The 55951-nt window shown below is 68.5% G+C and carries 57 protein-coding genes and 2 pseudogenes (1 of these 59 cut by a window edge); 22 read left to right on the top strand and 37 right to left on the bottom strand.

Annotated elements, in window-relative coordinates; genetic code table 11:
- Positions 1-458, top strand: partial view of a transglycosylase domain-containing protein gene (locus GBO37_RS16615; RefSeq protein ID WP_252930064.1) — the 3' end only. It extends 1822 nt beyond the left edge of the window; the window shows 458 of its 2280 coding nt (coding positions 1823-2280); its start codon lies off the left edge, out of view; its stop codon occupies positions 456-458.
- 63 nt (positions 459-521) lie between these two features.
- Here the strand turns inward: GBO37_RS16615 and GBO37_RS16610 are convergent, their stop codons facing one another.
- Positions 522-1139: a phospholipid-binding protein MlaC gene (locus GBO37_RS16610; protein ID WP_052715217.1), complete on the bottom strand. Its 618-nt coding sequence runs from the start codon at positions 1137-1139 to the stop codon at positions 522-524.
- The gene (locus GBO37_RS16605; protein ID WP_252930063.1) at positions 1114-1902 is read right to left on the bottom strand and encodes a VacJ family lipoprotein; all 789 of its coding nucleotides are present in this window, start codon (positions 1900-1902) and stop codon (positions 1114-1116) included. The genes GBO37_RS16610 and GBO37_RS16605 overlap by 26 nt, the downstream gene beginning before the upstream one ends.
- Positions 1903-2025: 123 nt before the next feature.
- Here GBO37_RS16605 and GBO37_RS16600 point away from each other — a divergent pair, with 123 nt between their 5' ends.
- A complete protein-coding gene (locus tag GBO37_RS16600) occupies positions 2026-3777 on the top strand; it encodes a type I secretion system permease/ATPase (RefSeq protein ID WP_252930062.1) in 1752 nt (583 codons plus the stop codon).
- Complete coding sequence (locus GBO37_RS16595; RefSeq protein WP_045999928.1) at positions 3774-5099, top strand: HlyD family type I secretion periplasmic adaptor subunit; 1326 nt, start codon at positions 3774-3776, stop codon at positions 5097-5099. The genes GBO37_RS16600 and GBO37_RS16595 overlap by 4 nt, the downstream gene beginning before the upstream one ends.
- Here the strand turns inward: GBO37_RS16595 and rnr are convergent, their stop codons facing one another.
- Genes rnr through GBO37_RS16575 form a run of 4 tightly spaced genes read right to left on the bottom strand, consistent with a single transcriptional unit; the run spans position 5100 to position 9676 of the window.
- Complete coding sequence (rnr, locus tag GBO37_RS16590) at positions 5100-7349, bottom strand: ribonuclease R (protein WP_252930061.1); 2250 nt, start codon at positions 7347-7349, stop codon at positions 5100-5102.
- A gap of 4 nt (positions 7350-7353) precedes the next feature.
- Entirely contained in the window at positions 7354-7773 is a 420-nt protein-coding gene (locus tag GBO37_RS16585; RefSeq protein WP_046000802.1) for a GNAT family N-acetyltransferase, read from the bottom strand.
- Positions 7770-8909 carry a succinyl-diaminopimelate desuccinylase gene (gene dapE / locus GBO37_RS16580; protein WP_252930060.1) on the bottom strand — a complete coding sequence of 380 codons (1140 nt, stop codon included), beginning with the start codon at positions 8907-8909 and terminating at the stop codon, positions 7770-7772. Before dapE ends, GBO37_RS16585 begins: the two co-directional genes overlap by 4 nt.
- Positions 8909-9676, bottom strand: a complete 768-nt coding sequence (locus GBO37_RS16575) for a sulfite exporter TauE/SafE family protein (protein ID WP_046000800.1) — start codon at positions 9674-9676, stop codon at positions 8909-8911. The genes dapE and GBO37_RS16575 overlap by 1 nt, the downstream gene beginning before the upstream one ends.
- 179 nt (positions 9677-9855) lie before the next feature.
- Between GBO37_RS16575 and GBO37_RS16570 the strand changes: the two genes are divergently transcribed.
- Both GBO37_RS16570 and GBO37_RS16565 read left to right on the top strand, forming a co-directional pair.
- A complete protein-coding gene (locus GBO37_RS16570; RefSeq protein WP_371927616.1) occupies positions 9856-11454 on the top strand; it encodes an acyl-CoA dehydrogenase family protein in 1599 nt (532 codons plus the stop codon).
- 81 nt (positions 11455-11535) lie between these two features.
- Positions 11536-11991 carry an META domain-containing protein gene (locus GBO37_RS16565; RefSeq protein ID WP_052714564.1) on the top strand — a complete coding sequence of 152 codons (456 nt, stop codon included), beginning with the start codon at positions 11536-11538 and terminating at the stop codon, positions 11989-11991.
- Positions 11992-11994: 3 nt separating this feature from the next.
- Here GBO37_RS16565 and recO read toward each other — a convergent pair whose 3' ends face one another.
- The 10 genes from recO to GBO37_RS16515 form a co-directional block, all read right to left on the bottom strand.
- Positions 11995-12738, bottom strand: coding sequence for a DNA repair protein RecO (recO, locus tag GBO37_RS16560; RefSeq protein WP_252930058.1), 744 nt, complete (start codon positions 12736-12738; stop codon positions 11995-11997).
- Positions 12739-12836: 98 nt separating this feature from the next.
- Entirely contained in the window at positions 12837-13769 is a 933-nt protein-coding gene (gene rarD, locus GBO37_RS16555; protein ID WP_148911859.1) for an EamA family transporter RarD, read from the bottom strand.
- A 40-nt stretch (positions 13770-13809) separates the two neighbouring features.
- Positions 13810-14145 (bottom strand): DUF1491 family protein, encoded by a 336-nt coding sequence (locus GBO37_RS16550; protein ID WP_046000797.1) that lies wholly within the window; start codon positions 14143-14145, stop codon positions 13810-13812.
- Positions 14138-15097 carry a GTPase Era gene (era, locus tag GBO37_RS16545; protein ID WP_045981023.1) on the bottom strand — a complete coding sequence of 320 codons (960 nt, stop codon included), beginning with the start codon at positions 15095-15097 and terminating at the stop codon, positions 14138-14140. Before era ends, GBO37_RS16550 begins: the two co-directional genes overlap by 8 nt.
- Positions 15094-15783: a ribonuclease III gene (rnc, locus tag GBO37_RS16540; protein ID WP_127897782.1), complete on the bottom strand. Its 690-nt coding sequence runs from the start codon at positions 15781-15783 to the stop codon at positions 15094-15096. Before rnc ends, era begins: the two co-directional genes overlap by 4 nt.
- The gene (gene lepB, locus GBO37_RS16535) at positions 15780-16571 is read right to left on the bottom strand and encodes a signal peptidase I (protein WP_045981024.1); all 792 of its coding nucleotides are present in this window, start codon (positions 16569-16571) and stop codon (positions 15780-15782) included. The genes rnc and lepB overlap by 4 nt, the downstream gene beginning before the upstream one ends.
- 73 nt (positions 16572-16644) lie before the next feature.
- Positions 16645-17055, bottom strand: a complete 411-nt coding sequence (acpS, locus tag GBO37_RS16530) for a holo-ACP synthase (protein ID WP_045981025.1) — start codon at positions 17053-17055, stop codon at positions 16645-16647.
- Between the two features lie 37 nt (positions 17056-17092).
- A complete protein-coding gene (locus GBO37_RS16525; protein WP_045981026.1) occupies positions 17093-17827 on the bottom strand; it encodes a pyridoxine 5'-phosphate synthase in 735 nt (244 codons plus the stop codon).
- 30 nt (positions 17828-17857) lie between these two features.
- Entirely contained in the window at positions 17858-18676 is an 819-nt protein-coding gene (locus tag GBO37_RS16520; protein ID WP_252930057.1) for a 4-(cytidine 5'-diphospho)-2-C-methyl-D-erythritol kinase, read from the bottom strand.
- The gene (locus GBO37_RS16515; protein WP_252930056.1) at positions 18673-20481 is read right to left on the bottom strand and encodes a tetratricopeptide repeat protein; all 1809 of its coding nucleotides are present in this window, start codon (positions 20479-20481) and stop codon (positions 18673-18675) included. Before GBO37_RS16515 ends, GBO37_RS16520 begins: the two co-directional genes overlap by 4 nt.
- A gap of 1316 nt (positions 20482-21797) precedes the next feature.
- Here GBO37_RS16515 and GBO37_RS16510 point away from each other — a divergent pair.
- Complete coding sequence (locus GBO37_RS16510; protein ID WP_252930055.1) at positions 21798-23627, top strand: family 16 glycosylhydrolase; 1830 nt, start codon at positions 21798-21800, stop codon at positions 23625-23627.
- 65 nt (positions 23628-23692) lie between these two features.
- On the opposite strand, the gene GBO37_RS16505 is transcribed toward GBO37_RS16510, so the two are convergent.
- From GBO37_RS16505 to GBO37_RS16475, 7 genes are read right to left on the bottom strand one after another with little or no spacing between them, the layout of a single operon-like run.
- Entirely contained in the window at positions 23693-24541 is an 849-nt protein-coding gene (locus GBO37_RS16505) for a fumarylacetoacetate hydrolase family protein (RefSeq protein WP_252930054.1), read from the bottom strand.
- Positions 24542-24556: 15 nt separating this feature from the next.
- Complete coding sequence (locus GBO37_RS16500; protein WP_198143162.1) at positions 24557-25270, bottom strand: SDR family oxidoreductase; 714 nt, start codon at positions 25268-25270, stop codon at positions 24557-24559.
- A 30-nt stretch (positions 25271-25300) separates the two neighbouring features.
- The gene (locus GBO37_RS16495; RefSeq protein ID WP_252930072.1) at positions 25301-26767 is read right to left on the bottom strand and encodes a UxaA family hydrolase; all 1467 of its coding nucleotides are present in this window, start codon (positions 26765-26767) and stop codon (positions 25301-25303) included.
- A 47-nt stretch (positions 26768-26814) separates the two neighbouring features.
- Positions 26815-27825, bottom strand: coding sequence for a zinc-binding alcohol dehydrogenase family protein (locus GBO37_RS16490; RefSeq protein WP_252930053.1), 1011 nt, complete (start codon positions 27823-27825; stop codon positions 26815-26817).
- A complete protein-coding gene (locus GBO37_RS16485; protein WP_252930052.1) occupies positions 27822-28598 on the bottom strand; it encodes an ATP-binding cassette domain-containing protein in 777 nt (258 codons plus the stop codon). Before GBO37_RS16485 ends, GBO37_RS16490 begins: the two co-directional genes overlap by 4 nt.
- Positions 28599-28657: 59 nt before the next feature.
- Positions 28658-29596 (bottom strand): ABC transporter substrate-binding protein, encoded by a 939-nt coding sequence (locus tag GBO37_RS16480; protein ID WP_148911868.1) that lies wholly within the window; start codon positions 29594-29596, stop codon positions 28658-28660.
- Between the two features lie 33 nt (positions 29597-29629).
- Positions 29630-30655, bottom strand: coding sequence for an ABC transporter permease (locus GBO37_RS16475; protein ID WP_252930051.1), 1026 nt, complete (start codon positions 30653-30655; stop codon positions 29630-29632).
- Between the two features lie 117 nt (positions 30656-30772).
- Here GBO37_RS16475 and GBO37_RS16470 point away from each other — a divergent pair, with 117 nt between their 5' ends.
- Positions 30773-31675 carry a GntR family transcriptional regulator gene (locus tag GBO37_RS16470; protein WP_252930050.1) on the top strand — a complete coding sequence of 301 codons (903 nt, stop codon included), beginning with the start codon at positions 30773-30775 and terminating at the stop codon, positions 31673-31675.
- Here the strand turns inward: GBO37_RS16470 and GBO37_RS16465 are convergent.
- On the bottom strand, positions 31672-32598 hold the full coding sequence (locus GBO37_RS16465) for an aldo/keto reductase (RefSeq protein WP_252930049.1): 927 nt from the start codon (positions 32596-32598) through the stop codon (positions 31672-31674). The genes GBO37_RS16470 and GBO37_RS16465 overlap by 4 nt on opposite strands.
- A 96-nt stretch (positions 32599-32694) precedes the next feature.
- On the opposite strand from GBO37_RS16465, the gene GBO37_RS16460 reads away from it, so the two are divergent.
- Both GBO37_RS16460 and GBO37_RS16455 read left to right on the top strand, forming a co-directional pair.
- Positions 32695-33537: an amidohydrolase family protein gene (locus GBO37_RS16460; RefSeq protein WP_252930048.1), complete on the top strand. Its 843-nt coding sequence runs from the start codon at positions 32695-32697 to the stop codon at positions 33535-33537.
- Positions 33538-33617: 80 nt separating this feature from the next.
- Entirely contained in the window at positions 33618-33863 is a 246-nt protein-coding gene (locus GBO37_RS16455) for an L-rhamnose mutarotase (protein ID WP_252930047.1), read from the top strand.
- 15 nt (positions 33864-33878) lie between these two features.
- Here the strand turns inward: GBO37_RS16455 and GBO37_RS16450 are convergent, their stop codons facing one another.
- Genes GBO37_RS16450 through GBO37_RS16440 form a run of 3 tightly spaced genes read right to left on the bottom strand, consistent with a single transcriptional unit; the run spans position 33879 to position 37034 of the window.
- Entirely contained in the window at positions 33879-34265 is a 387-nt protein-coding gene (locus GBO37_RS16450; protein ID WP_127897771.1) for a hypothetical protein, read from the bottom strand.
- 10 nt (positions 34266-34275) lie between these two features.
- Positions 34276-36579, bottom strand: coding sequence for a molybdopterin cofactor-binding domain-containing protein (locus tag GBO37_RS16445; RefSeq protein WP_252930046.1), 2304 nt, complete (start codon positions 36577-36579; stop codon positions 34276-34278).
- Positions 36576-37034, bottom strand: a complete 459-nt coding sequence (locus tag GBO37_RS16440; protein WP_045983882.1) for a (2Fe-2S)-binding protein — start codon at positions 37032-37034, stop codon at positions 36576-36578. Before GBO37_RS16440 ends, GBO37_RS16445 begins: the two co-directional genes overlap by 4 nt.
- A gap of 324 nt (positions 37035-37358) precedes the next feature.
- Between GBO37_RS16440 and GBO37_RS16435 the strand changes: the two genes are divergently transcribed.
- The 3 genes from GBO37_RS16435 to GBO37_RS16425 are packed head-to-tail and all read left to right on the top strand — an operon-like array spanning position 37359 to position 40725.
- A complete protein-coding gene (locus GBO37_RS16435; RefSeq protein WP_252930045.1) occupies positions 37359-38876 on the top strand; it encodes an ATPase domain-containing protein in 1518 nt (505 codons plus the stop codon).
- Positions 38873-40318, top strand: a complete 1446-nt coding sequence (locus GBO37_RS16430; protein WP_252930044.1) for an HWE histidine kinase domain-containing protein — start codon at positions 38873-38875, stop codon at positions 40316-40318. Before GBO37_RS16435 ends, GBO37_RS16430 begins: the two co-directional genes overlap by 4 nt.
- Before the next feature lie 32 nt (positions 40319-40350).
- The gene (locus GBO37_RS16425; RefSeq protein ID WP_046000779.1) at positions 40351-40725 is read left to right on the top strand and encodes a response regulator; all 375 of its coding nucleotides are present in this window, start codon (positions 40351-40353) and stop codon (positions 40723-40725) included.
- Between the two features lie 11 nt (positions 40726-40736).
- On the opposite strand, the gene GBO37_RS16420 is transcribed toward GBO37_RS16425, so the two are convergent.
- Together GBO37_RS16420 and GBO37_RS16415 are read right to left on the bottom strand one after the other, a co-directional pair.
- Complete coding sequence (locus tag GBO37_RS16420; RefSeq protein ID WP_252930043.1) at positions 40737-40961, bottom strand: hypothetical protein; 225 nt, start codon at positions 40959-40961, stop codon at positions 40737-40739.
- A 163-nt stretch (positions 40962-41124) separates the two neighbouring features.
- Positions 41125-41346 (bottom strand): hypothetical protein, encoded by a 222-nt coding sequence (locus tag GBO37_RS16415; RefSeq protein WP_127897766.1) that lies wholly within the window; start codon positions 41344-41346, stop codon positions 41125-41127.
- A gap of 249 nt (positions 41347-41595) precedes the next feature.
- Between GBO37_RS16415 and GBO37_RS16410 the strand changes: the two genes are divergently transcribed.
- The gene (locus tag GBO37_RS16410; RefSeq protein ID WP_252930042.1) at positions 41596-41751 is read left to right on the top strand and encodes a hypothetical protein; all 156 of its coding nucleotides are present in this window, start codon (positions 41596-41598) and stop codon (positions 41749-41751) included.
- A gap of 94 nt (positions 41752-41845) precedes the next feature.
- Here the strand turns inward: GBO37_RS16410 and GBO37_RS16405 are convergent, their stop codons facing one another.
- On the bottom strand, positions 41846-43501 hold the full coding sequence (locus GBO37_RS16405) for an electron transfer flavoprotein-ubiquinone oxidoreductase (RefSeq protein ID WP_252930041.1): 1656 nt from the start codon (positions 43499-43501) through the stop codon (positions 41846-41848).
- Between the two features lie 245 nt (positions 43502-43746).
- Here GBO37_RS16405 and greA point away from each other — a divergent pair, with 245 nt between their 5' ends.
- From greA to GBO37_RS16380, 4 genes are all read left to right on the top strand, one after another.
- Positions 43747-44217 carry a transcription elongation factor GreA gene (gene greA, locus GBO37_RS16400; protein ID WP_046000775.1) on the top strand — a complete coding sequence of 157 codons (471 nt, stop codon included), beginning with the start codon at positions 43747-43749 and terminating at the stop codon, positions 44215-44217.
- A 4-nt stretch (positions 44218-44221) separates the two neighbouring features.
- Entirely contained in the window at positions 44222-45151 is a 930-nt protein-coding gene (locus GBO37_RS16395) for a hypothetical protein (RefSeq protein WP_252930040.1), read from the top strand.
- A gap of 543 nt (positions 45152-45694) precedes the next feature.
- On the top strand, positions 45695-46492 hold the full coding sequence (locus tag GBO37_RS16385) for an AzlC family ABC transporter permease (RefSeq protein ID WP_252930038.1): 798 nt from the start codon (positions 45695-45697) through the stop codon (positions 46490-46492).
- Positions 46473-46799, top strand: coding sequence for an AzlD domain-containing protein (locus GBO37_RS16380; RefSeq protein WP_045983097.1), 327 nt, complete (start codon positions 46473-46475; stop codon positions 46797-46799). The genes GBO37_RS16385 and GBO37_RS16380 overlap by 20 nt, the downstream gene beginning before the upstream one ends.
- On the opposite strand, the gene GBO37_RS16375 is transcribed toward GBO37_RS16380, so the two are convergent.
- From GBO37_RS16375 to GBO37_RS16360, 5 genes and pseudogenes are all read right to left on the bottom strand, one after another.
- Positions 46787-47410 carry a hypothetical protein gene (locus tag GBO37_RS16375; protein ID WP_046000772.1) on the bottom strand — a complete coding sequence of 208 codons (624 nt, stop codon included), beginning with the start codon at positions 47408-47410 and terminating at the stop codon, positions 46787-46789. The genes GBO37_RS16380 and GBO37_RS16375 overlap by 13 nt on opposite strands.
- Before the next feature lie 16 nt (positions 47411-47426).
- Positions 47427-47579 carry an aa3-type cytochrome c oxidase subunit IV gene (locus GBO37_RS16370; RefSeq protein WP_064503561.1) on the bottom strand — a complete coding sequence of 51 codons (153 nt, stop codon included), beginning with the start codon at positions 47577-47579 and terminating at the stop codon, positions 47427-47429.
- Between the two features lie 53 nt (positions 47580-47632).
- Positions 47633-47911 (bottom strand): hypothetical protein, encoded by a 279-nt coding sequence (locus GBO37_RS21675; RefSeq protein WP_371927615.1) that lies wholly within the window; start codon positions 47909-47911, stop codon positions 47633-47635.
- Between the two features lie 33 nt (positions 47912-47944).
- Positions 47945-48541: pseudogene (locus GBO37_RS21670) on the bottom strand (MBL fold metallo-hydrolase); the annotation flags it as partial.
- Positions 48542-48622: 81 nt separating this feature from the next.
- Positions 48623-50263: pseudogene (locus GBO37_RS16360) on the bottom strand (acyl-CoA dehydrogenase); the annotation flags it as partial.
- Between the two features lie 111 nt (positions 50264-50374).
- Between GBO37_RS16360 and GBO37_RS16355 the strand changes: the two are divergent.
- Positions 50375-51322 carry an L-threonylcarbamoyladenylate synthase gene (locus GBO37_RS16355; protein WP_252930037.1) on the top strand — a complete coding sequence of 316 codons (948 nt, stop codon included), beginning with the start codon at positions 50375-50377 and terminating at the stop codon, positions 51320-51322.
- Between the two features lie 74 nt (positions 51323-51396).
- Here GBO37_RS16355 and GBO37_RS16350 read toward each other — a convergent pair whose 3' ends face one another.
- The gene (locus GBO37_RS16350; protein WP_252930036.1) at positions 51397-52824 is read right to left on the bottom strand and encodes a Glu/Leu/Phe/Val dehydrogenase; all 1428 of its coding nucleotides are present in this window, start codon (positions 52822-52824) and stop codon (positions 51397-51399) included.
- Between the two features lie 230 nt (positions 52825-53054).
- Here GBO37_RS16350 and GBO37_RS16345 point away from each other — a divergent pair, with 230 nt between their 5' ends.
- The 4 genes from GBO37_RS16345 (at position 53055) to GBO37_RS16330 (ending at position 54986) form a co-directional block, all read left to right on the top strand.
- On the top strand, positions 53055-53693 hold the full coding sequence (locus tag GBO37_RS16345) for a TetR/AcrR family transcriptional regulator (protein ID WP_252930035.1): 639 nt from the start codon (positions 53055-53057) through the stop codon (positions 53691-53693).
- Between the two features lie 138 nt (positions 53694-53831).
- Positions 53832-54326, top strand: coding sequence for a hypothetical protein (locus GBO37_RS16340; RefSeq protein ID WP_252930034.1), 495 nt, complete (start codon positions 53832-53834; stop codon positions 54324-54326).
- Positions 54327-54331: 5 nt separating this feature from the next.
- Entirely contained in the window at positions 54332-54613 is a 282-nt protein-coding gene (locus GBO37_RS16335) for an I78 family peptidase inhibitor (RefSeq protein ID WP_252930033.1), read from the top strand.
- A 46-nt stretch (positions 54614-54659) separates the two neighbouring features.
- Complete coding sequence (locus tag GBO37_RS16330) at positions 54660-54986, top strand: DUF2794 domain-containing protein (RefSeq protein WP_252930032.1); 327 nt, start codon at positions 54660-54662, stop codon at positions 54984-54986.
- Here the strand turns inward: GBO37_RS16330 and GBO37_RS16325 are convergent.
- Positions 54983-55951 (bottom strand): ATP-dependent helicase C-terminal domain-containing protein (locus GBO37_RS16325; RefSeq protein WP_305884489.1); only part of this gene is annotated, 969 nt, incomplete at its 5' end. The genes GBO37_RS16330 and GBO37_RS16325 overlap by 4 nt on opposite strands.

The raw sequence follows: 55951 nt of genomic DNA, 5'->3' as shown, positions 1-55951 counted from the left end.
GCAAGACCGGCACGACCAGCAGCTATCGCGACGCGTGGTTCGTGGGCTTCACCGAACAGTACGTGACCGGCGTCTGGATGGGCAACGATGACAACACGCCCCTGACCGGGGTCACCGGCGGCGGTCTGCCGGCCGAGATCTGGCAGGCGGTGATGCTGGAGATCCATGACGGGCTGCCCGAGCTGCCCCTGTCGACCGTGTCGCCCGACGGCAGCGGGATCATCATGTCCAGCGGCGGCACGACCCCGCAGGTGGTGACCAGCGGATCGGCCGACGATCCGCTGGCCGCGGCGCTGGCCGGGGTGATGAACGGGATCGAGGCGCAGAACAGCGGCCGCGTGATCACCGCCCCCGGAGAGGTCCAGGGCGGGGCCCCCGTCACGCCGGGCAGCAGCGTAGGCGCCGATTCGGACGACGCCCTATCCCGCGCCCTGAACGGCATCCTGGGCGGGAACTGACCCCCGGACATGAAAAAGCCGCCCGGTTTTGCGACCGGGCGGCTTTTTCGTGGGCCGGTGCGGTCAGCCCGCCTGGCGCAGATCGGCGGCCAGCGCCGCGACATCACCCTGCCGACGGGCCAGCATGGCGCCGATCTCGGCCCGTTCGCTGGCCAGCATGTTCACGCCCTCGATAATGATGTTGAAATAAAGATCCTGCCCCGAGCGGTCCGAGACATGCCATTCGACCTCCAGCGGCGCGCGCCCGTTCAGATAAGCCACCGACGTCACCGCATAGAAGCTTTTCAACTGCCGCGACCCCGTCACCTCGATCCGCGATCCGATGAACTCGCGGAACCGGGCGCCGTACTTGCGGCCGATATAGCCCTGGAACGCCTGCCGGTATTCGGCAAAGGTCGCCGGATCGGTCTGGCGCGCCGCCGGGCCAAGCGCCGAACGCGCGATGACATCCACATCCGCATAGCGGGCAAAGATCGCCTCGAACTGCTGATACATCTGGGGGGCGGGCTGGCCCGAATTGATGACCTGATAGACCTCGGCCAGCGACCGGTCGATCAGCGCGTGCGCCCCATCCGCGTCCAGCGCATGGGCGGGGCGCCAAGGCAGCACCGCCGTCAGCGACGCGCATCCGATCAGGCCCAGCAGCCCCCGGCGGTCAGTCCGAATAGGGGTCGATGACATCCGCATCGTCATAGGGGTCGTAATCGTCACCGGTCTCTCCCAGGTCAAAGCGGCGGTTCATCAGCCAGATCAGCCGCGTCTGCGCATAGCTATCCGCACTGCCCTGCAGAATGCCATCCACCGTATCCCCAAAGCGCGCCCGATCACCGGCTTTTGACGCGACCCGCAGGGCGAATACCGTCGCGGCATCCCGACCGTCAAAGACGTGGTACAGCGGATCGATCAGCAGATCGACGACCTGCCCCACCGCATCGCGCTGCGTGGACGGGCCCAGCACGGGCAGTTCCAGATAGGCGCCCTCGGGGACGCCCCAGACCGCCAGCGTCTGGCCGAAATCGGTGTCACGTTCCGTCACGCCGAAACTGTCGGCGGCCGGATCGAAGACGCCGCCCAGCCCGACCGTCGAATTGACCGCGAACCGGGTCAGGTTCGCGCCCGCATCGCGGGGCTTGCCCTGCAGCAGCCCGTTCACGACCTTGACGGGCAAGGACAGGTTGCGCCCGGCATTGATGACCATCTGCAACAGCCCGATCGGCGCATCGGGATCGCGCGGAGCGTCGTCGTCGCTGCCCTTCAGCCGGTTCGCGACCGGGCCGATCACCCGCGCATCCAGCCCCTTGTTGAAGGCATGCACGCGGCGGTTCTGCGCCTCGAACGGGTCGTTGATGGTGATGCCGTCCTTCTGGACGGGCGCCTGCGCGCATCCGGCGGCGACAAGCGCCGTCAGCAGCAGGGCCATGACGGGGGGGCTGTTGGGGCGCAAGGGAATCCTTAACCTTTCGATGCGAGGGTCGCGGCAGGCTGGCATAAGCCCTGCGTGGTGATATGGTCGCCGCGGTAACGAGGCAAGCCCCGCCATCGGCGCGGCATTTTCGGGGCAAGACGTATGGCCAAGGCTGCGAACCTGACGGACGGGGCCCGGGAACTGCGCCAAGCGCGCGCCACGGGGTGGCCGCTGTTCCTGTCGGTGGGGGTCTTCTCGGCGGTCGTGAACCTGCTGATGCTGACCGGGCCACTGTTCATGCTGCAGGTCTATGACCGTGTGCTGGCCTCGCGCAGCGTCGAAACGCTGACCGCGCTGTTCGTGCTGGTGATCTTCCTCTTCGCGCTGATGGGTGCGATCGACATCATCCGCAACCGCGTGATGCAGCGGATCGCCGCCCGGTTCCAGGACCGGATGGAAGGTCGCGTCTTCGACGCCGCCCTGCGCGAGGGCGCATTGCGCGGCGACGAATCGGCCGCCACGGCGGGCGGGATGCGCGACCTGGATTCCGTCCAGCGGCTGATCGGGTCACCGGTCATGCTGGCTTTCTTCGACCTGCCTTGGGCACCGCTGTTCCTGGCGGCGGTCTTCATGTTCCACCCGGTCCTGGGCATCGTCGCGACCGTCGGCGGCGGGATCCTGGTCGGCACCACGATCCTGAACCGCGTCCTGACCCGCGCGCCGCTGCAGGGTTCGGCCCAGGCCGGCGCGCAGGCGCAGCGCATGGCGGACCTCTATCGCGACGAGGGCGAGGTGATCGGCGCCCTGGGCATGCGCGGCGCCACCTTCGCCCGCTGGCGCCTGGCCCGGTCTGAATCACAGGACAATGCGGTCCGCGCCGGGGACCTGTCGGCGGGGTTCAGCGTCTTTTCGCGGACCTTCCGGCTGTTTCTGCAAAGCGCGATGCTGGCAGCGGGGGCCTGGCTGGTGCTGCGCCAGGAACTGACGCCCGGCGCGATGATCGCCAGCTCCATCGTGATGGGCCGCGCCCTGGCCCCGGTGGACCAGCTGGTCGGCGGCTGGCCGTCGGTCCAGGCCGCGCAGGACGGTTGGGGCCGCTTGGCGGGCCTGTTGTCGCGCCAACCGGCCGATCCAGTCCGCACCCCCCTTCCCCGCCCCGAGGCCCGGCTGGAGGTGCGCAACCTCTCGGTCGCCCCGCCGGGAGAGGGGCAGGCCACCCTGCGCGGCGTCAGCTTCGGCGTGGCGCCTGGCACGGCCCTGGGGGTCATCGGCCCGTCGGGCGCGGGCAAGTCGACGCTGGCGCGGGCGCTGATCGGCGCGTGGCGCGTGGGCGGCGGCAGCATCCGTCTGGGCGGCGCGACGCTGGACCAGTACCACCCCGACGTGCTGGGCGGCCTGATCGGCTATCTGCCCCAGCAGGTGACGCTGTTCGACGGCACGATCGCCGAAAACATCGCCCGCCTTTCCGACCGCCCCGACCCCGACCAGGTGGTGCGCGCCGCACAGGCGGCCGCCGCGCACCAGATGATCCTGGACCTGCCGCAGGGATACGACACGCGCATCAGCCAGACGGCGGGCCGTCTGTCGGGCGGCCAGATTCAGCGCATCGGCCTGGCCCGCGCGCTCTATCCCGACCCCGTGCTGCTGGTTCTGGACGAGCCGAACTCGAACCTGGACAACCTGGGGTCCGAGGCGCTGAATGCCGCGATCCGGCGGCTGAAGTCGCAGGGCGGCGCGGTCATCATCATGGCCCACCGTCCCGCCGCGATCAACGAATGCGAAAACCTGCTGGTGCTGGAGGGCGGCGTCCGCCGCGCCTTCGGCCCGCGTGACAAGGTGCTGGAACAGATGGTGCAGAATTCGGCCCAGATCCGTCAGGCCCAGACCTCGGGCCAGGGCGGGGGCGTCGCATGAGCCGCGGTCGGACACGCGCGGCCTCGGGCGACCGGCGCTGGCCGGTGCGCGGCCCGATCATCGCGGGCGTGGTGGCGGTGCTGGTGCTGGTGGGCGGCTTCACGGTCTGGGCGATGTCCACGCGCATCTCGGGCGCGGTCGTGGCGGGCGGCCAGGTCGAGGTCGAACAGCAGCGCCAGATCGTCCAGCATCCCGATGGCGGCGTGGTCCAGGACATCGCCACATCCGAGGGCAGCACCGTCGCCGCGGGGGACCTGCTGCTGACGCTGGACGGCACGCTGCTGCGCACCGAGCACACCATCGTCGAGGGCCAGTATTTCGAGATCCTGGCCCGCCGCGGCCGGCTGGAGGCCGAACGCGCCGATGCCGACACGATCACCTTCCCCGACGAACTGGTGCAGGCCGCGACCGCGTCGCCGGCGCTGCAGGATCTGATCGCGGGACAGACCAGCCTGTTCCGCACGCGGCTGGACACGCTGCGCCAGTCTCTGGACCAGCTGGCCAAGCAATCCGACCAGATCGATTCCGAGGTCGACGGCATCGACGCCCAGTTCGCCGCCCTGGGCACGCAGCGCGACCTGATCGGGCGCGAGCTGACCGACCAGCAGAGCCTGCTGGACCGGGGGCTGGCCCAGGCCAGCCGCGTGCTGGCCCTGGAGCGCGAGGCCGCGCGCATCGACGGCGAACTGGGGTCGCTGCAGGCCAGCCGCGCCTCGGCCGCGATCCGCCAGACCGAACTGCAGATCCAGAGCCTGCGCCTGGCCGCCGAACGCCGCGAGATGGCCGAGACGGAACTGGGCGATCTGGGCTATCGCGAGCTGGAGCTGGCCGAACGCCGCCGCAGCCTGACCGAACAGCTGGACCGGTTGGAGATCCGCGCCCCCGTGTCGGGCGTCGTCTACAACATGCAGGTCACCACGCCGCGGTCGGTGATCCGGCCCGCCGACCCGCTGCTCTACATCATCCCGCAGGACCGCCCACTGGTGATCGGCGCGCGCGTGGCGACGATCAACATCGACGAGATCCAGCTGGGCCAGCCGGTCGTCCTGCGCTTTTCCGCATTCTCGTCGCGCACCACGCCGGAAATCGACGGGCGGCTGGACCGCATCTCCGCCGATGCCCTGCTGGATGAGGCGACGCGGACCCCCTATTACCGGGCCGAGGTCTCGATCCCGCCCGACCAACTGGACAAGCTGGGCGGGCTGGCGCTGGTGCCCGGCATGCCGGTCGAGGTCTATATCCAGACCGGCGACCGCAGCCCGATGGCCTACCTGATGAAGCCGCTGGCCGACTATTTCAATCGCGCGTTCCGCGAAAGCTGATCAGCGCTTGCGCCGCCGCTTGGTGGCGCGCTTGATCTCGGCCAGCCGCGACTTGACGGCCATGCGACCCGGTCCACCGCCGCGGCGTCCCTTGGACGGACCCCGCGGCAGGGTCGCGCCCTCCAGCTCCAGCAGGTCCAGCAGCAGCCCCCCGGTCAGGGGCAGCGCCTCGGCCAGGCGCACGGTCACCCGCTGTCCAATGCCGATCTCCAGGCCCGTGTCGCTGCCGATCAGCATTTGGCGGTCGGGGTCGAAGTGGAAATACTCCTGCCCGATGGCGCGGATCGGCAGAAGCCCGTCGGCCCCCGTCTCGTCCAGCTTGACGAAGGCGCCGAACTTCTGGATGCCGCTGATGCGGCCGGTCATCTCGGTGCCCACACGTTCCGCCAGGAACGCCGCCAGATAGCGGTCGGTCGTGTCACGTTCGGCGGCCATGGATCGCCGCTCGGTCTCGCTGATATGGGTCGCGGTCTCGGGCAGGCGTTCGACCTGATCCTCGGTCAGCCCGTCCTTGCCCCAGCCATGCGCGCTGATCAGCGCCCGATGCACCACCAGGTCAGCGTACCGCCGGATGGGCGAGGTGAAATGCGCATAGCTTTTCAGCGACAGGCCGAAATGGCCGAAATTCTCGGGGTGGTAATAGGCCTGGGTCATCGACCGCAGCGTGCTGATGTTGATCAGCTCGTCGAAATCGCTGCCCTCGGCCTGGGACAGCAGGCGGTTCAGGTGGCTGGTGTGCAGCACCTGCCCCTTGGCCAGCGTGAACCCCGAAGCTTGGGCCACCTCGCGCAGCGCATCCATCTTGGCCAAGCTCGGCTCCTCGTGGACGCGGAACAGCAGGGGGCGCTTGCGACGGGTCAGCTCCTCGGAGGCGGCCACGTTGGCCAGGACCATGAACTCCTCGATCAGCTTGTGCGCGTCCAGGCGTTCGCGGAACGCCACGGCCGTGACGCGTCCCTCGGGCGACAGCTCGATCCGGCGTTCCGGCAGGTCCAGTTCCAGCGGCTGGCGGCGCTCGCGCGCGTCCTTCAGCAGGCCATAGGCATGCCACAGCGGGCGGATCACGTCGTCCATCAGCGGCGCGGTCTGCGCGTCGGGCACCCCGTCCGCGCCCGCCTGCGCCTGCTCATAGGCAAGGCTGGCGCGGCTGTTCATCATGGCGCGGTGGAACCGGTGGCCGGTCTTGTTGCCCTGCGCGTCCAGCCGCATCTCGACCGCGATGACGGGTCGGTCGACGCCCTCGTGCAGCGAACACAGGTCCGCCGACAGCGCCTCTGGCAGCATCGGCACCACGCGGTCGGGGAAATAGGTCGAGTTGCCGCGCCCCCAGGCCTCGCGGTCCAGCGCGCTGCCGGGGCGGACATAATGGGCCACGTCGGCGATGGCGACCCAGATCGTCGCGCCGCCGTCCTCCTCGACGAAGGCCGCGACCGCATCGTCGTGGTCGCGCGCGTCCGACGGGTCGATGGTGACCAGCGGCAGATGGCGCAGGTCGTCCCGCCCCTTCAGCGGCGCGGGCTTGGCGGCCTCGGCCTCGTCCAGCGCCTTCTGCGGAAATTCGTCGGGGATGCCGTGCTGGTGGATCGCGATCAGGCTGACCGCGCGGGGCGCCGACGGATCGCCCAGACGTTCGATGATGCGCGCCTGCGGCAGGCCCATGCGGCCGCGTGGGCCGATCTGTTCGCCCTGCACCAGTTCGCCGTTCTCGGCGTCCAGGGTGGCGTCGGCACGGACGCGCCATTCCTTGTCCTGGCCCTTGTCGATGGGCAGGATGCGGCCGCCCTCGCTGTCCTTGCGGAAGATGCCGGTGATGCGGTTCGCGCTGGCCGTGATGCGGCGGATCAGGCGGGCGCGGTACTGATAGTCCTCGCCCAGAACCGGCATCAGCCGGCCCAGGAACCGGTCGCCGCGGCCCAGGGCCGGATCGGCCTTCAGCGGCGCGTACAGGATCCGCGGCATCGGCCCGGTCCCCGACCATTCCAGCGGTCGCGCGAACAGATCGCCCGACCCGTCCGGCGCCAGCAGTTCCAGGACCGTCACCGGCGGCAGCGTCTCGGCGTCCAGGTAATGGCGGCGGCGGCGCTCCAGATGGCCCTCGGCCTCCAGCTCCTTCAGCAGGCGCTTCAGCTCGATCCGCGCGGCGCCCTTGATGCCGAAGGCCTTGGCGAAGTCGCGCTTGGAATTGGCGTCCGGATTGTCGGACACCCATTCGAGGATCTGCGCCTTGCTGGGGATCTGGGTCTGGGTCATCGGCTCACTTCAGGTCCAGGGCCATGTCGCGATGCGGGATGCCCGCGTCGTCATAGACGGGGCCCTCGGCGACAAAGCCCAGCTTTTCATAGAAACCCATCGCATGGGTCTGCGATCCCAGCCGCACTTGGCGCACGCCGCGGGCGGCCAGCGCGTCGATGGCGGCCCGCATCAAGGCGGCCCCCATGCCGGTGCCGCGCTGGTCGGCCAGCACGCAGACGCGGCCGATCTTGCCGATGTCGTCCTTGACCAGCAGGCGCGCGGTCGCGACCGGACGGTCCTCCGCATCGGTCGCCAGCAGGTGGACGGCGTCGCCGTCCAGGTCGTCCATCTCCTCGGCCTCGGGGACGTTCTGCTCCTCGATGAAGACGGTGCGGCGCAGCGCGTGGCAGGCGGCCAGGTCGGTCGTCTCGACGATGGTCATGCAAAGAACCTTTCCAGGATACGCTGATAGATCACCTGCAACTGGCGAACCTGCTGGGCGGGGACACGTTCGTCCACCTGGTGCATGTGGGCACCGACCAGCCCGAATTCCACCACCGGGCAGTGATCCTTGACGAAGCGCGCGTCCGAGGTGCCGCCCGATGTGGACAGGACCGGCTGCCGGTTCGTCTCCTGCTGGACGACGCCGCGCACCATGTCGACGAAGGGGCCGGGCGCGGTCAGGAACGCCTCGCCCGAGATCTGGGCCTCGACGCTCAGCATCACGCCGGTCTGCGCCTGCACCGCCGCCGCGCGGTCGCGCAGGCGGTCCAGCAGGCCCGCCCCGGTATGCAGGTCGTTGAAGCGGATGTTGACCACCGCCACCGCCTTTTCCGGGATCACGTTCGACGCGGGGTTGCCGCAGTCGATCGTGGTGATCTGCAGCCCCGAGGGGTCGAAATGATCCGTCCCCTGGTCCAGCGGTTCGGCGGTCAGGTCGGCCAGATAGCGGGTCAGCGCGTGCAGCGGGTTCAGCGCCTTGTGCGGATAGGCGGCATGCCCCTGACGACCCTTGGCGGTGATGGTGTAGGTGGCCGATCCACGCCGGCCGATCTTCATCATCTCTCCCATCACCTCGGGGTTCGACGGCTCTCCGACGATGCAGGCCTCCATGCGTTCGTCGTTCGCGGCCATCCAGTCCAGCAGGGCGATGGTGCCGTCGCGGGACGGGCCTTCCTCGTCGCCGGTGATGGTCAGGATCACGGCCCCGTCCGGGGGCGTCTGGCGCACGAAATCCACCGCGGCGCAGACAAAGGCCGCGACGCCGGATTTCATGTCGGTGGCGCCCCGACCCCAGATCACGTCGTCCGCGTCCCAGTGACCGGAAAACGGCGGATGCGTCCAGGATGCCGGATCACCAGGCGGCACCACGTCGGTATGTCCGTTGAAGCCGATGGCACGCGCCCCCTTGGCGCCCCATCGCGCGAACAGGTTCGGCGTGCCGTGGCGGTCGACGCGGTGGCAGTCGAAGCCCGCCTCCTCCAGCATCTCCTGCAGCAGGACCAGGGCGCCGCCCTCCTCGGGCGTGACCGAGGGGCAGCGGATCAGGCGGGCGGTCAGGTCGGCGGCGTCAGGCATCACAGGCTCCAGAGATCAAAGGCGCGGCGGATCAGGTTCAGCCCGGTCAGGATCAGCAGCAGCAGCGTCCAGCGGCGGAACTGTTCGACATCCAGCCGGTCCTGCAGCGCAAACCCCGCCATCATCCCCGCAAAGGCCGGGATGCACAGGACCGCGGACAGGGGCAGGGTCGATGCGTTCAGCAGGCCGGAAAACAGGTGCGCCACCGTCAGGACGACCGCGCCGATCAGGAACACGACGCCCTGCACCCGCACCTGTTCGCGCTTTTCGGTGCCCACCGACAGCAGATAGACGATCAGCGGCGGCCCCCAGATGCCCGAGATGCCGCCGTACAGTCCGCCGATGACGCCCGACCACCCCTCGGCCCGCCTGCGGTGGCGCAGGTTCAGGACCAGCGGGCGGCCCGACAGCTGCCACAGCGCGAACAGCGTGATCGGCACGCCCAGCAGTGCGTACATCACCCATTGCGGGATCACCGCCGCGAACCCGGCGGAGACGCAGATGAAGATGCCGACCATCGCGATGTGCAGGCGGAACTTGACGGCCGAGGCCACGGCGGCGGGCCGCCCGTCGCGCACGGCCTGCTGGATGTTGGTGAACAGCGTCGGCAGGATCATGGCCGCCAAGGCCACCGGCGCCGGCATGATCGACCCGAAGGCCGAGATCATGATCATCGGCATGGCAAAGCCCAGGGCCCCCTTCACGAAGCCCGCGAAGGCGGTAACCCCGAAGGCCGCCACGAATTGCCAGGGCTCCAGTCCGAACATGGGGGCACGCTAACCGCGACGCCGGGAAAGGAAAAGGCCGCTTTGACGGATCAGCGACACGCGAATCCGGTGCGACACATTAGGTCGCACGACGGTTATTGGACGCAAAATTGTTGCGCTGCAGGTGCGAAGGCGCTACCCATGCTGCGATGCCGCGAAAGGACGAATCGATGAAAGACATGACCCATCAGTCCCAGACCGTCCTGTCCGAACTGGACGATCTGCTGGCCCGCGCCAAGGATGCCCTGCGCGCCCGCGTGACGGTGGACGGCCGCGTCGACGCCGACGCGCTGGAGCGGCACCAGCATGCGGCGCATGCCCTGTCCTGGCTGGCCACCTATGTCATGTCGCTGCGTCAGCTGGCCGACTGGTCGGCGCGCGTGGACGGCCCTGTCGAGGCGCTGATCACCCGCATCGGCATGGGAGAATACCTGACCCAGATCCTGGGCGGCATCCCGATGAGCCAGACCGAATTCGCGCGCCTGTCCGATCTGGGCGTGACGTGGCAGCCGTCGGAACAGGCGCTGTCGCTGATGGCGGGCAACACCCCCGAGGCGCGGGCCGAACTGGCCGCCCTGATGGGGCGCGACGCCGGCGCGGCAATTTTCGGCGCCAGCGGCCTGGACGAGGATCTGGAGATGATCCGCGACCAGTTCCGCCGGTGGAGCGACGACAAGGTCGCCCCCCATGCCCATGGCTGGCACCTGCAGGATCAGTTGATCCCGATGGAGATCATCAGCGAACTGGCCGAACTGGGCGTCTTCGGCCTGACCATCCCCGAGGAATTCGGCGGCCTGGGCCTGTCCAAGGCCGCGATGGTCGTCGTGTCCGAGGAGCTGTCGCGCGGCTATATCGGCGTGGGCTCTCTTGGCACGCGCAGCGAGATCGCGGCCGAGCTGATCCTATGCGGCGGCACCGAGGCGCAGAAGGCGCACTGGCTGCCGCGCCTGGCCAGCGGCGAGACGCTGCCCACCGCGGTCTTCACCGAACCCAACACCGGCAGCGACCTGGGCAGCCTGCGCACCCGCGCGGTCCGGGACGGCGGCGATTGGGTGGTGACCGGGAACAAGACCTGGATCACCCATGCCGCCCGCACGCATATCATGACCCTGCTGGCGCGCACGGATCCCGCGACCGACGACTATCGCGGGTTGTCGATGTTCATTGCCGAAAAGACCCCCGGCACCGATGCCGACCCCTTTCCCACCCCCGGCATGACCGGCGGAGAGATCGAGGTCCTGGGCTATCGCGGGATGAAGGAATACGAGCTTGCCTTTGACGGGTTCCGCGTCGACGGCGCGAACCTTCTGGGTGGAGAGACGGGCCGCGGCTTCAAGCAGCTGATGGAGACGTTCGAATCCGCCCGCATCCAGACCGCGGCGCGCGCGATCGGGGTGGCGCAGAACGCGCTGGACCTGGGGCTGCGCTATGCGCTGGACCGCAGGCAGTTCGGCAAGCCGCTGGCGGCCTTTCCCCGCGTGGCCGACAAGCTGGCGATGATGGCTGTCGAAATCATGATCGCGCGGCAGCTGACTTATTTCAGCGCGTGGGAAAAAGATCACGGTCACCGCTGCGATGTCGAGGCCGGGATGGCCAAATTGCTGGGTGCCCGCGTGGCCTGGTCGGCGGCCGACAATGCCCTGCAAATCCACGGTGGCAACGGTTTCGCGCTGGAATATCCGATCAGCCGGGTGCTGTGCGATGCCCGCATCCTGAACATCTTCGAGGGCGCGGCAGAAATCCAGGCCCAGGTGATCGCGCGCAGGTTGTTGGGCTGATGCGCGCGCGGGCTGGATCGGCGCCGAAAATGACGCTAGACCACCTCAGCCCCGCTTGTCTGCGCCCATAGGAGCCTGCCCATGTCCCTGACGATCCGCCCCGCCCTTGCCTTGGCCGCCATCGCCACGTTGACCCTGTCCGCCTGTTCGGAACCGGCGGGCGACCCGATGGGCGGCATCCCGGCCAACGACTATGTGCTGGTGGGCATCGGAAACGGCACCGTGCCGCTGCGCAACATCACCCTGACGACCCGCCCCGAGGGCGTGTCCGGTCGCGGGCCGTGCAACGGCTATGCGGCCAAGAACACCGTCCCCCTGCCCGCCGTCGCCTTCGAGCCGCTGCAAACGACCGGTGTCACCGACTGCAAGGATCTGGCCGTCGAACAGCGCTTCTTCGAGGCGCTGCAGCAAGCCAATTCGATGGAGTTCTATGGCGGCGTGCTGCGCATCAAGGGCCCGACCTGGCTGATCTTCGAAAGCGGCCGCCCCGCCGAACAGGCCACCGACGCGCTGTCGGCCGCCCGCGGCAACCAGTAGACCTCAGCCGTCCTGCGGCCCCGCGGCGGGCCGCAGCAGGCGCCGCACCAGCCGCCCCCTCGCGGCGGGTAACGGGCGTCCGACCAGGTCGGGCGCCAGCCGCCGTTCCAGGACATGCCCGGTGATGGCCAGCCCCTGGGCCAAGTCGCGGCCGCGATTGTCGCCCGCCCCGCCCATGACCGCCGGCAGTGGCAGCAGGCGGTCGGCCCAGTCCCCCGCCCCCTGCCGGCTGACCGCACGGCCTGATCTTGGGCTGACATAGGCCAGCCCCTCGGTCGCGCCGGTCACCGCGCAGCTGGCAAGGTCCAGGCCGAACCCCATCTCGTCCAGCAGAAGCATCTCCCACGCCAGATAGGCGGGCGGCCAGTCGGCNCCCGCCTCGATCTGGTCCAGCAGCGCCTCGGTCCGCTGGACGAGCATCGGGTGCGGGTCTCGTTCTGGCAGCGCAAAGACCAGCAGCGCGCAGACAGCGTTCAGGCCGGCAAGCGCGGTCGGATCGGCCATCAGCCCCGCCCGCATGCGCAGCGGCTCGGCGGCAAAGCTGCCCAGCTGGTCCGACTGGCGCGCGCGCCAGCGCAGGGTCAGCCGCGCGCCGGGCTGCAGCATGGCGGCGCGTTTCTGCGATACCCCGCCGGGGACAACCCCGGCATGGCGCCCGTGTTCAAGGGTCAGCACGTCGATGATGACGGCCGTCTCGCCATGGGGACGGCGGCCGATCACGGTGCCTTCTGCCTGCCATTCCATCACAGCCTCCGGGTCCGCCGACACAGCTTGCGCGATCCGGCCTGCGGGGGCCAGAGGGCGTCACGCGGGCCACGGTCGCGCGCCCCGCCGGCATGGGGTGCCTATTGCATGCGCCGGGCGGCCAGGTCGCGACGGTCGCGGCGTCTCTGGCCCGCCTGGCGGACCAGCGTCACAGAATAGATGACCAGCGCCGCCCAGATCATCGGGAACGCGATCAGGCGGGCCCCGTCGAAGGGTTCGCCGAACAGCACCACCGCGCACAGAAAGATCATCGTCGGCGCGATGTATTGCAGGATGCCGATGGTCGACAGGCGGATCAGCTTGGCCCCGTTGGCATAGAACAGCAGCGGGATCGCCGTGACCGGCCCGCATCCCAGCAGCAACAGCGCCTGGCTCCAGCCGGCGCCAGTGAAATGCGACTGGCCCTGCAGCGCCTGCCAGATCAGGAAGCCCGCCGCCAGCGGGGTCAGTAGAAGCACCTCAAGCGTGAAGCCCTGGTTGGGGCCAAGCGGCAGGCTTTTCTTGCAATAGGCATAGAGGCCCCAGGACAGCGTCAGGCCGATCGCCACCACCGGCAGGCTGCCCGCCTGCACGGTCAGCACGATCACCGCGGTGGCCGCCAGCGCGATGGCCGCGACCTGCCCCCGCGTCAGCCGTTCCCCCAGCAGCGTCGCGCCCAGAAACACGCTGAACAGCGGGTTGATGTAATAGCCAAGCGCCGCGTCAAGCGCGTGATCGTTCGAGATCGCCCAGACATAGATCAGCCAGTTGACCGAGATCAGAACCGCCGTCAGCGCCGCCATCGCCAGCAGGCGCGGTTGGCGCAGGGCCTGGCCGACCTCGGCCGCGCGGCCCTGCCACAACAGGACGGCCGCCGCGATGGGCAGCGACCAGACGATGCGATGGGCGATGATCTCGGCCGCGGGCAGATGCGCCAGCGCCTTCATGTAGATCGGCAGAAACCCCCACAGCCCATAGGCCGCGACGGCATAGGCAAGGCCCTTGGGCGAATCGGTTTGCGGGGTGCTGCTCATGGCGTGATGCATATTCTGCAAACAGCGACCCCGCCAGAGGTCAGAACAGCCCGTCGCGATCCAGCAGCGTGGTGCCGTCGCGCGATTCGATCTCGATCACCCACAGGTCGCGGTCGCGGGACCGCTGGCGGGCGATGGCAGCGTCGATGTCACGCTCGGTGCCCCTGTCGGTCGCGACCCAGGGACGGGTGTCGCTGTCCATGTCCCATTCGCGCATCCACAGTGCGGCGGTGCCGTCCAGATGGGCGCATTTCACCGCGATCGCCCCCGCCGTGTCGTCGCCGCGCGCCAGCACATAGGCGGGGATGGTGGCCTGCGCCAGGCGGGCCAGATAGGCCGCGACCCACAGGGACGCGGCCAGGCGGGCCTCAGCCATCGCCGTCGCGGAAGTTCAGGCCGATCTCGTCATAGCGTTCGGCCTCGTTCTCCCAGTTCTCGCGGACGCGGACCTGCAGGAACAGATGGACGCGGCGGCCCATGAACTCCTCCAGCTCGACGCGGGCGGCCTGGCCCACGGCCTTGATCGTCTCTCCGCCGCGGCCCAGGACGATGCCCTTGTGGCCCTGGCGGGCGACATAGACGACCTGTTCGACGCGGGCGCTGCCGTCGTCCTTCTCCTCCCAGGCCTCGGTCTCCACCGTCAGCTGATAGGGGATCTCCTCGTGCAGGCGAAGGGTCAGCTTCTCGCGGGTGATCTCGGCGGCGATCATGCGCATGGGCAGGTCGGCGATCTGATCCTCGGGGTACAGCCACGGGCTTTCGGGCAGGCTGCGGGCCAGCCAGCCGCGCAGCTGCTGACAGCCATGGCCGCGCATGGCCGAGATCATGAACGTCTCGGTGAAGGGGTAGGCCTCGTTCAGCTGCTGAGATAAGGCCAGCAGGGTCTCGGCCTTGACGCGGTCGATCTTGTTGATGATCAGCGCGACGGGCGTCCCCTTGCCCAGGTCGACCAGCTGATCCAGGATCGCCTGCGTGCCGTCGGTCAGGCCGCGATGCGCCTCGACCAGGACCAGCACGATGTCGGCGTCCGACGCCCCGCCCCAGGCCGCGGCGACCATGCTGCGGTCCAGCCGGCGGCGCGGGCGGAAGATACCCGGCGTGTCGACAAAGACGATCTGCGCGGGGCCGTGCATGGCGATGCCGCGGATGCGTGCGCGGGTCGTCTGGACCTTGTGGGTCACGATGCTGACCTTGGCGCCGACCATCTGGTTCAGCAGCGTGGACTTGCCCGCATTGGGCTCTCCGATCAGGGCGACGAAGCCCGCGCGGGTGGGCCCGTCGGGTTGCGCCGCAGGCGGCTGATCTGGGGCGATGTCGTCGTCGGTCATGTCAGTCCTTCCAGCCGGTCCAGCAGCGATTGCGCGGCGGCCTGTTCGATGCTGCGCTTGGTGCCCGTGCCGCGGGCCTGCGCGTCGCGGCCGTCTTCCAGCCGCACGGTGATCAGGAAGACCGGCGCATGGTCGGGGCCGCTGCGTTCGGTCTGTTCATAGACGGGGGGCGGCATGCCCTGGGCCTGGGCCCATTCCTGCAGGGCGGTCTTGGCGTCGCGGCTGTCGGCATCGACCCGCGCCAGGCGCGGCGCCCAATGGCGCAGCACGACCTGACGGGCCGCATCGAAGCCCGCATCCAGATAGACGGCGGCCAGCACGGCCTCCATCGCATCGGCCAGAAGGGCGTCCTTGCGACGCCCGCCCGACAGCATCTCGGACCGACCCAGCTTCAGCACGTCGCCCAGGGACAGCTCGCGGGCCACCGCGGCGCAGGTCTCTCCGCGCACCAGCGCGTTGTAGCGCGGGGCAAGCTGGCCCTCGCTGGCGGCGGTGTCTGCGGTGAACAGCGCCTCGGCCATGACCAGACCCAGGACGCGGTCGCCCAGGAACTCCAGCCGCTGGTTGTCGGGCCGCGTGACGCTGGCGATCGAGCCATGCGTCAGCGCGCGGATCAGCAGTTCGGGCCGCGCGAACTCATGCCCCAGACGGGCCATGAAGGCCCGGATGTCGGCGGAGGGCGTCAATTCACCGCCTTGAAGAAGCGGTCGGACCGCCACGTCCAGAAATACAGCAGCGACCGCCCCGCGGACGAGAACATGATGCGGTCGGCGCGGCCGATCAGGTATTCGGCCGGCACGAAGCCCAGGCCGCCGATCTCGGCCGGGAAACGGCTGTCTTCGGAATTGTCGCGGTTGTCGCCCATGAAGAAGTACTGTCCTTCGGGGACGGTGAAGGTCGGCGTGTCGTCGGCCACCCAGCCATCGACGATGTTCAAGATGTCATGGGTGTTGCCGCCCGGAAGCGTCTCGGTCATGCGTTCGCTGATGCAGTCGCCGCCCTCGGGCACGGGGTCGTTCACGCAGCGCGGGATCAGGCCCTGCGGCCCCTGCTGTTCCTTGACCTCGATGAACTCTCCGGCGGGGGTGACCTGGACCGGCTCTCCGTTCAGCCACAGGCGGCCGCCGCGCATCTGCACGGTGTCGCCCGGCAGGCCGATCACGCGCTTGATGAAATCGACGTTGCGGGTCGGGTGGCGGAACACGGCAACGTCGCCGCGCGCCGGTTCGCGTTCCAGGATGCGGCCGCTGATCGGGCACATCGAGAACGGGCAGCTGTGCGCGGAATAGCCATAGGCCATCTTGTTCACGAACAGGAAATCACCGATCAGCAGCGTGTCCTTCATGCTGCCCGACGGGATCCAGAAGGGCTGGAAGAACAGCGTGCGGAAGATGCCCGCGATCACCAGCGCCCAGAAGATCGTCTTGATCGTCTCCCAGATGCCGTCCTTTTTCTCGGGCGCTGCCGTTGCCATTCCGCGTGGTCCTCTTATCCCTCGGGCCGGGGGCCCTGCGTCGCGTGTTCATGGGCCGGGCACAGGGTCAAAGTCAAGCAGGCGCAGGGCCGGGACGCGCCTCGATCACCACGAAGGCCTGCGCCCAGGGGTGGTCGTCGGTCAGCGTGACATGCACGACCGCGTGATGATCGGCGGGCGTCATCGCCGCCAGCCGGTCCGCGGCCCATCCGGTCAGCGCCATGACCGGCTGGCCCGACCGCAGGTTCGTCACCGCCATGTCGCGCCAGCTGATGCCCATGGCAAGACCCGTGCCAAGCGCCTTGGAGCAGGCCTCCTTGGCGGCCCACCGCTTGGCCAGGGTGCCGGCCTCGTCGGCGCGGCGGGCAGCCTTGGCCAGTTCGGTCGGCGTGAAGACCCGGTTGCGGAACCTGTCGCCAAAGCGGTCCAGCGTCCCCTGGATGCGGTCGATGTTCGCCAGGTCCGTGCCGATGCCAAGGATCATGCCGTACGTCCCGACGGGTCTTTGGACAGGACAGGGATCACGCCCGCGCCGCGTCCATGCGCGCGCGCATCTCGCGGATCGCGCCCTCCAGCCCAAGGAACACCGATTCCGAGATCAGGAAATGCCCGATGTTCAGTTCGGCCACCTGGGGAATGGCCGCGATGGGACCGACTGTGTCAAAGGTCAGCCCGTGGCCCGCATGGACCTCCAGCCCCAGGTCATGGGCCAGCGCGGCACCCTCGCGCAGGGCGGCCAGTTCGGCGTCGCGCTCGGCGTGGCGGCCTTCGGTGTCCAGATCGCAATAGGCGCCGGTGTGCAGTTCGACCACCGCCGCGCCGATCCGGGCGGCGGCGCGGATCTGGGCAGGTTCGTGACCGATGAACAGCGACACCCGACAACCGGCCTCGCGCAGCGGCGCGATGTATCCGGCCAGCGCATTGTCGTTGCCCGCGACGTCCAGACCGCCCTCGGTCGTACGCTCCTCGCGCTTTTCGGGGACGATGCAGACGGCATGTGGACGATGGCGCAGGGCGATGGCCTGCATCTCCATCGTGGCGGCCATCTCGAAGTTCAGGGGCTGGGTCAGGTTGGCCATCAGCGCGTCGATGTCGGCGTCGCTGATATGGCGGCGATCCTCGCGCAGATGGGCGGTGATGCCGTCCGCGCCCGCGGCCTGGGCGATCAGCGCGGCCCGCAGCGGGTCGGGCCAGGGCGTGCCCCGCGCGTTGCGGATGGTGGCGACGTGGTCGATGTTGACGCCAAGGCGCAGCATGGGTTCCTCCGGGATCGGGTCGGGCGCAGTCTAGCCGCGTGCCGGGGCGGATGCCAGTTCGGTCGCCACCGCCCACCAGCCGTTGCGCGCAAGGGCCGCAGCCGCGCGCTCCGCGGCGCCGGGGTCGGCAAAGATGCCGAAGCAGGTGGCCCCCGATCCCGACATCCGCGCCAGCCCCGCGCCCTGCCCTTCCAGCGCCCGCAGCACGTCGGCGATGACCGGCGCCGCGGTGATCGCGGGCGGCTGCAGATCGTTCCGGGTGATGCCCAGCCAGCCCAGCAGCGCATCGACATCGGCAAAGGCGGGAATGGGCGGCAGAGGCGGATTGTCGCGCGACCGCAGGCCCGCGAAGATCGCCGGGGTGGGCACGCCGATGCCGGGATTGACCAGCACCAGGTGCAGCGGCGGCAGGGCGGGCAGCGGGGTCAGCACCTCTCCGACGCCCTGCATGCGCGCGGGCGTCGAGGCCAGGCAGACCGGCACGTCGGCGCCAAGCCGTTCGGTCCCATCGGGCAGCGGATGGCCCATCCGCGCCAGCCCGCGCAGCACCGCCGCCGCATCGGCGGACCCTCCCCCGATGCCCGAGGCGACGGGCAGCGCCTTGTTCAGCCGGATCGCGGCCTGTCCCCCGACCAGACGCGCGGCGCGCAGACACAGATTCTCGTCGGTTGACAGACCCGCCGCGAAGGGGCCGTCGATGCTCAGGGACAGCGGGCCGGGGGTCAGGGCGATGCTGTCGCCGACCGCCGCAAAGCAGACCAGCGAATCCAGCAGGTGATAGCCGTCGGGCCGCCGACCTGTCACGTGCAGCGCCAGGTTCAGCTTGGCGGGGGCCGCCTCGATGATCATTCGGCCGCGTCGGCCTCGGTCTGCGGGGCCTGGGTGGGGTGGCTGGCGACGGGGCCGTCCTCCTCGTCCATCACCGCGTTCAGGCCGCGATCCAGCTTGGCGCGGATGCGGTCGGCATCGACCTCTCCGCTTTCGCCGGGCTCCAGCGACAGGGCGCGCTGCCACTGGATCTGCGCCTCGCGGTGGCGGCCGACCATCCAGTAGATGTCGCCCAGGTGGTCGTTGACCAGCGGATCGGCGGCCATCGTGGCGATGGACTGCTCCATCGGGGCCACGGCCTCCTGATAGCGGCCAAGCCGGAAATAGGCCCATGCCAGGCTGTCCAGAATATAGCCGTCGCCGGGCGACAGCTCGACCGCGCGCTTGATCATGTCCAGCGCCCGGTCCAGGTTCTGGTTCCGGTCGATCCAGGAATAACCCAAATAGTTTAGCAGGCTGGCCTGATCGGGGCGGATCTCCAACGCGGCCAGCAGGTCAGCCTCGGCGCGGTCGAACTGGCCCGCACGCTCCAGCGAGATGCCGCGCGCGTAAAGCGCGAACCACCGCGCCTCGGGCGGGGCGTCGGCCAGAAGGTCCAGCGCCCGGTCATAGCTTGGGATCGCCTCGGCGTATTTCTCCTGCTGGCGGGTCACGTCGCCAAGCGCGATCCAGGACTGTGCCAAGCCCGGATAGGCCGCGGTCAGCGCCAGGGCCGCACGCTCCGCCTCGGCGGGACGCTGGGCGCGCGACAGGGCGTCGATGCGCGACAGCTCGGCCTGGGGGCGCATCTCGCCCATGCGGCGGACGGCGTCGAACTCGGCCTCGGCCAGGTCGAACTGCTGGCGGTCCTGCAGCAGCTGTGCGGTGGTCAGCCGGGCCTCGGGGTTCTGGGGCGCGATCCAGGACGCCAGCCGCGCATGGATCAGCGCCAGCGGTTCCGGGTCCGGGCTGCTGGACAGGGCCGAGGCAAAGGACAGCAGCAGATGCGCGATTCCGTCCGCCGGGCCGCCCACCACGTCGAAGGGCACCGGCTGCCCCTGTTCCAGGCGCTGGCGCAGGGCCAGCAACTGCGGCTCGGCCTCCAGCCCGTCGATCTGGGACAGCAGCGCCAGCGCCTCGTCGCCGCGATCCAGCTGCGACAGGATCTGGACGCGGGCGGTCAAGCCCATCAGGTGGCCACTGGCCTCGGACTGCACGATCAGGCGGTCGGCGGCCTCATAGTCGCCCGCCAACGCCCGGGCCAGCGCCAGGTGATAGTTCACGATGGGGGCCAGGTCCGCATTCGCGGCCATCGCCTCGAACGCCGCTATGGCGTCGGTGGCGCGTCCCGCACCCAGCAGCGCCCAGGCACGGATGGTGCCGTCCATCAGGTCCTGGTCCAGCGGGACGTCCGGCGCATGGGTCGCGTCGATCAGGTCGACCACGCCCTGCCAGTCCTCGGCCCGGACCAACTGCGCGCGGCGCAGAAGGCCGGCCAGTTCCGTCGGACGATCCTCGTCGAACAGCCGTTCGGCCATGGCCACCGCCTGATCGACATCGCCCGCCGATGCCAGCGCGACTAGCGCGCTGTCCTGCAGATAGACGTCCTGCGGATCCTGCGCCGAAGCCATGACGAAATAGCGCGCCGCCGCGCGAAAGTCGTTCTCGACGGTCGCCATGCGGGCGGCAAGATAGGGGCCGGCCAGGCCGCTGATCTGCGCGGGCTGCTGCGTCGGCTTCGGTTCGGGCGGGCCGTCCTGCGCCAGAGCCGGCAGGGCGGTTCCCGTCGTCAGCGCAGCCAGCACGGCAAGACGCAGCAGGGCAGCAAGGGGGCGGGTCTGGGTCAAGGGCGGCACTTCCGGAAATCACATTTGCGTTGCCCGCAAGCCTAGCGGCCGGGGCCAAGGCAGGCAACGCCCCTGCCCCAAGGTTTCATCACATGTTCGAGTAATCACGCATGTTTTGGATGTAATCACGCATGTTTTGGATTTTGACAGGGTCCCTTGAGGCATATCGCCGGTTGCCGTTGAAAACGACAGGATACGCTGTTTGTAGCGCACGGCGGCAAGGGATACCCGCCCGGATCAGTTTGCAATTGTTAGTCGACGTACCGTCACGCTTGCCGAAAACTGAGGCATCGGCAGCAATCCGTGAAAATCAAACCATGTAACGGCATGATTTCGCCGCTTTTGTCCCGGATGTCACCTCTGCCTAGGCGTTTTGCCAAAGTGCATGGTACGATCAGTTAACCAAGATCGAAACGGTCATCTGCTCGCATCCTGGTTTCTGAATGAAACGCTGTGGCCACCTGTACTTGCAGGGGGTCGGCTATCGAATGGAGGGGTCGGATGATCGCAGCCAATCTTGCCTTTGCCCTAGCCGTGGCCATCGGCGTCATGATGCTGTTCCTAGTTAACGGGTTCGCATATTGGGAATGCCTCACGGCCTATGCACTCTGCGGAGGATTCTCGGTGCTGGCATTTGCCTGGGCATCGGCATCGCGGACGCCCGTCCGCACAGACCAGAGGTCATGACGGACGGGCACGTTGCCTGACTGGTAACCTGTGACACAAGGGAACGACCGGCGACGGGACGGACCTTATCTCTGACAATCGATACGCACGTCTTAGACTTGTGCATATGGCGCAATACGTCAATCAAATATAAGGTTGAATATAAATTAATAATTCACGCTTAAGTTGTTAATAAAAGTTTTGATATTGCCATAGTCGTCGTGTGCAATCGCTTTCTGAAAACTTTTTAGAATTTTGATAAAATAGCAAGCGCATCAACATTTTACGCCTTACACGACGGTACACTCCCCACTCTACGCCTCAGTTATCGCCTAGATTAGATTTGCGAACCGAAGCCGCACAGGGGCAGCACGCAGAGCAGTGTGTCTCCTATTGGATCTTCCGATCTCTTTTAACAGGGCCATTGATACAGCTTGCCGACAGAATATCGCGTTGTTCTGGCAGATCCGACGCCGTTCCTTAGCTTGCGTTTGTCCCACATGGGACACAGCACAAACCGCGCAGCGCAAAATCGCGTTAAAGTTGCATTAGGGTGTCCGGGTCATACTGAACCTTCGGCTTCCTGATCGGACCGCGTGCTGCCCCGCCCGTCTCGGCCGCCGCCGTCCCTGCGACCATCTGAGGTGAGCATGACGACGACCCCGACCGCCCCTGCCCTTGATCTGTACGAGATCGGCGAACAGCACGACAATGACAGCTGGCTGATCTCGGACTGGGCGGCCGGGCAATCAAGCATCATGCAGTGGTCGGACGACAATGTCCGCGTCGGCGCGGATGGTGCCATCGAACTGGTCCTGGGCCGGTCCCCATCCGGATCGCCCCGTCCCTATCAGGGCGGCGAGATTCAGGGCGCCCAGATCGCCGCCACCGGAACATGGGGATGGACCGTGCAGGCCCCCGACATGCAACCGGGCGCGGTATTCGGACTGTTCACCTACAAGGCGGACTGGCAGCATCAGCCCTGGGTCGAATTCGATTTCGAGTTCGTGGGGGGCGACACCACGCAGGTCCAGCTGGCCATCCACATGGAGGACGCTGCCGGAAACCACGTCACGCTGAATGACGCCGGCCAGCGGCGCGCGGTGATCGACCTGGGCTTTGACGCGGCGGAAGGTTTTCACACCTACGAAGTCACCGTGACCGACCGTTCCGCCGTCTTCTATGTCGATGGGCGTATCGTGGCGCAATTCAGCGCCGCGGACATGCCCGGCGGCATCTGGAACATTGGCCCCATGTCCAGCTATGTCGATCTGTGGGCGGTGGCGCCGGGGCAGGAAGAATGGGCCGGCCGATGGACCGATCCCGGAGAGCCCTTGGTCGCCCGCATTGCCGGGGCAGAGATCAGGCCCGGCGAATACGGCAGTAGCGTTCCCCCCGGCCCCGTGGTCGGCGGGCCGGGTCCGACCCCCGATCCGGTCCCCGGCTTTCCGCTGTTCCCCGCCGATGCCCCTCCGGACAGCATCATTGGCAGCGCGGGCGGCGATCGCCTGCGCGGGACCGCGGCAAGTGACACGATGTTCGGGCTGTCGGGCAATGATGTCATCGACGGCATGGCGGGCGCCGACAGGATGTACGGCATGGCCGGCGACGACGTCTATCACGTCGACAACGCGGGTGACCGGGTGGTCGAAACGGCGAATGGCGGTCGGGACGTGGTGCATGCCGGCGTGTCCCACGCGCTGTCCGCCCATGTCGAGCATCTGGTGATGACCGGCACGGGGCGGGTGACCGGTGTCGGCAACGATCTGGCCAACCGCATGACCGGCAATCGGGCCGATACCATCCTGCGCGGCGCGGGTGGCGCGGACACGATCGCCGGGGGCGGCGGGGCCGACAGCCTTTTCGGCGGGAACGGAAACGACGTCCTGCATGGCGGGGTCGGCGACGACATGCTTTGGGGCGGGGCGGGCAACGACACGATCGATGGTGGCGCGGGAACGGACTGGGTCTCGTTCATGGGTCAGGCGCGGGCCGCGCGGATCGATCTGGCCATGACGGGCGCGCAGGCCACGGGGCACGGGGCCTACGTCATCCGCAATGTCGAGAACATTCACGGCGGGATGGGAAACGACATCCTGCTGGGCGATGCGCGTGCGAACGCGATCCGCGGCGGGTTCGGTGCGGACATCCTTCACGGCAGGCAGGGCGATGATCGCCTGGACGGTGGGGCCGGAAACGACAGCCTGAACGGCGGTGCGGGACGCGATCAGCTGTGGGGCGGCGCGGGGGCCGATGTCTTCGTCTTCGGTCACCGTGCCGGGCGCGATGCGGTCATGGATTTTCAGGACGACATCGACACGATCCGCATGGTCGACTTCGGGATCGCCAGCTTGGCGCAGGCGCGGGACCATGCCGCGCAGATCGGCGCGAACGTCGTCTTCGATCTTGGGGACGGTGACGTGCTGACGGTGCGCAACATGACGATCGACGGGCTGGGCAACGACCTGATCTTCGTCTGACCGGGATTGGCCCGTAACGCCCGGCCCACGCGGGGCCAGGCGTTACGGGCGACGGCATGCGCCCATCAGGCCGGGTCGGCAATGACCTCCTGGCGCTGCTGGCCCAGCCCCTTGATGCCCAGCTCGACGACGTCGCCCGCCCGCAGGAAGCGCTGCGGCCGCATCCCCATCCCGACGCCCGGAGGCGTTCCGGTGGAAATCACGTCGCCCGGATGCAGCGTCATGAACTGGCTGAGGTAATGGATCAGGAACGGCACCCGATAGACCATCGTCGCCGTCGACCCGTCCTGCATCGTCTCACCGTTCACGCTCAGCCACATCGCCAGATCCTGGGGATCGGCGATCTCGTCCGGGGTGACCAACCAGGGGCCGATCTGGCCGAAATTGTCGCAGGACTTGCCCTTGGTCCACTGGCCCGCGCGTTCGGTCTGGAACGCCCGTTCGGACACGTCGTTTGTCACGGCAAAGCCCGCGACATGGGACATGGCGTCGGCTTCGTCGACATATTTGGCAGGCTTGCCGATGATGACGGCCAGTTCGACCTCCCAGTCGGTCTTTTCACTGCCGCGCGGGATGATGATCGGATCGTTCGGACCGCAGATCGCGCTGGTGGCCTTCATGAAGATCACCGGTTCGGGCGGGACCTGCATGCCGGATTCGGCGGCATGGTCGGCATAGTTCAGGCCGATGCAGATGAACTTGCCGGTGCCCGCGACGGGCGGGCCCAGACGCGGATCGCCCTGGACCAGCGGCAGCGTCGCCGGATCAAGGCGCGCCAGGCCGGCCAGTGCATCGGGATGCAGCGCCTGTCCGGACAGGTCCGACACATGCGCCGACAGGTCACGGATCTGGCCGTCCGCGTCGATCAGGCCGGGTTTCTTGGCGCCCGCGGCACCAAAGCGAACAAGTTTCATGTCGTCTTCCTTGGGTCAGAGTGTCCAGCCGCCGTCGATGCAGACGGCTTGGCCCGTGGTATAGGTCGCGCCCGCCAGATACACGGCCAGATCGGCGATTTCCGCCGCATCGGCGATGCGCCCCATGGGCTGGCGTGCGACGAAGGCCGCACGGGCCGCCACGGCATCGCCCGTCGCGGCAAGGCGGTCGTCCAGGGACGGCGACTGCACCGTGCCGGGGCAGATCGCGTTGCATCGGATGCCGTGGCCCACATGATCGGCGGCGACCGACTTGGTCAGACCCAGGACGGCGGCCTTGGTGGTGGAATAGGCAAAGCGGTTGGGCACCCCCTTGATGGACGATGCGACCGAGGACATGTTGATGATCGCCCCCCGCCCCCGATCGACCATCCCCGGCAGGACCGCCCGGATCGTGCGCATCATCGATCGCACGTTCAGGTCGAACGCGAATTCCAGGTCGGCCTCGGATGCCTCCAGGATGCCCCCCGCATGCACGACCCCGGCGCAGTTGAACAGCACGTCCACCGGTCCCAGATCGGCAAAGAACGCGGCCACGGCGGCGCCGTCCAGCACGTCCAGGCGCGCGGTGCGGCACCCGTCCAGCGTCGAGAGCCCGTCCATGTTGATGTCGGTGGCGATCACCTCGGCGCCCGCCGCGGCAAAGGCCAGCGCGCTGGCGCGGCCGATCCCCTGGGCCGCCGCGGTGATCACGACGCGCTGTCCGGTCATGGGGGTTGGTGTCATTCGCTGTCCTTTCACTTACATCACCGCGCCGATCTGCCAGGGCACGAACTCGACCGCGCCGAACCCCTGCGCCTCGCTTTTCGTCGGGGCACCGGAGGCGACGGCCAGCATCAGGTCGAAGATCTCGTGCCCCTTCTCCTGCAGGGTGGCCCCGGAGAGGATCGCACCGCAATCGACATCCATGTCCGGCTCCATCCGGCGCCACAGGTCGGGGTTCGACGCGATCTTGATGCAGGGCACCGGGCGATAGCCCGACACGCTGCCCCGCCCGGTGGTGAAGGCGATCAGGTTGGCCCCCGATGCGACCTGCCCCGTCACCGAACAGGGGTCATAGCCGGGGCTGTCCATGAAGACGAAGCCCGGCCGGTCGATGGGTTCGCCATAGCGATAGACCGCCGACAGCGGGGCGCTGCCCCCCTTGGCCACGGCGCCCAGGCTCTTTTCCAGGATCGTGGTCAGGCCGCCGCGCTTGTTGCCGGGCGAGGGATTGTTGTCCATCTCTCCGAAATTGCGGGCGGTGTAATCCTCCCACCATTCGATCAGGTCGATCAGCTTGCGGCCGGTCTCGGGATCGGCGCGCCGGGTCAGCAGATGTTCTGCGCCATAGATCTCGGAGGTTTCAGACAGGATCGAGATGCCCCCCTGCGCCACCAGCAGATCAGAGGCGATCCCCAGGGCCGGGTTGGCCGTGATCCCCGAATAGCCGTCCGACCCCCCGCATTGCATGCCCATCACCAGCGCGGATGCCGGGGCGGTCCGGCGCGTGGCACGGTCGGCCTCGGCGGCCAGTTCGCGCAGGATCGCCACGCCCTTGTCGACGGTGGCCCGCGTGCCGCCTGTCTGCTGGATGGTCATATAGCGGAACCGGGCGCTGTCCTTCAGCGCGCGCCGGTCGATCAGGTCGGGGATCTGCATGACCTCGCAGCCCAGGCCCACCATCAGGATGGCGCCGAAATTGGGGTTGTGGCCATAGCCCGCGATGGTGCGGAACAGCGTCTCGTACCCCTCGCCCTTGCCGGACATGCCGCAGCCGGTGCCGTGCACGATGGGCACGATGCCGTCCACGTTGGGATAATCGGCCAGCCAGCCCTGACGCTCTGCCTCCTCGGCGATGAAGCGGGCGACCGATCCCGCGCAATTGACCGAGGTCAGGATGCCCACATAATTGCGCGTGCCCACCCGCCCCGACGGCCGATGAAACCCCTGGAAGGACGCCGGCGCATCGGGGGCGGGCAGCGCACCCGATGCGCTGCCAAATCCGTGATCCTGCTTGTGCGCCCCCATGCCAAGGTTCTGGACATGGACATGCGCCCCCGCCGCGATGGGCCGGGTGGCGATGCCGATGACCTGACCGTATTTCAGGACCGGTTCGCCGGGCGCGATGGGGCGGATGGCGACCTTGTGGCCCGCGGGGATCGCCTCTGTCGCGGCGCATCCGGCATCAAGCGGCGCGCCGGGGGCCAGGGCGATCAGGGCGACCATGATGTTGTCGCGGTCATGCAGGCGGATGGCGGTCGGCGGGGCTTGCGTCACGGGGTCACCAGGATCTTGACGATGTCGTCGCGTTCATCGACCAGCGCGGCAAAACGGTCGGGCAGATCGGCCAGCGGAACGACCTCGGACAGCAGCGCATCGGTGGGGATCAGCCCGTCGCGAATGGCCGCGATGACCCGGTCGAAATCGGGGGCCTGCGCGTTGCGGCTGCCGATGATGCGGGCCTCGCGCTTGTGGAACTCGGCATCCGAAAAGCGGATGTCGCCCTTGACCACGCTGACCAGCACCGTGCTGCCGCCATGGGCCACGAGGGGAAAACCCGCCTCGATGGCCGGCGCGCTGCCGGTCGCGTCGAAGACGACATCGAAGCCCTGCGCCAACTCGCCGGTCAGGATGTCGTCGCCCGGACGGTGCAGCAGGTCGAACCCGCACAGCCGCCGCGCCAGCGCCAGCCGCCGGTCGCTAAGATCCATCAGATGCACCTGGGCCCCGGCCAGTCGCGCGAACAGCGCGGTGCCAAGCCCGATCGGCCCCGCCCCCGTCACCAGCGCCAGATCGCCCGGCCCCACGCCCGAACGCGCGACGGCGTGGGCGCCGATGGCCAGGAACTCGACCATCGCAGCCTGATGCACGCTCAGCCCGTCGGCGGGGTACAGGTTGCCCGCCGGAACCGCGACCCGCGCGCACATGCCGCCGTCGCGATGCACGCCCAGCACCGCGATCGCGGCGCAGCAGTTGGGCTTGCCGCACAGGCAGGCACGGCAGGCCCCGCAGGACAGATAGGGGTTCACCACGACCAGGCGCCCGGCATCCGGTCCGCTGGCCACATGCCCGGACAGCTCGTGCCCGATCACGCGGGGATAATCCAGATAGGGATGCTTGCCCTCGAAGATGTGGTAATCCGTGCCGCAGATGCCGATGGCGGCGATGTCGACAAGCACCCAGCCCTCGGGGGCATGGGTCGGCAAGGGCCGCGTCTCGATGCGAAACCGGCCGGGTTCGACGCAGACGCCGCATGCCATCGTGGTGGCGGATGCGTCCTTCATTGCACCGGCTCCGGCCTGCGGGCGGACCAGTCGGACGGCAGCTCTCCCTTGACGATCAGGCTGAGGACGTCGTCCTTGCTGACATCGCCGATGGCATGGGCGCCCACGACGCGGCCCTTGTTCATCACCACGACCCGGTCGCACAGGTCGAACACGTCATGGATGTCGTGGCTGACCAGGAATATCCCGATCCCGTCGGCCTGCAGCTTGCGGATCAGGTCTGCCACCATCGCCGTCTCGGACGGGCCCAGGGCGGCGGTGGGTTCGTCCATGATCAGCACGCGGGTGTCGAAATAGATCGCACGCGCGATCGCGATCACCTGGCGCTGGCCGCCCGACAGACTGGACACGGGGTCGCGCAGGTTGCGGAAGTTGGGGTTCAGCCGGGCCAGCACCTCGCGCGCAGCGCGCAGCATGGCGGCGTCGTCCAGGTTGCCGAACCGGGTCTTCAGCTCCCGCCCCAGGAACAGGTTGCTGGGCGCGTCCAGATGATCGGCCAGGGCCAGCGTCTGATAGATCGTCTCGATCCCCTTGGCGCGGGCGTCGTTGGGTTCGGCAAAGCGGACCGCCGCGCCGTTCACGCGGATCTCTCCGCTGCTGGGGATCATGGCGCCCGACAGGATGCGCATCAGGCAGGACTTGCCCGCGCCGTTATGCCCCAGAAGGCCCACCACCTCGCCCGGATAGAGGCTGACCGAGACATGATCGACGGCCCGGACGCCGCCGAAATGCTTTTCGATGTCGATCATCTGGACCAGCGGCTGGTCTGACATGGGAATGCCCCTTGCAACGTGTCGGTGATCGGGGACCGCGCGGGCGGTCCCCGGCAGCATCAGTAGAGGACGTTCCTGGCCTCGTCAGACTCGATGTTGGCCTTGTCGACCATCACCACGCCGGTGTTGATGAACGGCTCGACCGTCTCTCCGGCCAGGATGTCCATCACGGTCTGCACGCCCATCTCGCCCATGGCGAACGATCCCTGCACCGCCGTCGCCGTCAGCACGCCGTCGCGCACGAACTGCTGCAGGTCCTCGTTGCCGTCAAAGCCCAGGGCGGTCAGCTGGCCCGCCTTGCCCGCCTGCTCGATCGCGCGCCCCATGCCGACGGCCGTGGGTTCGTTCGCACCGAAGATGCCGACCAGGTCCGGGTTCGACGCCAGCATGTCGGTGGTCTGGTTCAGCGCGTTGGCCATCTGGCTTTGCGAATAGAGCGGACCCACGATCTCCAGGTCGGAATTCTCCTGCAGGTAGGTGGTGAAGCAGCCGACGCGCCCGATCTCGGACCCGACGCCCGCGACATAGGACATGATCCCCACCTTGCCGGTCGTGCCGGCCTCGTCGATCATGCGCTTGGCCACCTGCTCTCCGGCCGCGCAGTTGTCGGTCGACAGGAAGGCCTGGAACGCGCCTTCTGCGCCCTCGCCCAGGGCGCTGTCGATGATCACGACCGGGATGCCGGATTCGTAGGCGCGCTGCACCACGGGGATCAGCGCCTCGGGGTCGGACGGGGCCAGGACCAGCCCGGCCACGCCGCGGTTGATGGCGTTCTCGACCAGGCTGACCTGATCGGCCACCGCGCTTTCCGCGGCCGGACCGTCAAAGCTCAGCGTATGCTCGGACTGGCCCTCGATCGCGGCTTGGGCGCCCAGGTTCACGTTCTGCCAGAAGTTCGAGTTGGTCGTCTTGACGATGACCGCGATCTCTCCGGCCTGGGCGCCGGCGGCGGTCAGGGCAAGGGCGGATACGGCCAGGCATGTCTTCAGCAGTGTCATCTTGGTTCCTCCTCCGATGATGATGATGCGGGCCTAGCGGCGGTTGCGGACCTGATCGATCCAGACCGCGCCGATGACCACGAAGCCGATGACGATCTGCTGGATGAAGGCGGACACGCCCGACATGTTCAGACCGTTTCGCAGAATGCCGATGATGAACGCACCGATCATCGTGCCCGCGACGGTGCCCACGCCCCCCGACAGGGACGCGCCGCCGATCACCGCCGCCGCGATGGCATCCAGTTCGTACATCACCCCCTCGCTTGGCTGGGCGGTGACCAGGCGCGACATCAGCACGTTGCCCGCCAGCCCCGCCAGCGCGCCCGACATCGTGTGGGCGTACATCTTGGTCCAGTCGACATTCACGCCGGACAGGCGCGCGGCCTCCTCGTTCGACCCGGTGGCATAGATGTGGCGTCCGATCTGGCGGCGGCGCAGCAGATAGGTCGCGGCCACCGCCACGACCAGCAGCAGGATGGCCGGATAGGGGATGCCCGGAAAGATCACGCGCGGAAAGCCGTTCGGCTGCATCTCGACCACGCGGAACAGCGCGCCGTTGCCAAGCTGCCCGAAGCCCGCGCCCAGCTGCGAAATCGGCGTGGCCCCGGTCAGCTGCAGCGCCACGCCGCGCGCGATCAGCATCATGCCAAGCGTCGCCACGAAGGGCGGGATCCGCAGCCGGGTGATGACAAGGCCGTTGAACGCCCCGCAGGCGGCCCCGGCCAGGACGCCTGCGCACATCGCGGGCACCACCGGCAGGCCGGCCTTGACCGCCATCGCCGATACCACGCCCGACAGCGCCAGCACCGAGCCGACCGAAAGGTCGATCCCGCCGGTGATGATGACCATGGTCAGCCCGATCCCCAGCAGCCCGATGACCGATGTTTGCAACAGCACCGTCAGCCCGTTGTTGACCGACAGGAACGCCGGGCTGGCCATCGCAAAGCCGATGATCAGCAGGACCAGCGTCAGCAGGGCCGATGCGCGGTGCAGCTGGTCGCGGGCGATGGTCAGCCGACGCGCCTTGCCGTCGGCCCAGGGCTTGCTTGCGTCCGCCATCGTTCCTCCCCGACCGATTTCGTCCTGATGTCGGCAAAGCATGTGCAGGCACCTTGCACCTGTCAATTGTTTTTAATAATTTAGGACAAGAACCGCCTGACCCGAGGAAACCCCATCATGGCCCGCAGCGACACTCGCTATCGCGAGGCGTACAACCGCCTTCTGGACCACTGCGCGACTCTGATCCCGGGGGCCGACCTGCCCGCCGAGGCCGCGCTGAGCGAGATCGCCGGGGTCAGCCGCACCGTCGTCCGCCGCTGCCTGGCGCGGCTGGCAGAGCTGGGGGTGATCGCGCTGGACGGGCGGGCCAAGCGGGTGCTGCGCATGCCGGACCAGGACGACCGGATCGCCGTGATCCGCGCCGCCGACGGCCTGCAGGCGCTGGAGCAGCGGTTCCTGGACTGGATCCTGCGGTTCGACGTGCCTGCCGAAACGCCGCTGTCGGTGGCCGAGCTGGCGCGGACCTTCGGCGTCACCCAGCATCAGCTGAACGAGTTCCTGGCCGGGCTCAGCCGGTTCGGTCTGGTCGCACGCAGGCCCAAGGGCGGCTGGATGCTGCGCGGCTTCACCAAGGAATTCGCGGTCGAGCTGTCGGACTTTCGACTGGTCCTGGAACTGGACGCGATCGCCAAGCTGGTCGAGGCGCCGGTCGATCACCCCGTCTGGCCACGGCTGGCCACGCTGCGCGTCCAGCACCTGGCCCTGGCGGACCAGATCGACACGCATTTCCACGAGTTCTCCAAGCTGGACGAGGCGTTCCACGAGGCCATCAACGCCGTCGTCCGAAACCGCTTCGTGGCCGAGTTCCAGAAGGTCATCTCGCTGATCTTCCACTATCACTACATGTGGGACAAGACGCAGGAAAAGCAGCGCAACGGCGCCGCGATCCAGGAGCATCTGGCGATCATCGACGCGCTGGAGGCCCGCGACGCCGGCCGCGCGCTGGATGCCGCGCGCCAGCACCTGCGCACGTCGAAATCGACGCTGCTGTCATCCCTGCGCCATCACGACCTGGGCTAGCGCAGGGCGTCCAGGTTGCGGCGCAAGGTCGTAGGATTGGCCGTGCCCAGCAGCACCGCCGCCGCCGCGGGATGGTCGCGCGCGAAATGCAACGCCGCGGTCGCAAGCGGCATCCCCTGCGCGGCGGCCTGATCCTGCAGGGCAGCCACGCGGTCCAGCACCTGCTGCGGGGCGGGGCCGTAGTCATAGGTCGCGCCGGCCACGGGCCCGGTCGCCAGGATGCCGGAGTTGAAGATCCCGCCCAGCACCAGACTGGTCCCGGCCTTGCGACAGCGCGGCACCAAAGCGTCCTCGGCCGAACGGTCCAGCAGGGTCAGCCGCCCCGCCAGCAGGATTACGTCCAGGGGCCCGTGATCCATCACCCGCTGGCAGATCTGGATTTCGTTGACGCCAAGACCGAATGCGCCGATGCGGCCGGCCTCCTTCAGCCGGACCAGCCGTTCATACCCGGACCCCAGGAACGCCTGCAGATGCCGGTCGTTGTCGGTGCCATGGGTATAGGTGCCCAGATCGTGGACATAGACGATGTCGACCCGCGCGACGCCAAGCCGGTCTAGGCTCTGCTCCAGACTTTCCTCGATCCCGTCACCGGAATAATCGTAATGCACGTCGTTCTGCGCGGGGCGGACATAGCTGTCGGCCTCGGGGATCGGCGCGGCGGCAGGGGTCAGGACGCGCCCGACCTTGGTCGACAGAACGGCCCCGGTCCTGCCCGTCAGGAACCGCCCCAACCGCTGTTCGGACAGGCCGCGCCCGTAATGGGGCGCCGTGTCAAAATAGCGGATCCCCGCATCCCATGCCGCCTGCAGAACCTGCTGCGCGTCCTCCTCCGCGACCTCGCGATACAGGTTGCCGATGCTGGCACAGCCGAACGCGATGCGGGTGATCTCCACCCCCGTCCGGCCGATCCTGATGGTCTTCATGCCGCCTCCTGTCCTCTCGGGTCGGGCGTTGACACGCCACGACCGCCTCCATACGGTTTATTATGATTAGAGACACAACCCGGCAAGGACATTCCCGTGATCATCGACGCCCATCAGCATTTCTGGCGGATCGCCCGGGGCGATTACGGCTGGATGACCGATCAGGTCGCGCCCATCCGGCGGGACATCCTGCCCGCGAACCTGGAACCCCTGGCGCGGGCGGCTGGGGTCACCGGCACGGTGCTGGTCCAGGCCGCCCCCACGCTGGACGAGACGCGGTTCCTGCTGAGACTGGCCGACCGGTCGCCGCTGATCCGCGGCGTCGTCGGGTGGATCGACCTGACCGGTGACGTGGCCGCCCAGCTGTCGCGAATCGCCCACCCTGCGCTGCGCGGCATCCGCCCGATGCTGCAGGATATCGACGACACCCGGTGGATCCTGCAGGACGGCGTGATCGACGCCCTGCGGCACGTCGCAGGGGCCGGGCTGCGGCTGGACGCGCTGATCACGCCCCGCCATCTGTCGGTCATCGAGGAATTGGCCGGGCGGGTGCCGTCCCTGCCCATCGTGATCGATCACTGCTCCAAGCCCGTCTTTGACGGCACGGACCCCGGACCGGACTGGCGCCGGGGCATCGACGCCCTGGCCGCCCACCCGCAGGTGGTCTGCAAGCTGTCGGGGCTGGCCAACGAATTCGGGCCCGGCTGGTCCGCAGACACCCTGCGCCCGGTCTTCGACCATGTTCTGCAGGCCTTCGGCCCCGAACGGCTGATGTGGGGCAGCGACTGGCCAGTTCTGGAGCTTGCGGGCACCTATGCCGACTGGCTGCAGGTCGCGCAGACCCTGTGCGCGGACCTGTCCGATGCCGATCGCGCGCAGGTCTTTGGGCAGACGGCCATCCGCTTCTATGACCTTAACGCGAAGGAACAGCGCCCATGAAACGCATGGCCCATGTCATCGGGATCGATCCGGACCGGATCGACGAATATACCCGCCTGCATGCCGATGTCTAGCCCGCGGTGCTGGACCGGCTGTCGCGGTCGCATATCACCAACTATTCGATCTTCCTGCGCCGGCCAGAGAACCTGCTGTTCAGCTATTGGGAATATCGCGGCACCGATTTCGCGGCCGATGATGCGGCCATTGCCGCCGATCCGGTGACGCGCGACTGGTGGGCGCTGTGCGGCCCGATGCAGCGCCCGCTGGACACGCGAGCCCCTGGTGAGTGGTGGGCGGGCCTGACCGAGGTGTTCCATTCGGACTAGGCCGCGCCTGCCGGGTCACCCGTCGATCAGACCGACAAGGATCTCCTTGATCTGCCGGGTGCAGGCCTCCTCGTCCCCATCCTGGGCCAGGGTGCGGGCTTCGCCCAGGCGGGCACGCGCCTCGATCAGCTCCTCGCCACCGTCCCCGGCCTCGTCGGCCTCCTCGACCGCCGCGGCGGCGTCGTCCTGATAGGGGACGGGTTCCTCTGCCGTCTCCTCGGTCACGGCCTGGGCCTCGCGGGCGCCCGCGACCCCCTGCCCGCCCGTCGAGGCCGAGATGGCCAGCCGCGACGCATCGTCCAGCGCCTCTTCGAGGAAGGTGATCCGGTCGGCGCAATCCGCCAGCGCCGGACCGGCCAGGACAGCAAGGCCGCCGGCCAGAAGCATCTGTTTCAGGGTCATGGACATGTCCTCAGCTGCGAAGTTGATCGGCCACCGGCAGGCGGCGGATGCGGGTGCCCGTCGCGGCAAAGATCGCGTTGACGATGGCCGGGGCGACGGGCGGCAGGCCCGGTTCCCCGACGCCCCCCAAAGGCTGGTCATAGCCGCCCGAGGACACGAGATGCACGTTGATCTCCCGCGGCGCGGTCTCCATGCGGGGGATCAGGTAGGTGTCAAAGTTGTCCTGCTGCGCGCGCCCGTCCTGGAAGGTGATCTCGGCCGTCAGGGCCTGCCCCGCGCCCATGATGACCGCCCCCTCCATCTGAGAGCGGATGCGGTCGGGATTAACGTGCGCGCCGCAGTCGATGGCGATCTCGACGCGCGGAATGCGCACCGCGCCGTCCACGACCTCGACCTCGGCCGCCACGGCGACATGGCTGACAAAGCTGTAATGCGCGGCAATGCCCAGGCCGCTGCCGGCGGGCATCTGGCGACCCCATCCGATCGCCTCGGCCACGGTTTCGGTGACCGCCCGTAGGCGTCCGGTGTCGATGGGATAGCGCGCCGGGTCCTCGCCATAGTTCCAGACATCGCCGATCTCGCTCGGGTCGATGAGGCGGGCGGGGCCGATCGTCTCCAGCAGGTATTCCAGCGGATCGCGCCCCGCCGCCGCCGCCAGTTCTGCGATGAAGGACTGGATAGCGAAGGCATGCGGGATGTTGGACACCGACCGGTACCAGCCGATGCGCACATGGGCCGGGGCCTGCGGGTTCTCGGCCCGGACGTTGGGGATGTCCAGGGGCATGTTGGTCAGCCCCATGCCCAGCTCGAACGGCAGCTTTTCCTTGGGGTCAGGGGCAAAGATCGACCCGATCGTGGGGGCGGCGGTGCGGTGCAGCCAGGCCACGGCCTTGCCCTGTGCGTCCAGCCCCGCCTCCAGCCGTTCGACCGAGACGGTGTGGTAATAGCTGTGGTGCAGGTCGTCCTCGCGCGTCCAGGTCAGCTTGACCGGGGCGCCCATCTCGCGGCTGAGGATCGCGGCCTCCAGCACGAAGTCGGGCTTGGACTTGCGGCCGAAACCACCGCCCAGCAGGGTGACGTTGACGGTCACATCCTCCTCGGGCAGTTCCATCCGCTGTGCCAAGCGCAGGCGGGTGACCTGCGGCGCCTGCACGCAGGCCCAGACTTCGCAGGACCCGTCGCGCACATCGGCCACGGCGGCTGGCGGCTCCATCGGGGCCTGCGCCAGGTGGGGAATATAGTATTCGGCGACCACGCGGGTCTCTGCCTCGGCCAGGGCCGCGTCGACGTCGCCCCGGTTCAGGATCAGCTTGCCGTCGCCGGTCTGCACCGCCGCCTCAAGCTCTGCCCTGAAGTCATCCGAGGAATAGGCGGCATGCGGCCCGTCCTCCCATTCGATGACCAGCGCTTCGCGCCCCTTGATGGCGGCCCAGGTGTTGCGGGCAATGACCGCGACACCGCCAAGCGGCTGGAATTCCGCGGGGATGGCGGGCGGGTCCAGCCGCACGATGCGCTCGACCCCGGGCACCTGCAGGGCGGCGCTGTCGTCCAGGCTGGCCACGCTGCCGCCAAAGACCGGCGGGCGGGCGATGACGGCATACAGCATGCCTTCGCGGCGCACGTCGATCCCATAGGTCGTGGTGCCGCGGGTGATGTCGTCATTGTCGACCAGCCCGATATCGGCCTTGCCGACGTAACGGAACGTCGCGGGGTCCTTCAGGCGCAGGCCCTCGCGGTCGGGAACCGGCAGGGCGGCGGCGGCGGCGGCCAGTTCGCCAAAGCCCATCGTGCGGTCCGATCCGGCATGACGTACGACATGCCCCTCGGCGCGCACTTCGGACAGGGGCACGTCCCACGCCTCGGCCGCCGCCTGCTCCAGCATGGTCCGGGCCGAGGCCCCGGCACGGCGCATCGGGCCGAAGAAATGCCGCAGGCTGCGCGAGCCGTCGGTGTCCTGGTTGCCATAGCGCGGCTCGTTGCCGGGGGCCTGGGTCACGCGGACCATGTCCCAGTCGGCTTCCAGCTCGTCCGCCACGACCATCGCGATCGAGGTGCGCACGCCCTGCCCCATCTCGGAACGGTGGACGGTCACGGTGACGATACCGTCCTCGCCGATCGAGACGAAGACGTTCGGATCGTCGCGCCAGCCGTTGGGCATCGCGTCGGCGCCGAACTGGACAGGCGCGTCCTGCGCGCGGCCCGGGCGGGGCAGCCCGATGGAAAGAACCAGGCTGCCGGCCCCCATGCCCAGCAGCAGGGACCGGCGGCTGACATTGGCGATGCGGAGGGATTCGGGGACGCGGTTCGACATCATTCGGTCCTCGCTTCGGCGGCCTGCTTGATGGCGGCGCGGATGCGCGGATAGGTGCCGCAGCGGCACAGGTTCGCGCTCATCACCGTGTCGATGTCCTCGTCGGTCAGGTCAGGGGTGGAATCCACCAGCGCCGCGGCCTGCATGATCTGCCCCGCCTGGCAATAACCGCATTGCGACACGTTCAGGTCACGCCAGGCGACCTGAACGGGGTGGTCGCCGTTCTCGGCCAGACCTTCGATCGTGCGGACGTCCGACCCGTCCGCGATCGAGATGGGGGTGATGCAGGCAAAGGTCGGATAGCCGTCCAGATGGATCGTGCAGGCGCCGCATTGGGCGATGCCGCAGCCGAACTTGGTGCCGGTCAGTCCCAATTCGTCGCGCAGATACCACAGCAGCGGCATTTCGGGATCGCCATCGAAACTGTGTTCCGTCCCGTTCACGGTCAGGGTGATCATGATGGCTTCCTCGCTTTCGGATCAGGGCCGGTCGGCGTCGTGCGCGCATGTGACCGTCAAGGGCAACGCCCTTCGGTAAACCGGGTTCCCGAGAAATCGCGCGCCAGTTGCCGGGATGATCCGAAACCGGCATCGATGCAGGTCCAGGCATCGGTCCCGTGCCAGGACCATCCTTTATCAGGTGGAGCTGTCCGCGGCGACGGATTAGGCGTGATGATCAGACTGCGCCTTTGGCGCTTGACGACCGGCACCCGGTCGGGACAGGAATCCGCCTTGTGTCCGGGGCGCGCACGGGCCGATACCATCCAAGGCATGGGACAGCAGATGAGCCAGGAAACAGCAGGCGCGGACATCGACGCGCGCTTTCGCACCGGAACCCCCGGCCTGGATGCCGTGCTGCTGGGCGGGCTGACGCCATCGCGGCTGTATCTTGTCGAGGGCACGCCCGGATCGGGCAAGACCACGCTGGCGCTGAAGTTCCTGATGGAGGGGCGCCAGGCGGGTGACCGCGGCCTCTATATCACCTTGTCCGAGACCGAGACAGAGCTGCGGGCCGTCGCGCGGTCGCATGACCTGACGTTGGACGGCATCGACGTCTTCGAGATGATCGCCGAAGACGAGTTTGGCATCGACCACGAACAGTCGCTTCTGCATCCCAGCGAGGTGGAGCTGGGAGAGACGGTGCGCGGCATCTTCGATCTGGTGGACCGGACCGACCCGGTGCGCGTGGTGCTGGACAGCCTGTCGGAACTGCGCCTGCTGGCGCAGAACCCGCTGCGCTATCGCCGCCAGATCCTGGCGTTGAAGCATTTCTTCGCGCGCCGGAACTGCACCGTGCTGATGCTGGACGACCGCACGGCCGAACCCGGCGACCTGCAGCTGCATTCGATCGCGCATGGCGTCATCTCGCTGGAGCAGCTGGCCAACGATTTCGGCTCGGAGCGCCGCAGGCTGCGGGTCGTCAAGATGCGCGGCCTGAAATATCACGGCGGCTATCACGACTTTACCATCGAACGCGGCGGCATCCGCGTCTATCCGCGCCTGATCGCGGCCGATCACCACCGCCGCTTTTCGGCCGAACCGGTGACCACGGGGCTTGCCGGTCTGGATGCGCTGCTGGGCGACGGCCTGTTTCCCGGAACCAACACGCTGTTGGCGGGGCCTGCCGGGGTGGGCAAGACGACGACCGCCGTGCGCTGCATGATCTCGGCCCTGCAGCGTGGCCAGAAGGCGGCCTATTTCCTGTTCGACGAACGGCTGGCCACGCTGATGACCCGATCCAGGGTGCTGAACATGGACCTGCAGCCGTTCATCGACGCCGGCCTGCTGACGATCCGCCAGATCGACCCGGCCGAACTGTCCCCCGGAGAGTTCGCCAGCGCCGTCCGCAGCGCGGTCGAGAAGGACGATGTCGGACTGGTCGTGATCGACAGCCTGAACGCCTATCTGCACGCGATGCCAAGCGACAATTTCCTGGTGCTGCAGATGCACGAACTGCTCAGCTATCTGGCCCAGCAGGGCGTGGTCTCGCTGATGATCCTGGGTCAGCACGGGGTGACCGGCGATCTGCGGTCGGACCTGGACATCAGCTATCTGGCCGACACGATGATGATGCTGCGCTTTTTCGAGGCCGACGGAGAGGTGCGGAAGTCGATCGCGGTGATCAAGACGCGCACGTCGGACCACGAACGCACGATCCGCGAATTGCGGATCGACGGGGGCGGCATCGTCATCGGCGCACCGATCCGGGGCTTTTCGGGCATCCTGTCCGGGACCCCGGTGCTGGTGGGCACCGAGAACGACCTGATGGCGACCGATCCGCAGAGGGACCGGGCACGGTGACCGACGGGTCGACCGCGCGCGACGACCTGGCCCTTGCGGTGGCGATCCTTGCGCCGCGGGGCCGCGACGCCGCCGTGGCCGCGGCGCTTCTGGACAAGGTCGGCATCGCCTCGGTCCAGGCACGGGACCTGCCCGCGCTGGCGGGGCTGGTCGGAGCAACCATCGGCGTGGCCCTGGTCACCGAGGAGGCCCTGGTCGCCGCGGATGAGGGGCTGCTGCAGCAGGCCCTGGCCGATCAGCCGTCCTGGTCGGACGTTCCCTTCATCGTCCTGGCGAACGGGACGTCGCGGCACCGATCGGACCGGGCCAAGGCCCGCATCGACGCGCTGCAGAACGGGGTGCTGCTGTCGCGGCCGCTGCACGCGGAGGAACTGGTGCGCGCGGTCCGCTCTGCCCTCAAGGCCCGCGCGCGGCAGTACGAGGCGCGCGACCGCATGCACGAGCTGCAGACCCGCGAGGCGCAGCTGCACGACAGCGAGGCCAAGTTCCACGCCATCGCCGATTCCGTCGACCAGATGATCTGGTCGACCCGCCCGGACGGCTTTCACGACTATTACAACCACCGTTGGTACGAATTCACCGGCGTGCCCGAAGGCTCGACCGACGGCGAGGCCTGGGCCGGGATGTTCCATCCCGACGATCAGGACCGCACATGGGCGCGCTGGCGTCAAAGCCTGGAGACCGGCCAGCCCTACGAGATCGAGTATCGACTGCGGCACCGGTCCGGCGAATACCGGTGGGTCTTGGGTCGCGCCAAGCCGGTCCGCGATGCGACGGGGCGGATCACCCGCTGGTACGGCAGCTGCACGGACATCAACCGCATCAAGGTGGTCGAGGAACAGCTTCAGCTGATGCTGGGAGAGATGAACCACCGGGTCAAGAACTCGATGGCGATGGTGCATTCCATCGTCTCGCAGACCCTGCGCCAGGCCGAGACGCTGGACCAGGCCCGCATGTCCATCCAGTCGCGCATCGGCATCATGGCGCGGGCCCATGACCGCCTGGTCAAGGCGACCTGGACCGAAACCGCCATCACCGAGGTGGTCGAGGCGGCCCTGGGCCCCCACCGCATGAGCGCGGACCGCTTCCGGGTCGCGGGGCCGGACCTGGCCCTGGGGTCCAAGCAGGCACTGGCTCTGACCATGGCGCTGCACGAACTGGCCACCAACGCGATGAAATACGGCGCCCTGTCCGCCGAGACGGGCCATGTCCAGGTCCGGTGGGACCGCGACGACGACGCGGAGCCTGTCGGATTTCGCCTGTCCTGGCAGGAACATGGCGGGCCGACCGTCACCCCGCCCCGCCGCCAGGGCTTTGGCAGCCGGATGATCGAACAGGCCTTGGCGGGATACTTCGACGGGATCGCGGAACTGGATTATGACCCCGGCGGTTTGCGTTTCGAACTGACATCACCACTGACCGGCCTGACGCAGCAGGACTGAGCGTCCGCCACCCCATCCCCGGAAGAACCATCATGTCCCAGCCCCGCAACGCCGTCCTTGTCGTCGAGGACGAAATCCTGATCCGGATGGAAGCCGTCGACATGATGCACGACGCGGGCTTTCGGACCTACGAGGCCAAGTCGGCCGACGCCGCGCTGGCCACGCTGAACGGCACCTCCGACATCGCCATCCTGTTCACCGATGTCGAGATGCCCGGATCGATGAACGGCCTGAAGCTGGCCGCCCATGTCAGCGCCACCTGGCCCGACATCCGCATCATCGTCGCGTCGGGGATCCTGGGCGTCAGGGACGCCGACCTGCCGCCCGGTGCGCGGTTCTTTCCAAAGCCCTATCCCACGGACCAGATCATCGACGCCCTGCACCAGATGACCGGCGATCCGGCCTGACGCCCTGCGGGCTACCGGGACGGCGCGTTCGACAGCGCTGCCGCGCGGGCCGCGATGATCTGATCGCGCGTCTCGCGGACATGGACGATCTGCTGGGACCCCTGCCGATGCAGGCCAAGGATGGTCGCCCCCTCGGGTCCGTTCTCGATGGTGAACCGGGTGTCGGCCTCGAAACTGAGAACGACCGGGTGGTGCCCGGCATTCCCGTCAGCGTCATACGGGGCATAACTTGCCACCTCCTGCGCGATGCTTTGATCCGCAGAGTTGGATACCGAATGCCACCTTCCATCAAGTGATTTCGAAGGCATAACGTACCCAGGTCGGACACCGTCCAGGCACCGACGCCGCCTGCCCTGCATCGCAGACGGCCCCGCCTGGATTGATCGCGATCCCGCCGGCCTATGCGGTCGAGCGGCGATCCTGACGCGGCCCGGCCGGGGTCCGCGCCCTGTCGTCGCGTGCGTCGCGGTGGCCGGCGACCTTGGCGCTGCGCGTCGCACCGTCCAGCGCGCGGACCATGGCGACCTGCATGTCCAGCTTGTCGCGCAGGTCACGATAGACCGCATTGTGGGAATAAGCCGTCAGCGCCGTGTCGATGATCTCCCAGTCCTTGTCGGACATGGACAGCCGAAACGTCGTTTCCGTCGGAACACCTTGCATACTCGATACCTCGAACAACTACACGATGTGTGTACCCCCGTTTGTCCATTTTGCGCACTTGGCTATTTGTACAGCCATCTGCCCGGACTGCGATCGCGGCGCCCGCGCCTACGACAATCCGCCGATCGGGTGAGTTTGATCTAGCCAAATGGCCGAACTGTATGGTTCAATACACGCTCTGCGTGCATTTCTGACCAAGAGGAGCATGTCATGACGATCATCGACCCCCAGATCTGCGCCATCCTGCAAAAGATGGTCCAGACCTGCGAGGATGCGCAGTCCCGGTCCCGTGCCCGAAAGATCGCCTGTGACAGCGACCTGAGGGGCGCCCCTGATGCAAGGGCCGGAACCTGCCGCAGCGGCTAGACGGGCCATACCGCCCCGGCACGGGGCGCAAGGCGGCAAGCCACCTGCAGGTCGGGGCAAGGAACCCGCCCCGACCCGCCTTATCGGACCACGGTCACATGTTGGGATAGTTCGGCCCGTCTCCGCCCTGTGGGGTGGTCCAGACGATGTTCTGGCTGGGATCCTTGATGTCGCAGGTCTTGCAGTGGACGCAGTTCTGGAAGTTGATGACGAAGCGCGGGCCCGACGCATCCTCGACCACCTCATAGACGCCTGCGGGGCAATAGCGCTGCGCGGGTTCGGCATATTCCGGCAGGTTCACCGCGATCGGCACCGAAGGGTCGCGCAGCTTCAGGTGGCAGGGCTGGCTTTCCTCGTGGTTGGTAAAGGAAAACGCCACGTTGGTCAGCCGGTCGAAGGACAGCTTGCCATCCGGGCGCGGATAGTCGATCGGCTTGTGATCGCGCGCCTTGCCGGTGGCGGCGGCGTCCGACTTGCCGTGGCTCCAGGTGCCCAGGGGGTTCCAGCCGGTCAGGTTGGCGGTCCACATGTCCACCGCACCCAGCATCAGGCTGGCCGACAGGCCAAGGCGCGACCAGATCGGCTTGACGTTGCGCACGCGCTTCAGGTCGGCACCGATGGCACCGCCGCGCACCGCGCCGTCGTAATCGGTCAGCCGGTCGCCCTCGCGCCCCGCCTTGATCGCGGCGGCGGCGGCATCGGCAGCCTCGATCCCCGAGAGCATCGCGTTGTGGTTGCCCTTGATGCGCGGCACGTTGACCATGCCCGCCGAACAGCCCAGCAGCACGCCGCCGTCGAAGGACAGCTGCGGCAGCGACTGCCAGCCGCCCTCGGTGATGGCACGGGCGCCATAGCTGATGCGCTTGGCCCCCTCCAAGAGGTCCGCGACCATCGGATGGTGCTTGAAGCGCTGGAACTCCATGTAGGGATACAGGTACGGATTGGCATAGTTCAGGTGAACCACGAAGCCGACCAGCACCTGGTTGTTCTCGAGGTGATAGATGAAGCTGCCGCCGCCGGCATTCTTGCCCAGGGGCCAGCCCATCGTGTGCACGACGCGACCCTTGTGGAACTTGTCGGGAGAAACCTCCCAGATCTCCTTCATGCCCAGGCCGAACTTCTGCGGATCGCCATGGGCCGACAGGTTCAGCCGCGCATCGATCTGCTTGGCCAGGCTGCCGCGCACGCCTTCGGCGATGAAGACGTACTTGCCGTGCAGCTCCATCCCCGGCTCGTATCCGTCGCCGATGCTGCCGTCGGGTTCGCGACCGAACTCTCCGGCGACGACACCCTTCACGCGATCCCCGTCCCAGACCACCTGGCTGGCGGCCATGCCGGGGAAGATCTCGACCCCCAGGGCCTCGGCCTGTTCGGCCAGCCAGCGGCAGACATTGCCCATGCTGACGATGTAGTTGCCGTGGTTCGACATCAGCGGCGGCATCGGCCAGTTCGGCACGCGCACCTGCCCCGCCTCGCCCAGGACATAGAAGTTGTCGTCGGTCACCTCGGTGGTGACCGGGGCGCCCTTGTCGCGCCAGTCGAGGATCAGCCGGTCCAGCCCGCAGGGGTCCAGAACTGCACCCGACAGGATGTGGGCGCCCACCTCCGAGCCCTTTTCCAGGACCACGACGGACAGTTCGGCGTCGATCTGCTTCAGCCGGATCGCGGCCGACAGGCCCGCCGGCCCCGCGCCCACGATCACGACGTCGTATTCCATCGATTCGCGAACGATCTCGGTCTGGTCTGTCATGTGCTGGGGCCCCCTCCGTGGCAATCTGGCTGCCAAACAGATAGCGACCCCGGCGGGCGGGGGCAATCGTGACGCGGCGGTTGGCCGCGTGCGATTGCGCGATTCGGGCCATGCAGGCTTGCATTGAGCGTCATTTTGGTGACCATGTCCCCGATCAGCTTCCGCGCCCCTGCCATTCCGCAATGGCAGGGGCGTTGGTTTGGCACCCGCAGGACAAACGCATCCCAACAAGGACCAGGGCAGCGATGGAAAAGATACCGATGACCCCCACCGGCGCGGCAGCGCTGGAACGCGAACTGGGGCAGCTGAAATCCAAGGAACGTCCCGCCATCATCCGCGCCATTGCCGAAGCGCGCGAACATGGCGACCTGTCGGAGAACGCCGAATACCACGCCGCCCGCGAAAAGCAGGGCTTCGTCGAGGGGCGCATCAAGGAGCTGGAGAGCCTGCTGTCGCGCGCCGAGGTCATCGACCCCGCGAAACTGTCGGGCAGCATCAAGTTCGGCGCCCGCGTCAAGCTGATCGACGAGGACACCGAGGAAGAGCGAAACTATCAGATCGTGGGCGAGGCCGAGGCCGACATCGAGCGCGGGCTGCTGAACATCCGCTCTCCTTTGGCGCGCGCGCTGATCGGCAAGGACGAGGGCGACAGCGTCGAGGTGACCACCCCCGGCGGCCAGCGCAGCTATGAAATCGTCGAGATCCGGTACGGATGACGCCATGTCCCTGATTGCACGCATCGCCAGCCTGGCCAACCGCGACCGCCTGACCACGGTCGGCTTTACCTTGACCGGCGTCTGGCTGTTCCTGGTCGCGCTGTTCTGGCTGCTTGGGCCCGCGGGCACCGATGGCGGCCCGTCGGGCGTGGCGCGCCTCGTCTCGATCATGGGGACGGTCCTGCCGCTGGCGCTGATCTGGCTGGGCGTGTCGCTGGCCCGCCAACTGGCCATCCTGCGCGCCGAGGCCGAGGACCTGCGCGCCCGACTGACGCATCTGCGCGGCGAGGCAGCCCCGGTGGGCGACCTGCCGCCGCCCGCCCCCCGCGCCGCACCCCCCCCCGCCGCAGCCCCCGCCGAACCGCAGCCGGCCGCCGCGCCGCGCCCCGCCGCCCCGCTGCCCAAGCCCCGCCAGACCGCCGATCAGCGCCAGGCCGCCCTGCGGTTCGAGGCCCAGGGCGCCCCGGTGGACGCCACGACCCTGATCCGGGCGCTGAACTTTCCCGACGGTCCCGACGATGTCGACGCGATCGACGCCCTGCGTCATGCGCTGAAGGACCCCGCGCATTCCAAGGTGCTGCGCGCCGCGCAGGATGTCGTGACGCTGATGGCGGGCCAGGATGTCTACATGGATGACCTGCCGCCAGAGATGGCCCGCCCCGACGTCTGGCGCCGCTATGCCGCCGGTGAACGCGGCAGCGCCGTCGCTGCCCTGGGCGGCATCCACCACCAGCCCGCGCTGGAGATCGCCGCCACCATGCTGCGCGAGGACGAGATCTTTCGCGACACCGCGCATCACTTCCTGCGCCATTTCGACGGGCTGACGGCCCGCCTGGTACCGGAACTGGACGACCTGCAGATCGCCGTGCTGGCCGACAGCCGGTCGTCGCGCGCCTTCATGCTGCTGGGCCGCGTGTCGGGCGTCTTCGGCTAGACGCTCAGGTGCAACAGATGGACCTGCCCCCACCAGGGCAGGCCATACCGGCCCCGCCCCCGGTCCGAAAACCCCACCCTGTCGTAGAAGGCCAGCGCGCCCCGGTTGCGGGCGCGCACCTCGGCCCGCAGGCCGGGGCGGCCGTCGCGGGCGGCGACCAGCGCCCCCGCCTCGATCAACGCGCGCCCCGTGCCCTGCCGGGTGTCGGTGACGGCAAGCCCGTCGATGACCAGATCGCCCGTGGGCGGCGCCGCGCGGAACAGCCAGCCTGACAGCCCCGCGCCGCCCTGCGCGANCCCGCCGGCACCGTCGCGCAGACCCATCACCCCGCAGACCGCCCCGGATGCATCCACCGCCACCACGCCATGCCCGGCGCGGACCCGCGCAGGCCAGCGTCCNCGCCCAAAATGCGCGCGCCACAGCGCCGCCGCGGCGGGCAGCAGGCTGTCGGGGATCGGGTGCAGGATCTGCATCGGCTGGCCTTGTCTTGCCTTGCGTGTCGTGCAAGCAAGGTGCCGCGAAACGCAGGAAGACGAAAGCGCCATGTCCCCCGCCCCCGAACCCAGGCCCTCGGCCCGGCAAGCCGCCGCCGATCAGGCGGCAATCCGCGTATTGGCCCGGACGCCGGCCGCCGCGTTCCGCCACGGCATCGTCCAGTCGCTGCCCTTCCTGGTGGTGATCGTGCCCTTTGCGGTGCTGTTCGGCGTGGTCGCGACCGAGGCCGGGCTGAACCTGGCGCAGGTCATGGGGTTTTCGGTGCTGGTCCTGGCGGGCGCGTCGCAGTTCACGGCGGTGCAGCTGCTGACCGACAATGCGCCGGCGCTGATCGTGATCCTGTCCGGGCTGGCGGTGAACCTGCGCATGGCGATGTATTCGGCGTCCCTGCTGCCGTGGCTGCGGGACGCGACACCCGGCCACAAGGCATGGGTCGCCTATGCGCTGATCGACCAAAGCTATGCGCTGTCGATCCAGCATTACGAACAGTATCCGCGCCTGACCATCGCGCAGCGGCTGGCCTATTTCGGCGGCACGGCGCTGGTCTTGTGCGTGCCGTGGATGATTGCCACCTGGGCGGGCGCCACCGTGGGCCAGGCCATCCCCGAGGGGATCGCGCTGGATTTCGCGATGCCCATCACCTTCCTGGCGATGATCGCGCCGATGCTGCGCACGCCTGCGCATCTGGCCGCCTGCTTTGTCGCGATCGTCGCGGCGCTGGCGCTGGCGGGGCTGCCGTCGGGGCTGGGCCTGCTGATGGCCGCGCCCCTGGGCATGGCCACCGGCGCCCTGGTCGAGATCCGCACCGAACGCAAGGAGGCGCGCGATGCAGGCGTCCGCGACTGAGATCTGGGTCATCATCGCGGTGCTGGGCGTCGGCACCTACCTGATCCGCTGGTCGTTCCTGGGCGCGCTGGGCGACCGCGACCTGCCGAACTGGATGCTGCGGATGCTGCGCTATACCCCGGTGGCGGTGCTGCCCGCGCTGGTCGCGCCGCTGGTCGTCTGGCCCGCCGCGACCGGCGGCAATGCCGATCCGGCCCGCATGGCCGCCGCCGCCGCGACCGTGGCGGTGGGCGTGCTGACCCGCAACGTGATGCTGGCCATCCTGGCCGGGGGCATCACGCTGGCGGGCCTGCTTTACCTTCTGTAACCGCCGATCGTCCCGTCCTTCTGACGCAGCAGGACGTCGTGGTTGTTGGCCGGGTCGCCGTCATAGTGACGCTTGGACACCACGCCCGGCTGGCGCAGGAACCATTCGCGCAGCTTCAGCGGAGAGAACCCCCGCGGCACCGTCTCGAACCCCGGCACGCCGGACAGGACGTTGCCCGATTCGATCGCGCAAAAGCTCTTGTTGGCGGAACCGTTGGCCTCGGCCCGGCGGATCGCCAGGTCGGCCACCTCGCGCGGAACCAGGATCGTGTCCTCGGCCACCCAATAGGTCTCGCGCGCGTGGTAATCGATGTAGAAGTTCTTGAAGTTGTCGGTGATGCCGTAAAGCACGTCGCGCCGTTCGGGAATGCGCGGATGGCTCCAGCTGCCGGCGGGATCATAGATCACGCGCTGGCTGCCGTTGAACATCAGCGCCGAATGGCCCCCCTCGCCGCGCGGGATGCCGATCACCGTGAACAGCGTGATCGAGGTCGGCGTGGCGGACACATAGCGCGCGTCGCGCACGGCTTCGTCGCTGGCCCAGATGTTGTCGGCCCCGCAGGCGGTCAGCACGACCGGCAGCGTGGCCGCCAGGAAGACGCGTCGCTTCATGTCCCCGCCCGTCCGATCAGGCGTTCGTCAGGGCCATGAAGACCAGGACCGCCAGCGATCCGACGATGACCCAGGTGGATCCGCGGATGAAGCCCGCGAAGGTCTTCTTGTGGTCGGTCAGGTCCATCGTTCCCTGGGTCGCTTCGGGTTTGTTGTCGTAGTCGGCCATCACTGCCCCATCGGTTTGCGTTCATCCTGCGATAGCGGAAAGCGGCGCAGCTGTCACGCCCCCCACAGCACCGCACCCTGCGTTTCGCCCACAGGCCGGATGCGCCCGGCGCGGTGCAGGTGGTTCACATGGGCCACGGCCTCGACCATGGCCAGTCCGTACTCGGCCTCGCCGATGCGGCGGCGGAACAGGATGTCGAAACACCCGACCGCGGTGCGCGGGCCGTCCGCCAGGGCCTGCGCCAGCCGGTCCAGCCCGGCGCGGTGGTTCTGGATCAGCTGTTCCAGCCGGAAGGGCAGCCCGGTGAAGGGCAGCTTGTGTCCCGGCAGCACCAGATGGTCGGCCCGCGCCAGCGCCGCCAGCCGGGTGCAGCTTTCCAGCCACTCGCCGACCGGGTCGGCCTCGGGCTCGGTCGGATAGACCCCCAGGTTCGGAGAGATCGACGGCAGCAGCTGGTCGCCGCCGATGACCAGATCGCAATCCTGCGACCACAGCGTCGCGTGGCAGGGCGCATGGCCATGCCCCATCGCCACCCGCCAGCGCCTTCCGCCGAAGGTCACCGTGTCGCCCTCGACCAGGCGGGTGAAGCCCAAAGGCAGCGGGTGGACCACGTCGGCAAAGTTGAAGGGCCGGTCGCTGGCGCGCCGGTCCAGCATCTCGGCCGCCATCCCGGCCCGCCGCCAAAACGCCAGCGCCTGCGGGCTGGCACGGTCCTGCACGTCCAGGACCAGCATCCGCGCCATCAGCCATGCGGTGCGGCTGATCCACAGGTCGGCGCCCCGTTCCATGAACCAGCCGGCCAGCCCGATATGGTCGGGATGGTGATGCGTGCCGATCACCCGCACGACCGGCCGCCCCTGCAGCGGCCCGTCCAGCAGCACCTGCCAGATCTCGCGCGTGCGCGCCGTGTCAAAGCCGGTATCGACCACCGTCCAGCCGTCGGGATCGTCAAACGCATAGACGTTGACATGGTCCAGCTTCATCGGCAGCGGCAGGCGCATCCACAAGACGCCCGGGGCGACGGTGGCGTTCGGTTCGCCCTGGCCCGCCTGCGCCTCGGCCAGATCGCCGGTGAACCGCGGCAGGACGCGCGCCATGAAGACCCGCGCCAGCGCCAGATGCGCCGGTCCGCCCTTCAGCGCCGCGCGCAGGTGGTAATGCCCGCCCAGCACCCGCGCAAAGGCGGTCAGATAGGCGACCGCGCCCGCGAAACGGTCGGCCATGTCACGCTCCAGCAGGGCCTGGGTCGCCTCGCGCAGGGTCTCGGCGGCCTGCCACAGCTGGTGGGCCAGCTCGGGATGCGCGGACTGCGCGGCCTTGGCCCCGTCCAGCACCTCATCCAGCAGACGCATCGCGGCCTCTCCGCCGTCCGACAGCTTGCGTCCGACCAGATCCATCGCCTGGATGCCGTTCGTGCCCTCGTAGATCGAGGTGATGCGCACGTCGCGCAGATACTGCGCGGCGCCCGTCTCCTCGACATAGCCCATGCCGCCATGCACCTGCACGCCCATGTCGGCCACGCGGATGCCCACGTCGGTGCCATAGGCCTTGGCGATCGGCGTCAGGAAGGCCGCGCGGGCGGCCTGATCGGCATCCCCCGTGGCGCGGTCCATGTCGATGGCGGTGGCGCAGGCCAGGCCGATGGCGCGGGCGGCAAAGACCTCGGCCTGCGCGGTGGCCAGCATCCGGCGCACATCGGGATGGCCGATGATCGGCCCCATCTGGTTGCGGTCCACCGCATAGGCCACGGCCTTCTGCAGCGCGGCCTCGGCCACGCCCACGCCCTGCATGCCGACGCCAAGGCGGGCCACGTTCATCATCGTGAACATCGCCGCCATGCCCTTGTTCTCCTCGCCGACCAGCCAGCCGGTGGCGCCGTCATAGGACATGACGCAGGTCGGGCTGCCATGGATGCCCAGCTTCTCCTCCAGGCTGACGACCTTCAGGCTGTTGGCCAGGCCCGGATTGCCCTGATCGTCGGGGATCAGCTTGGGGACCATGAACAGGCTGATGCCGCGCGTCCCCTTGGGCGCGCCCGGCAGACGCGCCAGCACCAGGTGGCAGACGTTCGACGTGACGTCGCTGTCGCCCCAGGTGATGTAGATCTTCTGCCCGCTGATCCGATAGGTGCCGTCGCCCGCCGGTTCCGCCCGGGTGGTCAGCGCACCCACGTCGCTGCCCGCGCCCGGTTCGGTCAGGTTCATCGTGCCCGACCATTCGCCGCTGATCAGCTTGGGCAGATAGCGCGCCTTCAGATCGTCGCTGGCGTGATGCTCCAGCGCCTCGATCTGGCCCTGGGTCAGCAGCGGGTTCAGCTGCAAGGACAGGCAGGCGCCCGACATCATCTCGGCCACGGCCATGTTCAGGGCCTGCGGCAGGCCCATGCCGCCGTATTCCGGATCGGCCGACACGCCGACCCAGCCCCCCTCCGCAATCGCCCGGAACCCGTCGGCAAAGCCGGGCGAGGATCGCACCACGCCGTTCTCCAGCCGCGCGGGGGTCTGGTCGCTGCCCCGGTTCAGCGGCGCCAGAACGTTCTGGGCCAGCTTGCCGGCCTCGGACAGGATGGCGGTCGCGGTCTCGGCCGTGGCCTCGGCAAAGCGGTCGGTCCGGGCCAGGTCGGCGAAGGGGACGACATGGGTCAGGATGAAGTCGATCTGGGCTGTCGGGGCCTTGTAGGTCATCGGGTTCTCCTCCTGGCGCCTTGGCATCGGGCCGCGGCGCGTCTATCAACGGGCGCTGGCGGCATCTTGTGCCGCCGTCCTTTCAGGCTCAACCGAAACCCCGCGTCACGAATGCAGACCCTGCGACTGATCCCCGACCCTGCCGGCCTGGCCCAGGCCGCCCGCCTGCTGGCCCAGGGCCGCTGCGTGGCGATCCCGACCGAGACGGTCTATGGTCTGGCCGCCGACGCGCGCGACGGGGCGGCGGTGGCCGGCATCTACCAGGCCAAGGGGCGGCCCAGCTTCAACCCGCTGATCGTGCATGTGGCGGACCTGTCCGCGGCGCAGGCCGTCGCCGACCTGCCGCCGCAGGCGCTGACCCTGGCGCGGGCCTTCTGGCCGGGCGCGCTGACGCTGGTGGTGCCGCTGCGCACCGATGCGGGCATCGCGGGGCTGGTCACGGCGGGGCTGGACACGATCGGCATTCGCGTTCCTGCCCATCCCGTGGCGCAGGCGCTGCTGCGCGCATCCGGCGCGCCGCTGGCCGCACCGTCGGCCAATGCCTCGGGGCGGATCAGCCCGACCACCGCAGATCATGTGCTGCACCCGGACGGAGGCCTCGACGGGCGCATCGCCGCGGTACTGGATGGCGGTGCCTGCCCGGTCGGCGTGGAATCGACGATCATCGGCTGGCAGGACGGTCGCCCGACGCTGCTGCGTCCCGGCGGCATTCCGGCCGAGGCGATCGCCGCCGCCCTGGGCGAACCCCTGGCCGCGCATCACGCCGACCCTTCGGCCCCGAACGCGCCCGGACAGCTGTCCAGCCATTACGCGCCGCAATCGGCGCTGCGCCTGAACGCGACCCCCGCCCCCGGAGAGACGCATCTGTCCTTCGGCGTCCCCGGCCCGTTCAGCCTGTCTGAGACGGGCGACCTGACCCAGGCCGCCGCGCGCCTCTTCGACCTGCTGCGCCGTGCCGATGCCCTGGGGCGCCCGATCTCGGTCGCGCCGATCCCGGACCACGGGCTGGGCCAGGCGATCAACGACCGCCTGCGCCGCGCCGCCGCCCCCCGCCCCTGATTTCTTCTTTGCCGAAAATACCCCGGGGGAGTCCGCAGGACGGGGGGCAGCGCCCCCCTGACGCGCGGTCCTCTTCAAAGCCCCAGAGAGTTGTAGACGTTCGAGATCCGGCGGATCGCCACCACATAGGCCGCGGTGCGCATGTCCTGGACCTTGGGATTGCTGATCCAGACCTCCTTCATCTTCTTGAAGCTCTCGCGCATCGTGTCGTCAAGGCCCGACCGCACCAGCTCCAGCTCGTCCGCGCCGGTCAGAAACGCCTCCTTGAAGCCCTTGGACAGGGTCCAGTTCAGGCCGGTATCGGCCGACAGACGCTCCAGCTCCTCGACGATCATGCGGGCGCGGGCCTCCTCGTGGCGGCGCTCCAGACGGCCCAGGCTGATCTGCGACAGGTTCTTGACCCATTCGAAATAGGACACGGTCACGCCGCCGGCATTGGCGTACATGTCGGGGATGATCACGATCCCCTTACGGCGCAGGATCGCGTCCGCGTCGGCGGTCACGGGACCGTTCGCCGCCTCGATGATCAGCTTGCAGCTGATGCGTTCGGCGTTGTCGGCGTGGATCACGCTTTCCACCGCGGCGGGGATCAGGATGTCGCACTCCTGCTCCAGCATCGCCAGGCCGTTCTCGTGATAGTCGCCGCCGGCAAAGCCCTTGATGCCCCCGGTCGCGCGGATATGGCCGCGCAGCGCGTCGATGTTGATGCCCTGCGGGTTGGTGATGGCGCCGTCGCGCTCGATCACGCCGGTGATCAGACACTTGTCCTCGACCGACAGGAACTGGGCGGCGTGATAGCCCACATTGCCCAGGCCCTGCACGATCACGCGCTTGCCTGCCAGCACGCCGGTCAGCCCGGCCTGCTTCATCACGTCGTCATGGCGGAAGAACTCGCGCAGCGCGTATTGCACGCCGCGGCCCGTCGCCTCGACGCGCCCGTCGATGCCGCCCGCGGTGCGCGGCTTGCCGGTGACGCAGGCCTTGGCGTTGATGTCGTCGGGATGCAGCCGCTTGTAGGCGTCGGCCATCCAGGCCATCTCGCGCTCTCCGGTGCCCATGTCGGGCGCGGGCACGTTCTGGGACGGAGAGATCAGGTTGCGGCGCGACAGCTCATAGGTGAAGCGGCGGGTGATGCGCTCCAGCTCATCCTCGTTCCAGGCGCGGGGGTCGATGCNCAGACCGCCCTTGGACCCGCCGAAGGGCACCTCGACCAGCGCGCATTTGTAGGTCATCAGGGCTGCCAGCGCCTCGACCTCGTCCTGGTTCACGTCCAGCGAATAGCGGATGCCGCCCTTCACGGGCTCCATGTGTTCGGAATGGACCGATCGATAGCCGGTAAAGGTGTGGATCTGGCCGCGCAGCCGTACCCCGAACCGCACCGTATAGGTGGAATTGCAGACCCGGATCTTCTCCTCCAGCCCCGGCGCAAGGCTCATCAGGCCTGCGGCATGGGTGAACATGCGGTCCACTGAATCCCGGAACGAGGTCGTGTTGACGGACATTGCTGCTTCCTCCTGGTGACGGCGCAAGGTCGATATGGCCGCACGCTAGGCCAATCCGCCCGGTGCCGCCACAGCGGATCGTCGCCGACGGCGCCATGTTTGCGATAAAAACCAGCAGCTTTTGCACGACACGCAGCCCGGCCGGGGTTTTCCTTTTCACACCATTTATTATGCTGATAGGGAAACCGCCTCTCTGTCCGCGGTGTTTGGATGGAAACCAAGGAAGCAGAATGAAGACCGATACCACCCATGCACCGGCCCCCGGCATCACGCGGGGCCGCAAGTTCGATCAGGTCCGTGACGGGGCTGCCGTCATCTTTCTGCGCGACGGTTACGCGGCCGCCAGCGTCGACGACATCGCCCGGTCCGCCCGGGTGTCCAAGGCGACGCTCTACAGCTATTTCCCCGACAAATCCCTGATGTTCCGCGAGGTGCTGCGCGCCACGATGGACAGCGCCTTCCGCCAGCAGCCCTTCGCGGCCGACCCCGCGTCCCAAGCCCGGACCGAGCTGCCGCGGGTATTGTCGGACCTGGCGACATGGGCACTATCGGAACCGCGGCTCAGCCTGCTGCGGGTGATGACCGCCGAATCGACGCGCTTTCCCGACGACGCGCGCGACTATGAAGACGCCTTGGCCAACCGCGTCGCGGCCCCCCTGGCGCAGATCATCGACGGCTGGATCGCCGCGGGGCAGATCCGCGACCATGACAGCGGTCAATCCTCCCGCCAGCTGGTCGCGTTGATCACCGGGCAGGTCCAGCAGCCCGCCCTGCTGACGGGCACCACGCTGCCCGATGCGCAGGTCGCGCGGATCGCCCGCGACGCGGCGGCGCTGTTCCTGTCGGCCTACGGCCTGCAGGCCGCCTGAGGGGGCGACGCGCCCAAGGGCTGTTGCATTCCTGCGATGATCGAAACGTGATCCATCACCCCGCTTCTCAAGGCCGGGGGCGCGGCCTATGCTGGCGGGAACAAGGTCCGGAAACAGGACCGGCAGGGGTGACAGGCGATGATCAGCAAGAACTGGACGATTCGGGCCGCGATGGCCGCCGGCATGGCGCTGGCCGTGCAGGGCTGCGCATCGTCGCCGAACCGCATGCCGCCCGCGGGCGGCTATGCGGGGCCTGCCTATGCGGCCCAGCCCGGCTATGCGCCCGCGCCCTATGCCGCCGCGCCCGCGCCCTATGCGCCACCCGCACCGGCCCCCTATCCGACGGCGCCCTATCCGGCCGCAGCGCCCTTCCCGGCGGCACCCGTGGTGGCGGACCTGCCTGCTGCGACGACCGGCATCACCGGGGTGACCGAACGCAAGCCCGACCTGTGCAAGGCCAGCAGCTACGCCTCCAGCGTGGGCCAGCCCGGCAGCACGATCCCGACGCTCGGCCTGCCCGGCGCCTATCGCGTGGTCGAGTATCGCGGGATCGAACCCCAGGACTATGACCCCGACCGGCTCGTCTTCCGCCTGGATGCGACCGGCACCATCACCAAGATCGATTGCGGATGACCCACATGCACAAGACCACGTTTGCCCTGATCCTTGCCGCGACGGCCCTTGCCGCCTGCGAACCCGCCTATGTCGAGCCGACCCCGCCCCCGGTCGTCGACGAATGCGGCGCCGCCGGCTATCAGGGCCTGATCGGCCAGCCCCGCACGGCCCTGTCGGCGATGAACTTCCCCCTAGGCACCCGCGTCATCGGCCCCGAGGACATGGTCACCGCCGATTTCCGCCCCGACCGGCTGAACATCGAATACGGCGTGAACGGACGCATCACCAAGGTCAGCTGCTTCTGACCCGTTTGGCGTTGCGCCGGCCGCGGCGGGCTGTCACCATTCCGACATGATGAACGCGATCCCGCCCGATGCCGACCGCGTGGTGTTCGACCGCAGGGAACTGAGCCTGATCCTGTCGACCTACGGCCGCTTCGTGGCCGCGGGTGAATGGCGCGATTATGGCATGTCCTTTCTGCGCGACGCGGCGGTGTTCAGCGTCTTTCGCCGCGCCGCCGAACACCCCCTCTACCGGATCGAAAAGCGTCCTCGGCTGCGTGCGGCCCAGGGCGCCTATGCCGTGATCGCGATGGACGGGCGCATCCTGAAACGCGGCCACGACCTGGCCCAGGTGCTGCGCGTGCTGGACGCCAAGCTGATCCGCCCCATCGACTAGGTGCCGCGCGGCTTGGCCCGCACCGTCGGATCGGCCGCGGTCGGGTCCTCGGGCCACGGATGGCGCGGATAGCGGCCGCGCATGTCCTTTCTGACATCGGCATAGGAGCTAGCCCAGAACCCCGGCAGGTCCATCGTCACCTGCACCGGCTTGCCGCCCGGCGACAGCAGCGTGATCCGCAGCGGCCGCCCGCCCACCGCCGGATGGCGGGTGACGCCGAACAGCTCCTGCAGGCGCAACTCGATCGACGGGTCCGCGCCCCCGTAATCGATCGGCACGCGGCGACCCAGGGGGGTGGTGAACTGCCCCGGCGCCTCCTGGTCCAGCCGCTGCTGGCCTGCCCATCCGATCCGCGCCTTCAGCGGCTCGACCAGGTCCAGCCCGCGCAGATCGGCCAGCGTCCGCACCCGGCCCAGCCAAGGCAGCAGCCAGTCGCCATCCGACAGCAGGTCGACATCCGCCACAGAGCCAAGGTCCGGCACCAGCGCGATCCGCGCCCGCAGACGCGCCGCGGCCGGGGTCCAGGGCAGCCCGTCCAAGCGCAATCCCTCCAACGCGGCCGCGGCCATCGCCTCGGCCGGGGCGTCGGGCCAGGGCCGGTCCGACAGCACCAGCGCGCCTAGCCGCTCCTGCAGGCGGGCGACGACGCGACCCTCGCGGCGCGACCATTCGCACAGGGCCTGCTGGCCGATCCGGTCGCCATGCAGCGCGCGCAGATCACCCTCGTCCAGTCGCGCGGCCAGCCTGATGCGCGCCTCGCGCTGATCCCCGTCCAGATCCAGCGCCACGATCATCCGTTGCATCGCCAAGCTGTCCTCTGATGCCAGCACCGCACCCTTGCCACCCGACAGCACGAACCGCGCCTCGTCACCCTTGCGCCGCAGCCCGATCCGGTCGGGATAGGCCAGCGAGGCCATGCCGCCCGCCGACAGGGCCGCCAGGGGGGGTGCGGGGGGGACATCGTC

Source organism: Paracoccus sp. 08 (genome assembly GCF_024105395.1).
Taxonomy (GTDB): Bacteria; Pseudomonadota; Alphaproteobacteria; order Rhodobacterales; family Rhodobacteraceae; genus Paracoccus; species Paracoccus marcusii.
The sequence above is the reverse complement of the archived record's forward strand: the minus strand, read 5'-3'. Positions and strand labels throughout refer to the sequence as shown.

Excerpts from the sequence above, each read along its gene's own strand:
- GBO37_RS16610 (WP_052715217.1), bottom strand. The coding sequence starts at position 1,139 with ATGTCATCGACCCCTATTCGGACTGACCGCCGGGGGCTGCTGGGCCTG.
- GBO37_RS16600 (WP_252930062.1), top strand. The coding sequence starts at position 2,026 with ATGGCCAAGGCTGCGAACCTGACGGACGGGGCCCGGGAACTGCGCCAA.
- GBO37_RS16595 (WP_045999928.1), top strand. The coding sequence starts at position 3,774 with ATGAGCCGCGGTCGGACACGCGCGGCCTCGGGCGACCGGCGCTGGCCG.
- rnr (WP_252930061.1), bottom strand. The coding sequence starts at position 7,349 with ATGACCCAGACCCAGATCCCCAGCAAGGCGCAGATCCTCGAATGGGTG.
- GBO37_RS16585 (WP_046000802.1), bottom strand. The coding sequence starts at position 7,773 with ATGACCATCGTCGAGACGACCGACCTGGCCGCCTGCCACGCGCTGCGC.
- dapE (WP_252930060.1), bottom strand. The coding sequence starts at position 8,909 with ATGCCTGACGCCGCCGACCTGACCGCCCGCCTGATCCGCTGCCCCTCG.
- GBO37_RS16575 (WP_046000800.1), bottom strand. The coding sequence starts at position 9,676 with ATGTTCGGACTGGAGCCCTGGCAATTCGTGGCGGCCTTCGGGGTTACC.
- GBO37_RS16570 (WP_371927616.1), top strand. The coding sequence starts at position 9,856 with ATGACCCATCAGTCCCAGACCGTCCTGTCCGAACTGGACGATCTGCTG.
- GBO37_RS16565 (WP_052714564.1), top strand. The coding sequence starts at position 11,536 with ATGTCCCTGACGATCCGCCCCGCCCTTGCCTTGGCCGCCATCGCCACG.
- rarD (WP_148911859.1), bottom strand. The coding sequence starts at position 13,769 with ATGAGCAGCACCCCGCAAACCGATTCGCCCAAGGGCCTTGCCTATGCC.
- GBO37_RS16550 (WP_046000797.1), bottom strand. The coding sequence starts at position 14,145 with ATGGCTGAGGCCCGCCTGGCCGCGTCCCTGTGGGTCGCGGCCTATCTG.
- era (WP_045981023.1), bottom strand. The coding sequence starts at position 15,097 with ATGACCGACGACGACATCGCCCCAGATCAGCCGCCTGCGGCGCAACCC.
- lepB (WP_045981024.1), bottom strand. The coding sequence starts at position 16,571 with ATGGCAACGGCAGCGCCCGAGAAAAAGGACGGCATCTGGGAGACGATC.
- acpS (WP_045981025.1), bottom strand. The coding sequence starts at position 17,055 with ATGATCCTTGGCATCGGCACGGACCTGGCGAACATCGACCGCATCCAG.
- GBO37_RS16525 (WP_045981026.1), bottom strand. The coding sequence starts at position 17,827 with ATGCTGCGCCTTGGCGTCAACATCGACCACGTCGCCACCATCCGCAAC.
- GBO37_RS16520 (WP_252930057.1), bottom strand. The coding sequence starts at position 18,676 with ATGATCATCGAGGCGGCCCCCGCCAAGCTGAACCTGGCGCTGCACGTG.
- GBO37_RS16510 (WP_252930055.1), top strand. The coding sequence starts at position 21,798 with ATGACGACGACCCCGACCGCCCCTGCCCTTGATCTGTACGAGATCGGC.
- GBO37_RS16505 (WP_252930054.1), bottom strand. The coding sequence starts at position 24,541 with ATGAAACTTGTTCGCTTTGGTGCCGCGGGCGCCAAGAAACCCGGCCTG.
- GBO37_RS16500 (WP_198143162.1), bottom strand. The coding sequence starts at position 25,270 with ATGACCGGACAGCGCGTCGTGATCACCGCGGCGGCCCAGGGGATCGGC.
- GBO37_RS16495 (WP_252930072.1), bottom strand. The coding sequence starts at position 26,767 with ATGGTCGCCCTGATCGCCCTGGCCCCCGGCGCGCCGCTTGATGCCGGA.
- GBO37_RS16490 (WP_252930053.1), bottom strand. The coding sequence starts at position 27,825 with ATGAAGGACGCATCCGCCACCACGATGGCATGCGGCGTCTGCGTCGAA.
- GBO37_RS16485 (WP_252930052.1), bottom strand. The coding sequence starts at position 28,598 with ATGTCAGACCAGCCGCTGGTCCAGATGATCGACATCGAAAAGCATTTC.
- GBO37_RS16480 (WP_148911868.1), bottom strand. The coding sequence starts at position 29,596 with ATGACACTGCTGAAGACATGCCTGGCCGTATCCGCCCTTGCCCTGACC.
- GBO37_RS16475 (WP_252930051.1), bottom strand. The coding sequence starts at position 30,655 with ATGGCGGACGCAAGCAAGCCCTGGGCCGACGGCAAGGCGCGTCGGCTG.
- GBO37_RS16470 (WP_252930050.1), top strand. The coding sequence starts at position 30,773 with ATGGCCCGCAGCGACACTCGCTATCGCGAGGCGTACAACCGCCTTCTG.
- GBO37_RS16465 (WP_252930049.1), bottom strand. The coding sequence starts at position 32,598 with ATGAAGACCATCAGGATCGGCCGGACGGGGGTGGAGATCACCCGCATC.
- GBO37_RS16450 (WP_127897771.1), bottom strand. The coding sequence starts at position 34,265 with ATGACCCTGAAACAGATGCTTCTGGCCGGCGGCCTTGCTGTCCTGGCC.
- GBO37_RS16445 (WP_252930046.1), bottom strand. The coding sequence starts at position 36,579 with ATGATGTCGAACCGCGTCCCCGAATCCCTCCGCATCGCCAATGTCAGC.
- GBO37_RS16440 (WP_045983882.1), bottom strand. The coding sequence starts at position 37,034 with ATGATCACCCTGACCGTGAACGGGACGGAACACAGTTTCGATGGCGAT.
- GBO37_RS16435 (WP_252930045.1), top strand. The coding sequence starts at position 37,359 with ATGAGCCAGGAAACAGCAGGCGCGGACATCGACGCGCGCTTTCGCACC.
- GBO37_RS16425 (WP_046000779.1), top strand. The coding sequence starts at position 40,351 with ATGTCCCAGCCCCGCAACGCCGTCCTTGTCGTCGAGGACGAAATCCTG.
- GBO37_RS16415 (WP_127897766.1), bottom strand. The coding sequence starts at position 41,346 with ATGTCCGACAAGGACTGGGAGATCATCGACACGGCGCTGACGGCTTAT.
- GBO37_RS16410 (WP_252930042.1), top strand. The coding sequence starts at position 41,596 with ATGACGATCATCGACCCCCAGATCTGCGCCATCCTGCAAAAGATGGTC.
- GBO37_RS16405 (WP_252930041.1), bottom strand. The coding sequence starts at position 43,501 with ATGACAGACCAGACCGAGATCGTTCGCGAATCGATGGAATACGACGTC.
- greA (WP_046000775.1), top strand. The coding sequence starts at position 43,747 with ATGGAAAAGATACCGATGACCCCCACCGGCGCGGCAGCGCTGGAACGC.
- GBO37_RS16395 (WP_252930040.1), top strand. The coding sequence starts at position 44,222 with ATGTCCCTGATTGCACGCATCGCCAGCCTGGCCAACCGCGACCGCCTG.
- GBO37_RS16385 (WP_252930038.1), top strand. The coding sequence starts at position 45,695 with ATGTCCCCCGCCCCCGAACCCAGGCCCTCGGCCCGGCAAGCCGCCGCC.
- GBO37_RS16380 (WP_045983097.1), top strand. The coding sequence starts at position 46,473 with ATGCAGGCGTCCGCGACTGAGATCTGGGTCATCATCGCGGTGCTGGGC.
- GBO37_RS16375 (WP_046000772.1), bottom strand. The coding sequence starts at position 47,410 with ATGAAGCGACGCGTCTTCCTGGCGGCCACGCTGCCGGTCGTGCTGACC.
- GBO37_RS16370 (WP_064503561.1), bottom strand. The coding sequence starts at position 47,579 with ATGGCCGACTACGACAACAAACCCGAAGCGACCCAGGGAACGATGGAC.
- GBO37_RS16355 (WP_252930037.1), top strand. The coding sequence starts at position 50,375 with ATGCAGACCCTGCGACTGATCCCCGACCCTGCCGGCCTGGCCCAGGCC.
- GBO37_RS16345 (WP_252930035.1), top strand. The coding sequence starts at position 53,055 with ATGAAGACCGATACCACCCATGCACCGGCCCCCGGCATCACGCGGGGC.
- GBO37_RS16340 (WP_252930034.1), top strand. The coding sequence starts at position 53,832 with ATGATCAGCAAGAACTGGACGATTCGGGCCGCGATGGCCGCCGGCATG.
- GBO37_RS16335 (WP_252930033.1), top strand. The coding sequence starts at position 54,332 with ATGCACAAGACCACGTTTGCCCTGATCCTTGCCGCGACGGCCCTTGCC.
- GBO37_RS16330 (WP_252930032.1), top strand. The coding sequence starts at position 54,660 with ATGATGAACGCGATCCCGCCCGATGCCGACCGCGTGGTGTTCGACCGC.